Raw genomic sequence first — 56,332 nt, 5'->3', positions numbered from 1 at the left:
GAACGGCGGCGACGGTAACGATACGCTCAACGGCGAGGACGATGTCGACACGCTGAACGGCGGGATCGGGACCGACACCCTGAACGGCGGAGCCGGGGCCGACATCATGGCCGGCGGCGCCGACAACGACACCTACGTCGTCGACGATGCCGGCGACGTGGCGACCGAACTCGCGGCCGGTGGCACCGATACGGTTCAGTCATCGATCTCCTACACTCTTGGTGCGGAAATAGAAAACCTGACGCTGACCGGCGGCGATGACATCAACGGCACCGGAAATGCGCTCGCCAACACCATCACCGGCAACGGCGACAACAACCAGATCTTCGGTGGTGGCGGCAACGACATCATGGATGCTGGCAATGGCAACGACCTGGTCGATGGCGGCACCGGCGACGACACGCTGAGCGGCGGCACCGGCGGCGACACCGACAACATCATCGGCGGAGCCGGCAACGATACGATCAACGTGACGGATGGCAACGACGTCGTCATTTACGACGCGGCAGGCTTCGGCAACGACGTCCTGACGAACTTCGATTCGACCGCAACCGGTGGTCAGGACCTGATCAACCTCAGTGCCCTCGGAATCACCACCGCCAACCTTGCGACGCGGGTCACCGAGACCCAGGTCGGCGTCAACACGGTGCTTACCGTCAGGGACGCGTCCCTGGCAACGATCGGTACGATCCAGGTCAACAACACGACGACCGCCGCCATCGACGCGACCGACTACATCCTCGCGGCAGCTGCGCCGGCAGCCTTCGGTACTCCGACCGCCGGGGCCGACACCATCACCGGCAACGGCGTGGCCAACCTCATCGATGGCCAAGGCGGCAACGACACGCTGAATGGCGGCGGCGGAAACGATGTCATCACCGGCGGTGAGGGCACGGACACCCTCAACGGCGACGACGGCAACGATACACTGAGCGGCGGTGCCGGCAGCAACAACGGCGCCTACGTCGATACCTTCGGCAGCGCATCGTATGCGAACAGCAACGGCACGGTCGCCTTTGCAGGGAGCTGGACCGAGGGTGGCGGCGAGACCCCAACCAGCGCGACCGGAGGCGACATCCAGATCACCGGCGGACGCCTTCAGTTCAACCAGAACGTCGATGGCGGCGAAACGATCGAGCGCGCCGTCAATCTGGCCGGCGCAACCGCAGCGTCGGTGTCCTTCACTTACCAGGACGATGATCTGACCGCCGGTCAGACCGTTATCGTCGAGGCGAGGAACGTCGTCACTAATCTCTGGGAAGCGGTTACCGGCGGCACGCTGGGAGGCGGCGCCAACGGAACCTTCAACTTCAGCGCCACGCTGACGGCCAACCAGATCGGCGCGAACTCGGCAATCCGCTTCCGGACCACCGGCGACGGAAACAACTGGGACATTGGCGACAACTTCTTTGTCGACAATTTCACGGTCAACCTGACGGTGCCCGGCCTCAACGTCGGCGCCGACACGGTCAACGGAGGAACCGGAGACGACACGATCATCTGGAACGCCAATGCTGCGGCTCCAACCGATGGCCGCGACGTGGTCAACGGCGGAACTGAAGGCGCCGCGGGCGACACCTTTGTCATCAACGGAAACGCGTCCAGCGAGGTCTACAACATCTACACGCTGGCCGCTTGGGATGCCGTCGCCGGAAACGACATCGCCAGCTTCGGCGGGCGGACTCCCGAGATCGTCATCACCCGCGACGGTACTGGCTTTGCCAACGTCATCGCGGAATTGAGCGAAATCGAGGAAATCCGCATCAACAGCGTCGAGCCGACCGGAGCGGGCGGCGCCGCGGGAGGCGATACATTTAATGTCGTCGGCAACTTCTCTGGCACCAGTTTGCGTCTCAACACCATCACCATTGATGGTGCTACTGGTGACGACGTAATCGACATTTCGGCCCTGACTTCGGCTCATCGCATCGTGTTCAAGTCCAACGGCGGCAACGACACTATCATCGGCGCCCTGCAGGCCGAGGATGTGATCGAGTTCCCGGAGGGGACGGATCTCACGAGCTACCACCTGGTCGAGAACCAGAATGGCACCCGAACCATCTCGAACGGGACACATTCAGTCACCTTCACAGGCGTAGTGCCGTCCCAGTTCCAGGCCGGGGAACCGGACGAGGACGAAGACGAAAACGAGAACGAGACTCCGCACGACGACTGCGACGACGAGGAAACGCCGACCGGCGGTGGCGACGATGAGGAGACCACGGCAACCGGCGTCATCCGGACCGGAACGCCGCAGACCGACACGCTGGTCGGCACCGCGGGCGACGACAACATCGTCGCCTTCGCCGGAGACGACATCGCCATCGGCGATGCCGGGGCCGACGCGATCTTGGCCGGCGAGGGTGCCGACTTCGTCAGCGGCGGTAGCGGCCGGGACGTGATCTCCGCCGGTGCGGGCGACGACCACGTGTTGGCCGGGGCGGACGCCGACATCGTCTACGGCGATGCGGGAGCGGACCGCATCTTCGGCGATCAGGGCAACGACCTGATCAATGCCGGAGCGGGCGACGACACGGTGTTCGGCGGTGCCGGCAACGACCTGATCGTGGCCGAGATCGGCGACGGCAACGACGCCTACTTCGGCGACGAAGGCACCGGCGGCTGGGACGCCGATACGCTCGACATGTCGGCGGCGAGCGCGGCCGTCACCGTCAATTTGGGCTCCGGCCCGCTGTTGAACGGCAGCGCCTCGAGCTCCCAGACCGGCATCGATACCCTTTGGGGCATCGAGAACGTCACTACCGGCTCCGGCGCCGACGTCATCGTTGCCGGCACCGGGGCCAACTGGATGAACGGAGGGCTCGGCGACGACACCTTCCGCTTCAACTCGGTGGAAGCGGCGAAGGGCGACACGATCGTCGGCTTCGAGCCCGGCGACCGGATCGACCTCAGCGGCATCGATGCGAACTACGCCTCTGACGGCAACCAGAGCTTCACACTGGTGTCCGACGCGGCCTTCACCGCCGCGGGCCAGCTCGCGGTGACCTATGAGACCCGCAACGGCGAGGCATTCACCGTCGTCCAGGGCAACGTCGACGGCAACAACGCCGCCGACTTCAAGATCGAGATCGCGGGCCACCAGAACCTCGGCTCCAACGTCACGCTCTGATCGCGACTCCGCCGGAACGGGAGATGCTTCTCCCGTTCCGGCGCCTTCGGTTTTCCTCGTACAAGACGGCACCCTGAAAAATGGCCAAATCAAAAGAGCTCACCCCCGCGAAGCGCCGGCGCCTAGAGGAACTGACCCAGGGCTTCCGCGGCATCGTCCTGTTCCTTTTCGTGGTCTCCGGCATGATCAACGTGCTGGCGCTCACCGGCTCCGTCTACATGATGCAAATCTACGACCGCGCTTTGACCAGCGGCAGCATCCCGACCCTGGTGGTGCTGTCGGCGCTCGCGATCGGGCTCTATCTGTTCCAGGGCGGCTTCGACGTCGTCCGCTCCCAGGTGCTGGTGCGTGTCGGCGCCCGAATCGATCGCAAGATCGCGCCCTTGGCGCACCGCGTCGCCATCGACATGCCGCGCTTCGGCTTCTCCACCTCCGAGGCACTGGAGCGCGGTCGCGACGTCGACACGGTACGCAGCTTCCTCGGAAGCCAGGGCCCCTCGGCGCTGTTCGATCTGCCTTGGATGCCGATCTATCTCGCTTTCATATACTTCCTCCACCCGATGCTCGGCGCGCTGACCTTCGCCGGCGCCCTGGTCCTTGTCGTGCTCACCGTCGTCAGCGAGATCATGACCCGTCGCCTCACCGTCTCCACGCGCAAGGCCGCGATGGAACGCAACGGCATCGCTGACTGCAACGCCCGCAACGCCGAGGTCCTCAAGGCGATGGGCTTCGCCGACCGCGCCGTCGGCCGCTTCAACGAGGCCAATGCCGAGCATCTCGATCTGCAGACCAGGGCCAACGACATCACCGGAAGCTTCGCCGCGGTCTCGCGCGTGCTCCGTATGGTGCTGCAGTCGGCCCTGCTGGGACTTGGCGCTTACCTCGCCATCAAGGGCGAGCTTTCGGCCGGCGCCATCATCGCGGTCTCGGTCGCCTCGGCGCGGGCGCTGGCTCCCGTCGATCTCGCGATCGGCAACTGGAAGGCCTTTATCGCCGCACGCATGGCCTACCAGCGGCTACGCGACACCGTGATAGCGCTCGCCGGCGCGGACGAGCCTATGCGGCTGCCGGATCCGGTAGCGCGTCTTTCGGTGGAGAAGATCACTGTCGCGGTGCCGGGATCCGGCCAAGTGGTGCTGAGCGAGGTCGCCTTCGAGCTCGAGGCTGGCCAAGCGCTCGGCATCATCGGTCCCTCCGCCGGCGGCAAGACCACGCTGGTGCGGGCGCTGACCGGCATCTGGCCGGCGTTGCGCGGCAGCGTCCGGCTCGACGACGCCGACTTAACGCAATGGCGCGAGGAGGACCTCGGCAGACACATCGGCTATCTCCCTCAGGAGGTCGCGCTGATGGACGCTACCATTGAGGACAACATCTGCCGTCTCGAGCCCGAGCCCGACTACCGCAAGGTGATCGCGGCCGCCAAGGCCGCCGGCGTCCACGAGATGATCGTCAAGTTGCCGGACGGCTACTCGACCAAACTGGGCCCGCAGGGCTGCGCGCTCTCCGCCGGGCAACGGCAGCGCATCGCGCTGGCGCGCGCGCTCTACGGCAACCCGTTCGTGGTGGTGATGGACGAACCAAACTCCAACCTCGACGGCGAGGGCGAGGCGGCGCTTACCACGGCGATCGAAGGCATCCGCGCCCGCGGCGGCATCGCCATCGTGATCGCGCACCGGCCGAGCGCGCTGGTGGCAGTCGACCTCGTCGCCATCGTCCAGGCCGGCCGCATGGTCGCCTTCGGCAAGAAGCAGGACATCATGACTCCGGCTCGGCAGCCTGCCACGGCCGCATCGGCCGATACCCTTCCCGGGACCCAGTTGCGGAGGCCCGCATGACAATCAATGTCCAGGCCACCCGCCAGTCCACCGCCGAAGCCGCTCCGGGTCGCAAGGACTACGAGGAGAAGGACGATCGTCGCCGCCGCTTCGTACCGCTGTTCTTCCTGCTGTTCGTGGGATCTTGCACGGCATATCTCAAGAGCTTCCTGCCCGTGAAGCTGGAGGCCGCCGAAGACCGCGGCCAGGCTCGTAGTGCGGGCGACGAGGAGGAGACCGTCAAGGAGGACGCGCTCGCTGCGGCCGACGAAACCGACTCCGAGGAGCCGGTGGCCAAATCGTCCGGCCGGACCGAGGAAGTCAGAATTTCGCCGCATGACGACGAGGAGCGCGCGCCGGGCGGATCGACGGATTTCAGCGCCCGGGCGCGCACCGACAAGCCCAAGCTAGACATCGGATCTGGCGAAAGCCCGAAGGTCGCCAACGACAACCGTCCGCTGCTGCGCCAGGAGGCCCCCGCCGGTGGCGGTGGTGGCGGCGGGGGAGGTGGTGGAGGTGGAGGAGGTGGTGGTGGTGACAACAGGCACCCCACTCCGCGCGATCCCCCGGCACCCGACCACCGCAACCGCGCCCCCCGCGTCTCGGGGCCCGTGCATCTTCCCGACGTCGTCGCCTGCCACGGGCTGGCGATATCGATGGCGGCGCTGCTGGCCGGCGCCACCGATCCCGACGGCGACCGCCTGACCGTGGTCGGCGTCTATTCGTCCTCAGGCACGCTGACCCAGACCGCGGACGGCGGCTGGGAGTTCGACCGTGCCCCGGACATGCTCGGCGAGGTCAAGCTGACCTACGCGATCAGCGACGGCCGCCACATCGTGATGCAGACGGCCTACTTCAATGTGGTCGCGGCGCCGCCGATCATCGGAACCGAAGGCGACGACACCCTGCTCGGCACCCAATGCGCCGAGACCATCGCGGGGCTCGGCGGCGACGACAACATCGACGCCCGCGGCGGCGACGACCGGATATCTGGCGGCGATGGTAACGACCACATCCTAGCGGGCGCGGGCAACGACGTGGTCTATGCAGGCGCCGGCAATGACATCGTGTTCGCGGGCGCGGGGAACGACGTGGTGTTCGGAGGTTGCGGCGACGACCGCCTGTTCGGCGAGGACGGCGACGATACCCTGCACGGCGAGGACGGCAACGACCGTCTCGACGGCGGCGCAGGCAGCGACATCCTGCTGGCGGGAGCCGGGGACGACACTCTCCACGGCGGCACCGGCAACGACACCCTCGACGGCGGCGACGGCGCAGACCGGATGTCCGGGGGCGACGGCAACGACGCTCTGGCCGGGGGCGCGGGTGCCGACATGCTGACCGGCGACGCCGGCAACGATGCGATTTCGGACGGCGGCGGATCGGACGTCGTGATCGGCGGCACGGGCAACGACCATCTGGTGGCGGCCGCCGATCACGCCAACGACAGCCTCTATGGCGGCGCCGGCAACGACACGCTGGACTACTCCTCGGCGGCGCGTGCCGTCGATGTCAATCTGGCCACGGGGCAGGCTTCCGGCTCCGACATCGGCGATGATGCCATCGCCGGGATCGAGACCGTGATCGGCGGCGCGGGCGACGACACCTTGGTGGCAGGTCCGACCGCAGCCTCGATCGATGGTGGCGCTGGCCACGACGCCGTGACCGGCGGCGCGGGCGACGATGTCCTGGCCGGCAATACCGGCAACGACACCCTTGCCGACCGCGGCGGATCCGACGTCGTGTCGGGCGGCACGGGCAACGACCTTGTGATGGCTTCGGCCGATGCCGCGTCCGATAGCTTCAACGGCGGCGACGGAACGGATACCATCGACTACTCCTCGGCCGACCAGAACCTCGCCATCGATTTCGCAACTGGCCATGCCTCCGGCGCGGACATCGGCAACGATGCAATTGCGGAGTTCGAGAATGTGGTCGGGGGCGCGGGCGACGACACGATCACCGCCGGCGCGTCCTCGGCCTCGATCGCAGGCGGCTGCGGCGACGACGCCTTGGCGGGCGGGGCCGGCGACGATGTTCTGGCGGGCGACGCCGGCAACGACACCATCGCCGACGGCGGCGGATCGGATACGGTCGACGGCGGCTGCGGCGACGATGTCGTGCTGGCGGCGGCCGACAAGACCAACGACAACTATGATGGCAATTCGGGCCACGACACGCTGGACTATTCGGCGACCACCATCACCGTCACCATCGACCTGCGCAATGGCACCGCGCGCGGCGTCGAGATCGGTGAGGACCTGATCGAGGACTTCGAGGAGATCATCGCGGGCTCGGGCGACGACGTGATCCGCGTCGACGGCGGATCGGTGGTACTGACCGGCGGCGCCGGCAACGACACTTTCGAGTTCCAGCCGCCGTGCGACGACGGCGGCGGTTCGGAGCAGGACACCGTGAAGAAGATCACCGACTTCACGGTCGGTGACCGGATCGTGGCCGCCACCTACCAGATCACCATCAAAGACGGCGACGAAGCCGTGGAACAGGTCGCCGACCTGTTCCAGCAGCTCTATCTCGACGAGGACGGCGACCATGGCCGGCCCGTTCGCTTCCGCTTCGAGGAACTTGCCGACGGCAAGTACACCGCGATCGACGTTTCCCACGGCTCCAATGCCGAGGACGTCATGACGATCGAGGTCGCCGGCCACCATCAGCTGCAATTTGCCGCGATCCATTCCTAGGGGGAGAGAAGCCATGATGCATGTCGACGCATCCGAATTCGTACCGCAGCCGGGCCCGGCCCGCGACGTCTCCCGCGAACGGCCGTTGCGCCTGTGGCCGCGCATCCTGGCCGGTATCGCACTGACCGTGCTGCTGTTGGCCGGGTGCGGCGGCTGGGCGGCCTGGGCGATGCTGGAGGGCGCGGTGGTCGCAGCAGGCACGGTCAAGGTCGACCAGAACCTTAAGGAGGTGCAGCACCGCGACGGCGGCATCGTCAGGACGCTGGCGGTGCGTCAAGGCGACCAGGTCAAGGAAGGCCAGGTGCTGGCGACCCTCGATGACGTCCAGATCAAGGCCGAGCACTTGATCGTGCGCGCCCAGATGGTCGAGGCGCTGGGGCGTCGCGCCCGCCTGGTGGCCGAACGCGACAACCTGGCAGCCGCCGAGTTTCCCGCCGAGATGCACGCCCTGTTCCCCTCGACCGCTGGCGCTGTGATCCACGGCGAGACTCGGCTGTTCACCGGCAACAAGACCGCGCGCGACAGCCAGAAGGAGCAGCTCGAGCTCTCCATCGCCCAGACCGGTGAGGAGATCAGGGGCATGGAGGCCCGCCTCGCCGCCAAGGAGGAGGAGATCAAGCTTGTCGGCGCCGAACGCGAGAAACTGCAGGCGCTGTTTGACCGCAAGATCGTCGAGTACCAGCGCGTTTACTCCGCCCAGCGTGACTACGCGCGCATCATGGGCGAACAGGGCGAGATCCAGGCGAGCATTGCCCGCGCCAAGGTGAGGACGAGTGAGATCCGCGTGCAGATCATCGCCGTGGACCAGAACGCCTCCACGGAGGCTCAGAAGGAGCTGCGCACGGTGGAGGCGCGCATCGCCGAACTCCAGGAACGCAAGCTCGCCGTCGAGGATCGGCTGTCGCGCACCGAGATCCGGTCCCCGGCCTCGGGCTACATCAACGAACTGTTCGCCTACACGGTGGGCGGGGTCATCACCCCTGCAGCCAAGATCGCCACCGTGGTGCCGCAGAACGCTGACCTCAAGTTCGAGATTCGGATTTCGCCGGCCGACATCGACCAGGTGAGGGTCGGACAGCCAGCGCGCATCCGCCTCACCGCCTTCAACCGCACCACCACGCCGGAGCTGAAGGGCACGGTCGCGATGGTGTCGCCGGCCTCGGCCCGAGATCCGTCCAACGGCCAGGAACACTACATCGCCCACGTCCGCCTGCTTCCGGCCGAGGAGGACCTCATCCAGCAGAAGGGGCTGAGGCTCGTTCCCGGCATGCCCGCGGAGGTCTTCGTCTCGACCCAGGAGCGCACCGCAGCCTCCTATCTGGCCAAGCCCTTCACCGATCAGATGAATCGCGCACTCCGCGAACGCTGAGGCCATTCTGGAAGTCGCCGAGGAGCGTCATGTCTAGCGGAGGGGCAACTTCAACGAATTTTGCAAATGTATCTTATGTCCGGCTATGGATGCCCGGTCTCGACTTCGGTGACGAATGGGGCGAGATGGTCCAGTTCTATCAGGAACGTGGGGAGAGATTGCTCGCCGGGTATTCAGAAGCAGCCGATCACGGGGTTTGGATGATCTTCAGCTTCCACAAGCTGACGAATGCGGAGGACTTCGCAGAACGATTTGGCGGAGAAGTGACTGATGTTTGGAGGTGGAGCTCTTGAACCCGCAACAAAAAGAATCGGCATGTTGGAAAGGCGCGACAGCGTTGGCCTGCGGTAGCTTGAAATGCTGCGTGTAGCCCACTTCCTGCATCGTCTTGCCTTCACGATTGGCGTCTCCATCATTGGCAATGGATCGCTTCCTTTCGTCGCCGGGGCAGAGGAGCAGCGCTTGGGCCTCCCGGTCGACTGCAAATTGGGCATCGACTGTTTTGTGCAGCAAATGCCGGACATTGATCCTGGCCAAGCTACGCTCGATCCCTTGTGCGGTCAGGCGACTTACCAGGGGCATACCGGGTGGGATATCCGTTTGCGGACACTAGGTGAAATAGCCCGGGATTTTCCCGTGGTTGCCGTCGCTGACGGAACGGTCTCCCGAGTTAGGGACGGCATCCCGGATAAAATTTTTGATGCTGCGAATGATCGCCACCGCCTGCATGATCTAGAGTGCGGCAATGGAGTATTGATCGATCATCAGAGCGGACTTTCGTCGCAATACTGCCATCTCAAGAACGGCAGCTTGGCCGTTCGTTCGGGCATGCTGGTTCGAAAAGGCGAGCGTATCGGATCTATCGGTTCTTCCGGCGTCGCGGAGTTTCCGCACGTTCATTTGTCGGTGCGGCAGGATGGCAAGCTGGTTGAGCCGCTCACGGGGAAGGCGTTACGAGATGAATCCCCTGTTTGTGGCGACCTGTCGGGAAGTCTGCTTGATGCGGCGTCGAAGCAGGTGTTGGTTCAAGCCCCTGTTACGATCCTTGATATTGGGCTGGCTAATGCTCCGCCCGAGTTGGGTAACCTTGTCCGATGGGGTGGGCCCGCCCTCGCGACGGGCGGCGGCAATTCGACCATCGCATGGGTGTGGGCAATCAATGTAGATCAAGGGTCGCGATTCAGAATCAAGCTGGTGGGGCCGGGCGAAACTACCTTGATTGATCACGCAACCACGGCGTTACCGCGCCGCAAGGCGAACTATCTGGCTTACGTGGGTCGGAAAGTGGGCGTTAAAGCAGGGACATATCAGTTGAGTGTAGAAATAACCAACGACGAAAAGCGGATTGCATTGAACAATCGCACATTCACAATTTCGGAATAGCGGTCCTTGACCACTCGTAGCGTGCTTGAGCCGGGACAGGGGTTCAGGAGTTCAGCTCAGACTAAATGGTGTTCTATCATGGAGTAAGATTGATGAGTGACGTGCAGGCATTGCAAATCAACAGGTTGGTTGTCGGCGCCCGCTTTAAGATAAGCGAACTGGGAGCCGCTCGATGCCGATCGCTGGCTGGCAGAACCGGGATCGTTGTCGAGGTTAGCCGTCGCAACACGGGCATCTTCGTGCTGTTCGATGGTGCCAATAAACCAACTTGCCTGCACAGGGATTTTATCACCCCGATCTCGGGTAGCGGATCGTGGAGCGGCTCGCCAAGGGCTGGCTCTGGAAACACGAGTCCAGCACTTACGAGTCACCCGCCGCGGATCGGTTCGCCTAGCGGCTGCGCATTTATTTCTAGCTAGTGTTCACTAATGGGCAGAACTCAAATGTGCAATGGCGGCGCACCGGTGGATTGCTGTGGACAGCCGACTTACGCCTCACGAAACCGGCGCTCCGTACCGTAGCCTTTGTGGAGGGAGGCGCCATGGAGTTATTTCGAGCTGAGAAGGTTGCCACTGCTCAGGACCAATCAAGCCATGACTGCCGCTTCTGCGCCGGAAGGCTCACGCTCCTCAAAACGATCGTGGAATACGAAAGCGGAGTTGTTGTTCATATGTTTGAATGCAAGCAGTGCGGAGAGCGTATTTGGACCGACTAGGGGTATTGGACGCCGTTCTGTTGGTGGGTTGCAGCAGCCGGCAACTATGCCACCGCGGGCCAGGTCGCCTGTTGTCGTCGACGGGCCGATGCATGCTTCCGGCGTCGAGTCGGGAAACGGGTTCCGCCAGGCTTCCTCACGCGCCCGATTCCATGCGTCCGGATCGGAGCGGTCTCGCCGATGACCGTGATGGTCGCACTCGGTGACGGCTTGCTGTTCGATCAGCACGCCGAGCGCCCAGCCTTCCAGCGTGCGGTACGCGGGCCGTCCGGCCGGCCGAGAAGTCCTACGCTGCGGGCTGCTCATGTTGTCCTCGAATCAAATGATGAGCAGCACTATAACACCCGGCCCCCTCGGTCTGAATCGATCGCGGTTTATGCCCACTGTCCACTGATAGAAGTACGCAGGTTCAGTCGCGGCCACCTCAAGCGCAATGTTCAAAAGTGAACCTGGCAACATGACAACAATTTAATTCGGACAGCTGAGATCTTTTGGCGTCAGCTTGCGTATTTCGAGCGTCGGCAGAGGTGCGCCCGCATGCCGCATCGAAGCCGGCCGGCGGTCCCATCGCTGTCCCAGGGTGGGGCCGCTGTTCATACGCAGGAGCAGTTGCACGCCGTGGTAACGATCAAAGGGGTCGGTGAAGTCCTGCAGGCATCGGAATTGTGCATCCTGCGTTATTAACACCACTAGCTCTCAATGTAGGCCACCCGGTCTCGGTTGCCCGTTCTTGATAGGAACGATCAATATTCCTCTGACTTGGTTCGGTCTCTAACGACGGAGGAAGCGATCATGAAGAAGCTACCAATCATTGCGTTAGGTCTGTTTTTTGCGCTCGGTAGTTCACTAGCGCTTGCGCAGGGCGCCGGCGGTTCTGGGGCAGGTGGCTCTGGTGCCGGTGGAGCAGGCGCTGGCGGTGCTGGAGCCGGCGCTGGTGGTGCTGGAGCCGGGGCAGGCGGTGCTGGTGCGGGCGGAGCCGGTGGCGCAGGCGGGAGCGGAGCCGGTAGCGGTTCGGCTGGTGGTGGCGGCGGCGATCCCGCGCTGGATAGAGCTTCCCCCGTTGCGCCGCGTGCCCCCGGAACAGGTCCTTTGCCGAAGGACCGATAACAGAGCATAAGCGGCCTCAGATATTTGGGGCCGTTCGTCTCAGTGAGTCGGGGAGTCGATGACACTTCAAAACCCCGAGCACTTTCCGCTTCGGCACCGAAAGGGATAAGATCGTCACGAGCGATAGTAAATCTGTTTCTCAAACTAATGATGAGATAACCGCTGGAGACATCGCGGTGCGCCTAAATACAAGAAGCTCAGCGAGAAGAAGACCGCTGGTCCGCGTAGTTGCTGCCGATGATGATCGATATGCATCCGCGCACTCTACTTCTTGGCCACTATGATCGCCAAGGCGGTGCAGCAAGCAGGAGCGGCCGTGTGACATGAAGAAATGGCTTGGCCGGGCGAAGCTAATTCGCGCGAATGCAGAAGCGCCAGGCGGGACAATTGAGACCCGCCGGTCCGACGAGGTTGTTTCTTCGGGACTACGCCGCCTTGCGCTGTTCAACCGCGAGATACTGTTGCGTCACCTTGGCCACGTTGGCATCGATCCACGCAGCCATTCGCTCTTCTTCCTTCAAGCTCGCCTCCAGCAGCGAACGGGCACTGCCCTGGCCTGCACTGTCGCATAAAGTCAGAAGCGATTTGTAGGCGGCGATCTCGAAATGCTCAAACGCGTTATTGGCGAAGGTGTTTTTGAGAATTTCGTCTCCTGCCATTGCATGAGCCATTGCCATCGTGTTGGCCATTACGGATTGCGCGGCGTCCTTGAGAGTAGAATTGCTCTCTCCGCACGATTCCAGACATTGTTCGAGACGACCCAGCTGGGTGTTAGTCTCGGCCAAGTGTTCCTTCACCCGTGCTTGCACCTCCGGATAGTCGGTAAGGCGCTCCGACTGTCGTTCCATCAGTTCTCGCGCTTGTACCTCCATGGCGTGCGCGTTGCGCAGGCCGACTATGTAAACGTCCTTTGCTGTCGTGGCCATTTCCGGCTCCTCTGTTGCTGACAAACGTCCAATGAATACTCACAGCCATGGTTCCTAATCCCCAACGTTTGTGAAGCACTTTGCCCGTCAGACTTACTACCAGCGGGAAGCCGCACCGACGATTATCACGACAATGACGAGGGCAAAGACCCCCAAAAGCCACGGCATGTCGCGGCGCTCGGTAGGTGTCATTTGGAGCGAATCTCCTGTTCCTTAGGCGGCATCTTGTCCTGGCCCTCGGCTTCAGCCCGCCGTGCCTGGTCTTTTCTTTGCCATTCATCAAGCGTGTGGCGAGAGACAGTCTTTTCCGACGCCTGCGGATTTTCATCGTCGTTAACGACTTTCATTTCCATCTCCTTGGGTGGCATCGCTTCAACTGGTGACGCCCTTCGGCGGTTCCTATCCGGAGCCCCCTTACATGTCCTCACGCAATCCTTTGAAGAACGGGTGGCGCACTTTGCCCTCGGCGGACTTGGCCCGATACTCGACCTCGGCCAGAAGCTGGGGCTCAACCCAGATGCCCTTGTGCGCGATCTTCTTGGCGTAGGGCTGGGTTTTGCGGATTAGCTGCGTCAAGCGTTTGCGAAGTTCGGCGGCGGACGTCTTGTCGAAGCCGTGGTCAACCTTGCCGGCGTAAACCAGGTCTTTGCCCTTGCGCGGGCCGAGATAGATGCCGTCCCAGTCCTTGCCGTCAAGGGCGAACCCCGCAATCGTCAGCGTCTCCCGCTGGGCGCAGGTTTTCTTGGTCCAGTTGTTACCGCGGCCGGACGTATAGACGCTGTCGCGGACCTTCGACACGACGCCCTCCAATCCGACCTTGCAAGCATGCTTGTATATTTCGCGGCCGTCGGTCTCGAAGCTTTCGCTGAACTGGATGTCAGTGGCGGCGATCAGCTTTTTGAGGTGCGCCTTGCGCTCCATCAGCGGCAGTTTTCGCAGGTCGTAACCGTTGAGATAGAGCAGGTCGAAGGCGACCAGCACGATGCGGGTCGATTTGCCCTTCAGTTCGTTCTGCAGAACGGAAAAATCCGTGCTGCCGTCGGCGGCCGGCACCACGACCTCGCCGTCGATGATCGCGGATCTGGCGCTGATGTGCCAGGCGTCGTCGGCGATCTTCCTGAACCGGTTGGTCCAGTTGTTGCCGCGCCTTGTGTAGACCTTGATCGCTTCGTTGGCGAGGTGGACCTGAACGCGGTAGCCGTCGAACTTGATTTCGTGAATCCAGCGTTCGCCATTGGGCGCGTTGTCGATCGAGGTCGCAAGTGCGGGCTCGATGAATCCAGGGAAGGGCGCCTTGACTCGCCGCCGGTTTCCTGCGCGGAAAGGCCACGGGTCACACCAGATGTGTCGGCAGCGGCAGCTGCACGTCGTGGTATCGTTCGAAGCGGTCGGTGAAGTCTTGCAGGAAGAACGGGATGTCGCGCCCCTGCAGATCGCAGCGCCGGCGCAGCTCATGGGCGACGTCCGCGGAAACGTCCTCCGACCAGCGCTCGGCGGTGTTGAAGGCGACGATGCGGATCGGGCTGCGGTACTGGCCCGTGAGCAGATCCTGGATGACCGTCTCGAGGTCGGTGGTCTCGTAGTCGGTTTCGCGCCAGGCGCGGCCGATTTTGCCAAAATCATCGGCCACCAGGTAGACCGTCTCGTCGTTGCCAGTGGGCACGATCGACGGTGTCCAATTGGACGTACGCATCAAAGCAACTCCACGCAACAGAACCCGGATTCAAGCGGACCCGCGCTGATTGGTTCCGGAAGGCTGGTGCATGGCAGTACTCGCAAGGTCACTCCCAAAAGGCCCGGCTCAAGGCCGGGCTATTATGCAAGAGTATTAACTTGGATTGGCAAGGCCCAAAAGGGTGTTTCTCGGGCGTACGGCTCAGTTCGCACTGCGCGACAAAAAGTCGGGAACAAGTGGCAATGATCGGCGTTGCCGGTCCGTCTGATAGGGAACAGACGGACAACCTCATGGGCCTCGGCGCGCTTCCCCTAGAGCGCCGGGGCCGCTTTTTTTCCGCCTGCAGCCAATGAGGTCGGCCAGCTGCATCAACCCATCATTGCGGCGCGGCAGGCCGCAGAGTGTTGCGACATTGAACGCATCCCACCGCTGCCTCCACTGGAAGCTTTTGCACGGTCGCGTGCTTTTCCCGGCGGCAAGGAGACGAAGTATGGCAGTCAATAAGCCGAAAGGCGACAATGCCCGCAAGGGTGCAGTGAAGAAACGCTCGCAGGTGAAAACCACGCTCGGCGGCGCCACCGCATGGACCAAGCGCAGCAAGAAGAGCGGCGAGTTCATGGCGGTGAAGAAGCCGGCAAAGAAGGCTAAGGCGGCGAAAAAGTTCAAGGGCGTGCGGGTCGAGAAGAAGCGGGCGCGGGCGGCCCGATAGCCCCGCTATGTTGCGAGGTGTGTGATGACACGCAATCGGATTAGGCCATCGACTTCATTGGAAATGCGCCTTCTGAAGTTTGCGGAAGACGCGCGAGCTGCGGCCGGCCGCATCAAGCCTGGTCGAGCACAGACGTTTTTATTCAGAAAGCGCGGAAGGCGGAGGCGATGGCCGCGCCGAGAACCGGCTTAAGACGTTTGCATGTGAAACGGCCCCAGCGCGGGGCGCAAGCTGAGGCCGTCGGCTTTCGAGAGGTCGTGCCGGAGGAGCTGTCCGGCACACGTCTATAATTTCGAAAGCCAACGCTCGTTCCAAAAACGAAAGCGCGCGCTAATTGGCGCGGGTCCTTTTGCCGGCTGTCCTAATCAGAACACTCACGCTTCCGAATTAGGACATAGGATGGGCCACATCGAATGGTGACCGTTGGGGCATCGTACCCAGCCTCGGCGGGGGACGATATGGTGAATGGGGCCCCGGCCAAGCCCCGGCTGGGGCCCTTTCGTTTCGGCGTCGGAGACGTAGCAGAGGGTGAACCAATGTTCTGCAGCGTGCGTTGACGCGCATGAACGAGGATGACCAGTACAGGGCGAAGGCGGCGGAGGCCCAGAAAGAAGCGGATCGGGCAACGAGCGAAGTCGAACGATCCGCTAACGCGACGGAGTAGGCCGCCGGCGGGTTACCGTCGTTAAACGCGCGCAGCACAGCCGCGCGTCCACCGTGCCCTCGTGACCGACGCATTCAAATATGCGCGGAACGAGCGGAACGCGCAGTGTCCCAGCAAAACTCGGAGAGAAATCAATCGACCCGGTCCGCTAAAATCGTCGCTAGACAGTCGAGAAGATGCGCTGCAAGCAGCCCAACGATGGGTCGCGGACGGTCACAAGGGCGTTAAAATTATCGGCGATGGTCGGATCTACTTTCCGGAAGACTTTGAGCAGTTCATAAGACCTCGATCGTCTCCCTAGCCGGATTATAAGCCATCAGTTCCCGCTGAAGGGGATGACCGTCAGTTATTTCTTCAGTGCAAGGCAGGAGCCGGCTTCGGGCAGTTGTTCGATTTGCGTCCGACATGTTTACCGAGATTAGCCTTAGATGCGGCAAACACTAGGGCTGGAACGGCGGGTGCCCCTTTGGCTGGAACGTCGCGACCTTGCGCGCCTCTTGCCATAACTCTATGGCGTGCCCGTCGACCAGTTGTTCGGCGCAGCGTTTGGCCTCCTCGTCATTGTCGCAATGGACCTCGACGCGGTTCTGGATATGACCATCGTCGCCAATGACGTAGGCGTAATATCCCCAAGGCATAGCGGTTACTTCGGCTGCTGAAGGCCGGGGGACTTCAGCCAATTCTGCAGATGCGCACCGGTCTCTGCATGCCGCGCCTTGCGGCTGAGCTTCTCACGCTCGGTTGCCGGTGGAGCCTCCCGCGCCTCATCACGCAGGCGTTCAGCTTGCTCTGAGATTAGCTGATCTAAACGATCCTCTTGGATACGGCGTCGCTGCATGGCGCTGCTCCATTCGCTGAAGGGGGCGGAAGCGCAAGCTGGGCGATCTCATCACCGATGGAAGCCACGGGCGTTGCGGTGATGGCTCTATTTTCGGCCCGCTTATCAGAAATGCTAGGGTTAAATTTTGTTCCTTCACAGGAACAAGTTCAAATCCGCATCAATTAAGCCAAATGAGTAAGTGGCTCTGTCTGGCTTTCGCTCAGGCAACGCGTAACCAGATTGATGAAGCATGACCGACGCCGATTGCCCAATCTGCCACGGCCTCGGTTGGGTGTGACAGAACCACCCGACAAGGTTTGAGACCGGGACAAGGGCTGCGAGTGCGGCGCAGGGATGCCGTGCGAATGCCAACGTGCCAACGGTCTTGAGCAGCCCGACATCAGCCAGGTCGAGGCGAGTGATGGTCACGAAGGAGGAGCTAAAGCGCGTTATGGAGGAGGTTGACGAACTCAACCTACCGGACGGCGCGCATTGGGCGCTGGTGCACGAGCGGCTGGGCCTCGAATATGGCGAAGTGTTCGAAATTATCGCTGGCGATCCCGTTTTCTTTGGCGCCATTGAGGACGGAGGGCGGTGATAATGGATCAAGAGGAACGGTAGCCAATATCCCGTGCCCAAGGGTGAAGCGCGCTCGGGCCGTGGCGAATGTCCGGGTATCTTCCAGACGAACTCGCCATGCCGGGCCGAGCTTCGAAACCCCGGCGCCCCCGGCACGTTTGATGGTTGCCGGATAATTTTGTGTCCGGGGCTAGAGCGACGCCGCCAAGCGATTATACTCCGCTTGTGCGGCGTTGTGCCGACAGCGGCCTGTTTGAATCGCCCGATAGCCAGGGGAGGGCCAATGCCATCGCGGTGGTGTCCGGAATGCGGGGGAGAGCCGCAGCGGGAGCCGGCCCTCCTGGGTGCGCTCTATGTTTGCGAGAGGTGCGCCCCGCGGCGGCTGGCAGAAGAGGCTGCGCACTACAGCAAGTTGGCAGCTATTCTGGGATTTCGTCATCGGAGGAACTCCGAACTAGTCGGGAAAAACCAGCAAGAGTGCCGGTAGGCTGGTCCTGCAGGCAACCGCCGTTGCCCGCAGTTGCGAGGGGCGGCCCCGGTGTATCGCCGGAGCCGGGGCCGCCTATCCACGGCTAAAGAGGCGACCACATCTTAAATTTCAGCCCAAAAGCAAACCGCTCCAACCGGGGGCCGCCAACCCGAACGATACGGGGTTTTCCAGCGGTCGGGGGGCACCTTTCTGGCTGGAAGCTTTAACCAGACGCTCCGCCCAGCTGATTGTTCCAGAGCGAACCGGGAATAAGTGGCAATTGGTCCACGTTCCCGCAGAACCGGGCGCTCCGATTTCGCGGTGTGATTCACATTTGATAAAGCCACAGCCTCCCCAAGGGGACATACTATTCCTACCGGGGAGGAGGGTGAACCTTTTCATTTCCGATATTTTGAAACCCGGCAGGCCGCTGATCGAAAGATCAGCGGCCTTCGTTATGCAAAAAGGTCGGCGCCGGCAGGCGTGAATTTCACGAATGTCCCGCTCTCATGCAGTACCAGCCAGCCCTTATCAATCGCGTATTTGAGGCCGGCGCTGTATTGCGCCGGGGTGGCCTTGTCGCCGAACAGGAAGGGACCGTTGATCTTTTCGATATAGACGCGGTTGTCCTGGATGGGCTCGAAGGCCTGTGCGTGCTCCATCAGGCGGCGGGCTGCTTTCTCCGGGTCGGAGTAGGGGCTTTCGCCGGTGAATTTCATGCGGAGGCCTGTTCTTCTTCAGTCAAGTGAGCGGCGTAGATGTGACGGTCCATGGTGACGGTGTCGATCGTCGCGCCGCAGTAGCATGTCGACCGGCCATCGGTTGACTGTGTGGGCAGCTTGCAGCCGGTTTCCCACATTTTCTGCTTCCAGCGGTTCCAGGCGCGCTGCTGGCGGTAGCTGGCAAAATCCTCTTCGGTGCATCTTGGCTGTATGGTTTGCCACGCGCGATCGAACGCGAGCCGGGCGTGTTCAAAGTCCACAGCCGTACCGGCGTCAGCAAGCCCGCGTTGGGACGCAGGATGAAAGCCGCAGTACCAGCCCCACTGATCGACGTTGCCCGGCACGCCGGCGCGCTTGCCGATCGTGCCGACCCGTACATCGCCGTAAAAGATTTGCCAGTGATCGTCGCGGCGGTCGCGATCGCGGCGTCGGGTGAGCGTGGTCATCGCCGCTTATTCCCTTTCTCGGCATAAAGACGGCCATCAACGATGGTTGGCACTTTTTGGGGAACGAAATGTTAGAAGCTGATGGAAGAAGGTCCGAGCGAGTCGATCGAAGATGGCGTGCTGGATAAGCTCCGGCGTCATGTGCGCATTCTGGTCGATATTGGGCGGCTGGCGGGTGAGAACGCCGATTTGAATCGCTTCCTAGATCAGACCGTCGTCCAGATTGCCCGGGCGGTGGAGATCCATCATGTAAAGGTTCTGCAATATCGTCCGAGCACTTCAGATCTCCTCCTCGCCGCCGATGTCGGATGGAAGGAAGGCGCTGTACGCTCTTCCACCTTTACGATTGATCTACGTTCTGCGCCGGGGCGGGCATTTCAGACGGCCGAGCCGGTCAGCATCAGGGATTTCCGCGAGCAAGACGAGTATATCCCGTCGGACTTCCTGAAGGAGCACGGAATCGTCTCGGTGACGAACGTGCCGGTACTGATAGATGGCGCGGCCTGGGGTGTGTTGGAGGTCGACAGTACCACGCCAAGGGACTTCACGGAGGACACGACGGATTTCCTGACCGCTGCTGCCGCTCTCATGGCAACCGTGCTCCGCCGCAATGGACGCCAGGACCGGCCGGATGAAGAGGCGCGCTTGATGGCCGCCGCCGCCGAGGCTCAAAAGCGCGAGATCTTACTTCGCGAGATGCAGCATCGCGTAAAAAATAATTTCCAGCTCGTTCTGTCGTCCATTTCCATTCAGAAACGTCGATATTCCGAAGCGGCGGCTCACCGCGCGCTGGATCACGTGGCTAGCCGCATCCATGCGATCTCTCTCGCACATGATCAGCTTTCATTTCGAAACGAAGGCCAAACCGTCAGGCTTTCCTATTATATACGCGCCCTTTGCAGCGCGATCCATCAGCAGGTCGAAGAAGTCGAAGTAGATGTCGAATGCGACGAACTCGAATTGAGTATTGAGCGGGCGTTGCCGGTTGGCCTCATCTTGAATGAGACCGTGATGAACAGTATCAAGCATGCATTCGGCCCAGAAGGTGGAAGGATACGGGTGCGCCTGGTAGGAGGTGTCGGCTATGGTGAGGCCCGTTTGACGGTATCCGACAACGGCCGCGGCATCCAGAATCCCAACAAAAACGGATCTGGCCTCAAATTAATTGCCTCGCTTGCACGACAGATCGGCGGGGCAGTTGGTCAGGAAAGCAGCGACAAGGGGACGACGACGTCGCTCACCTTTCCATTGATGACGTGATTTTTCAGCACCGAACAAACACGGTGAGACCATTCGTTAAGGCGAATTAGGACACTTCGAAACAGCTTGCACTGGGGCGATACGGAAGTGCCCGAGGAAGCTGATGCGCCCTCCGGTTGGGGGGCGCCGCGATAGAAGTCGGAGAACGTCAGTCAGCGCATTCGTTCCAGCCATCGCTTTTTGTCTTCCATGCGGAGAAGCCGGGTGCGCGGACCGGTCGAACGGCTTTTGCCCAAGCACGAGCGGGACCACAGACGCGCGTTCGTTGCTGCTCGTGGGTCCACGAACGGACCGCCCGGCCCAGTGACGCCCCACAGCAATTGGCGGCCCGCAAAAGGAACTATCAAGGGCTTGGCGTTCCTTACGACCTCGTTCATATTTCCGAGAATCCAACGAGCGCCGCGAACGGCTGACTTAAGCTGCTCTCAAAGTCGATGTATATGCAGGTTAGGCGGCGCGCCGGACCCCATCCATACTTTGCTTGATCTGCTTTGCGGTCTCATCGGCCATTTTGAGCGACATGTCGGCTATCCGACGGCTGCTCTCCAGGGCGGTTTCGACGTTCTCCCGCACCATGTCGGTTTGTACGGCTGCAAAGTCCTGAGGAGTTCGACAGGTCCACAACTGGCTCATGCGATCCATATTTTTCTCGACTTGATGCCGAACCATCTGAAAGTACTCTCGAGACACCCCATCCATCGCTCTGGCAGCAGCGGTACCCGTATAGAGTAGGGTTTGCGCATTGCGGGTGGACCGTTCCGTTGCCTCTTCCACCCCTTCTCCTGATAAGCCCAGCGTACGACCAAACTGCTCGGTAGACCGTCCCATGACCGAGGTCGCCGCTTCCAAGCCCAACCGCCATGCATTTTGTAACGTCGTGACGTTTTGCCTGAGCAGCTCTGCACTTGCTCGAGCTACTTCCTCTCCGGCATCAGCCGCAGCTTGCCCGACACGGGCTGTCTGATCGGCGGCTGCTTGTCCGATGCGGCTGGTCTGCTCAGCGGCCCGCTCGCCGGCGCGGTGGGCTGCATCTTCCATGCCTTGCCTGGATTTATCCTCGCGAGGGTTTGCCATCATTGTTCTCCGATGATTGCCCCAGCTCCTTGTCGAGCAACGCGATCTGGGTGGGACCGTTCCAAGCCCGCCGGTTTTTCCGTGATCCTCGATTGTCTCTTAGGAACGACGGCTACATATCCCGGTTATGCCGCAGACTGGCTCTTCGCTTGCCGCAATTCGGTTGGCTATTCACGTCTCGAGGCTTAATTAAAATGCTCTCTGATGGGTTTGTCTTTCTCGTCGTTGCCGGCATTCTTTCTGTTCTAGTGATCGGGAATGTCGTGTTCTCGTTCGTGGCGGAACGGCGGAACCCACCCATCGGTAATTTCATCGACTGCGAAGGCGTACGACTCCATTACCTGGAGCGTGGTGATAAGGCGGCGCCGCCCGTCGTGCTGTTCCATGGTAACGGCTCGCTGATTCAGGATCTAATCATCAGCGGTCTGGTGGACCGTCTTGCTCGCCGCAACCGCGTTCTATGCTTTGATCGGCCGGGCTTCGGATACAGTCAGCGGCCTCGCGTGCGCATCTGGACTGCGACAGCCCAAGCGGCGCTGTTCGTGAAGGCTCTTCATCATCTCGGCGTGCGCGATCCTATCGTGCTGGGCCACTCATGGGGTGCGCTGGTCGCCATCGCCATCGGATTGCAGGATACCTACCCCGTCCGTGGGCTTGTGCTTGCGTCCGGTTACTACTTTCCGACGGCGCGGTGGGACTTCTGGATGATGTCTGGTCCAGCGGTACCGGTGTTGGGTGATATTATGCGCTACACGCTCGCGCCGGTTATCTCGTGGGCCATTCTACCAATGCTACTGCGCAAGATGTTCGCGCCTTGCGCCGTTCCTGCGAATTTCAAGGATAACTTCCCAGCCGCCCTGACGCTCCGGCCGAAGCAACTGAGGGCCGCTGCGGAGGAAAGCGCTTTTCTCATTCCGGAAGCAGCGCGACTTCAGTCTCGCTATTCAAGCATTCGATGCCCGATTCATATTTTCCACGGAACAGAGGACCATCTCATCGAATCCGAACAGGCTCGACGTCTACACAAAGTACTCAGTCGCTCCAACCTGCACCTCGTGAATGATGCCGGGCACATGGTGACTTATGTCGACGGTGACACCATTGTGCAAGCCGTGAATAGTCTCAGCGTTTGCCTAGAGCAGCCGTTGCGGATTATCCCGTCACGAGATGAAAACGGAAGATCGCCTGGCTGATCCAGTCGAACGAAGGCCATCAATATCCGGCACGACGGGCGGCGGCGCCCGCCATCGCTGAGAACGCCGGTTGCGCTCCGCCTTCCTCAGGAATGGATCAGCGCCCGTGCAACGACGCGGTTCAGGCAAATCAAAACTCTAGAGCAGCGCCTGAAAGAACAGGCCGCGCGCCTGCGTGATGAGCCAACGCGTTCCGCCAGGGGATGAACGCGACAGGATCATTCGCCGGGCGCGGCAGACAGAGACTGTTGTTCATATGCAGGATTGGCTGGGTCACCGGGACTACGGCCGCCGAAATGATACGACGTTATCCGACCGTGAAAGGATTCCAGATGGTAAGCAAGCACCGGATGACGATCCGGAAGATTGCGCACCGAGCAGGCCCGGCAGGTTGCCGAGGAATACGGTAAGGACCAGCGCGAGATTATCAAGAAGCTGCACACGCCCCTCAGTAACTAACTCAAACTTGTGGGTCCGAAGATAGGAAGCGCGCCGATAATTGGAGGCCTTCTAAGTTTGGAAACGAACCATCTCCAGCCAACTTCGTCTTACATGGACGGAGGTTGGCCATGGATCAGCTCGAGGACCCCCGCGACCTGGAGCGCAAGATTGAACAAGCTAGCCGTATAGCCTCTCGGGTAACAGACCAGACGACCTATCAGCGCCTTACCGCTTGGGTCGATGAACTAAGACAGAAACTGCAAAAGCACCTTGCTGCTAGGCGATCTAAGGAAGAGATTAGAGCGCGCGCTCACGAACTATGGGAGCAGCACGGCCGCCCGGTTGGCCGGGACGAGGAGTTTTGGTTACAGGCAGAGTCGGAGCGCGGGAAATCTCAAGACGAGTAGCTTCAGGTCGTGCGGATGGGCTGTGCTGATTACGAGAAAGGCGACCGCAATCAATCCCAGCGCGAGAGCTGCGATAATCATGGGGAGCCTCCATTCCCCCCAAAGCCGCTTCAGGAGCGGGTAGCGTCCAAGGCCACTTTGAGAGGTCAATCTCAGCACAAAATGAGCCCATCCGTCCGGGCTGTGGCGCGGACAGGGGGCATATGGCAAGAGCCACAGGCTCTAACAGCGCTCTCGGCGAAGAGCGCCAACGGAAACGCAGCGAGATCCATCGCTTGGGTAGCGATTTGAGGAAATAGGTATCACCACCTAACGATATACGAACTCCCGACTGAGCAAAGTGTGTCGCGGTCAGCGAGTCGAAGAGCAGTTCGCTTTGACTGTGAAAGGGCGAAGGCGGTCGCCGCCACCGGGCCGCCGCAACTTAGGTTCTGCAATCTGCCGGCGCATTGGAGCGGAAGCCCGCAACCCTCGCGTCGGGAGTCGGGTTTTCGGCGACTAATGTCGCCGCTGAATGCCCGCGGTTATGTCCACCTCGCTCTCCTGGGAAATTCGCCAAGCTGTGATGCCGAAGTAAGCCGTCAGCATGAGACAAGCCGCGATGAGAAGTGAAAACGACAATCGACCCACTGTCAAAACCCTGCCAAGCCAACCCCGCTTGGAAGACAGGCGAAGCACTATCCGGTGAGTCGAAAAGCGCAGAGGCGCTGACCTAATGAAGGTTTTCCCCAGAACAGCATGCAACGCCCTCGCCGCTATAGCTGCTCCGCATGCCGGCCATTACGCGCTTTCCGATCGCGGCACGATCGCAAAGCCTCTTTCGATGGCGGCTTTAAACAGGGTTTTGAGTCCGGGCTCTGCCAGCACTTCGTCAGCTGCACTAAACGGCACAACTTCTTGCCATTTCGATCGCGGCCTCGCTTCAGGAAGGGCGGTCAGCGTCATGGCATAGGCTACGCGCAGTTCTCGACCATCAAGTGATTGCTCGACGTACTTTCGGAGCCTGTTCACGTCTCCACCTTCAACGCCAGCGTGCGGGGTTCTGCAAGACGATCCAAATGAGGAAGACCAAAGCTACAATAACCCAGATTTGAATTTTCAGCTTGCTGGGCCACTTTGAATTTTTCACTGCCTTCGCCTTCAACCCCTCTCTACAAGCCGCGGGCACTGGCTAATAAGTCAGCACCAACAATCGCTGCACAATCGCGCCGAGACAAACGAGTACAACGAGCAACTTGAGGAGATTCCTAAGCTTGGCGTCGGGCGCGAACTTTTCAATAGCCCAAAAGCAGATCGCGCCGACGACCACAATAATCAAAATCCCGATCAAAAGTGAAATCATTGTGCCCTCATTGTGCTGTTGATTTTCATTTGGTCTTCATCTTCAAGCCCAACTCCACAAGCCGGCGGATGGCCTCAGGGCGACCGGGGAGATCGTCCTGATTGCGGCGCCAGTCGTCTAGCTGCTTTGCTATATCAGGCTGAACGCGAACGAGCACCGGGTCACCGGTAACAGCCGCTCGCTTCTTTGGCGACTTCGTGATTTCACGAGTTGATTTGCCCATGAACCCATGATATCACGAAATCATGCGGAGGGGAAGTTTGCACACTGTCGTCTGACAATTTTAAACCAAACCTCGCACGCGCAAATCCTTCTTGCGCGGTGGTCCTTCCCTGCACATCTTCGTTGTCACCTTGCGATGCGATCATGCCTGCAGGTACTGCCAGGTATCCTGGCATATGCAGGGCGCGTCGCGCTTTGATATGTCTGCCGCGACGCCAAGCAGTCGTCAATCGGTTGTTCAATTCACCGTCCCGGAACCTGACAGTTGAGTTTCAGGGGAGCGAACCACTACTGGCGTTCGATCGGATCCGTCACATCATCGAACTACCGAAACTAAAAATCTGCAGCATCAACGGCCGCATCACCTTCAGTGTTACCTCGCCTTAGCGAGCGAAAGGCTGATCCTTGTGACGACAGCATCCCATTGACGGTCTTCCGCGGCAGGATAATTGATCAAGACGCAGTTCATGTATTCGTTGGCCCGGTTGCAGCGGTTATACCAGGTCCGCCCATTTCGAATGCTGGACACTGCGAAGAAACGTGGCGTTACCCTTTTGTACTGGATACCGGCAGGCGGCCGCCTCTTCGCAAGAAAAATGGCAGGTGAGTCATTCTCAGGATTGGGAACGGACTGCACGGTCAGGTCTGCCCGATGGTCCTTTGTAAAGAATCGCCGTCCAGTGCCGCCATCCGGCGGGCCCGCGTCCTCTGTGAAAATAGTCACCGGAATATCTACTTTCGCTCCGGTTTCGGGAATGATTTACTTTCGCCATTCGGTGGTGTCCGCAAGGACCGCCGCCGGAAGGAGGATGACAACCAAGGAAACGAGCAGCCGGTGCGGGCTCATCGAGCATCTCAGAATCGGACGAGACCAATTAGACCGTCAACTTTCGTTCTGAAGTCTGGTTCCTAGCAGTTTTTTGCGAGCTGACATGGGTGGAAGATGATTTGCATTGTTCGGTTGCAAGAGTCGGTTGACCCGTGTCGAGTGCCGGCCGTCCACCTTGCCGACCAATTCGGACGCCATGAAGCTTTAATCAAGTTTGATCATCAAGAGAGGTAAGCCGGCTCGATTGGCGGGCTCGTTCATTTCTCCAAGCGCCTGTTCTTGGCACCTTTGAGACATGCCCACCCATCCTGACAATGTCCGTTCACCGGGGCAGACCGGAAGTCGCCGTGGTTCGGCAAAACCGACGCGAATGACGCTGGAAGACATTGACCCTGTAGCTCGATCCATCTTGCTGCGAGACTTTCCGCCATCAGCCACAAGCTATAGTACTTCAACGCGAACCCACGCCGCGGTCCGTAATTCCTAAACTGCGCGCCGCACCGAGCGAAAGGTCGAGGACGCGGCCGCGAACCAAGGTCCCCGGTCGTTGATACGAACTACTACAGACTTGCTGCTCGCAAGATCAGTTACACGAACTCGTGTACCGAACGGTAGGTTGCGGTGGGCAGCGGTCAGTGAATTCCGAATGAACGGAGCACCGCTCGCTGTTTTTCCTGTCGGATATGAATAGTAAGAGGCTTTTCCAGAAAAAACCCGGTTTGACGATCGAGGGGCTGAGCGCTCTTCCGGACGAGCCGTCTCCCCTCCGGTCGGGGGTTGCTCAACTGGAGGATTCTGTCTGGGTTGGTCCCGTGCCTCGGGTGCCGGTTCTGCGTGCGCTTTTGGAATGATAGACCATCGATCAATGAAGGTCTGTGCTGAAGTAGAATCTACATGCACGCACAACCAAACCGGTACTGTTACGATTGCAGCTATTCCAAAGATAGGGCGCATGGGGCGGCCTCACATAAGTACAAATGAATAACGCGAGCTGTTGAGGCTCTGTTCCTGTCATGCAGGAATTCTCGCGGCGATGAAGGGATATAATACCGATGCTTCCAACTCATACGTCTGGTGTCCGCAGCAACAAACGCCTATTTCCGAGGTATTGCTTAAGTGAGAGTTTGTTGCTCAGATCTATGGCAGTGGAAGCGGGATTTAGACCCTCTGAGGTCCCTCCCATCAATTAGGCATTGCTCGCTCCCGGCCTTACTGCACGTTTAGCGCTGCTGATATCTCCCATTGTCGCTGCCCGGGGTTCCAGAATTAACCCGCAGCGAGCGTATCAAGCTTAATACGCGAGTTTCGTTGCCGCGTGCGAACGTAGGCCTACCATTCCGGTAGTCGTTCGGATTTGAGAGGTGTCCAGATCACCAATCAAGCGTACCGCTCGACTAGGGGCGCCGCTGTAGGCGGCGTCCCGCTCAAAATGATCCTGCACGCTTCACGGGACTGCCATGTCGAACGTCGAGCAAGTGCTAAAGTCCGCAGGTCGAGATCGTCGCGCGATCGGCCGGACGCGCATCAATCGGAGCGCAACGTTATTCTTTCATGGTGGAGCCGGTGTCTCTCCTTGCTGCGTTCGCGACGTGACGAACTACGGAGCCGGCATTCGTTTGGAGCAGCTAAACGTCTTGCCGGTGGAATTCGATCTGTCGTTCGATAATTTTCGGACGATTCGCGAGTGTCGCTTGGTCTGGCGAGACGCTGACTTCATCGGCGTCGCTTTCAGGACCTGATCTTTGGGATACAAAGCATGACGAAACGCGAACGCGGCGATCTAATCTATGGGGTCGTCGCGAGTGCGCTCGCATTTGTATTCATGATCATCATGATTTTCTCGCAATGATGGTTTCGCTTGTCGGAGGTTACGCGGCGGCGCGCCGGCTGGCGCCGCATGCCTGGTCGCTGAACAGCGAACACTGACCCAACGTAACCCCATCGCCCCGCTTGGTCTTGGAACCGGGGCCACCGGCTAAACGTTGTCATAGCTAGAATTCCAAACTGCGCAATGACGCAGCAGGCGGAGTAAGACGCATGGATACCACCACACTTCTCATCATCGTACTTCTTGTTCTGCTGCTTGGCGGCGGCGGTTGGTACGGCCGAGGACGCTGGTATTAAAAGTTGGCTCGATCTGTGATCGATCTCTCAGCGTGACCAAGACGACTGCATGATCCCCGATGGGTGAAGGATCGCTACATCGATGAGCGACGGCTTCGAGCGCCCAAGGTTCAAGTCGACGCCCGCCGGGGAGCGGGAACTTCCGATTGCAAGTCAAAGGCCGATAAGCGGGGATTGGCTCAATCGTCAACTTCTTGTTCACCAATAATTGCCACCCTGATTGTCGCCTTACCGTAAAGCCGCCCCCGATCGGCCCGGAGGCGGCTTTTTGTTTTATCCGGGGCGCGCGAGACTGCGCAGAGTTTTACGATCACGGTTTCGAAGGTACTGGCCGGTCAAGTTGATGGGCGAGCAACGCTCGCCGAACTCACGCGACAGGTTTCTATTCTCATTTCCAGTGGCCCCGATTGGACCGATCGAACCAAGCGGTTAGCTGCGCTTGGGCCCGGCCTGAGCATCTTCGGTTCCCATTGTGACTGTCGATGGTGGCGGTTGGCAGATTACCGACGCGGGCCGGACGGTTCTATTGTCACTCGAAACTCCAGCCTCGTCCTCCAAGCCGCGACTGTGGCGGGCGGAAGGTTGGGGCCGCTTCTTGTCCCACCACCCAGTTGAGACCTTACTACATGAACAGAACGGCCGCGGTTAGCGCGACTGGGACTAAGCCAGTTACGGTAACCTTGGAGCCGGCCCGGAAAGGGAGTGGATAGTAGGGTTACGAACCATCGTTAGGGGCTTTCGAGGGACATAACCAGCGCGTGGCTTGGCGTGTCGCGTCCGTCAGTGATTGGGAGCCGGGGCACTTTTGCCGGCGGAGTTCTTTCTGCGCGTTGCCTAGCTGTGTGATGTTTGTGTGATGTGCAGCACGGCGGCCATTCTGATCACAGCGTATCCCTTAGTCACGGCTGGCGGGGATTGTCTCGCCGCAGACAGAAACAGGAGACATTCTATGAGCAATCAGGCTTCCATGCTGACCGAAAGCGATCTTGAAGCTGTCTCGGGCGGCCAGGATACGACGGTACGTTTCAAGATCTTCGGAATCAGGATCAGCATCAGCACGACGGATGGACCCAACGGGCCGATCACCTGCACGACCGTTCGCGGTTCCGATGGCAAGGGCAGCTCAACCTGCACCATTCCGGTCTAGCAGAGGGCCCAGCCCTAACCGGCGGGGCTTTCTTCTTGATGTTAGGAACGATCTGGGGCCGCAGGAATCGACTCTGCGCTCCCGGGTAGACTCCTCAGCCTCCGACCGGGAGAAAACCCCACCTGGGTTGGCGGCCTGCAGCGTTGCGCTGGGGCCGTTTGCGCGATTCCCGTTCCGATAAATGTTCAAAAGTGAACAAGGACAATGCCCGCGGGTCGGGATGCAGCGCTCGAGCGCGACGCTACGCATCGGTCGTCAGTGGGCTTGGGGTGGATCTCGCCATTTGGGTCGGGGTCTTGCCTTGCATGGGTTGAGGCCAAACGATTCGGGGGACTTGGAGGGTTCTTCGGCCGGGCGACTGGGCTCCGCCAAACGCTTTCCCCAATGCGGGTCTTTGCGATTCGGATTTAACTGCGTTGCCAGCCCAGACTAACCACGATTTGTGATCGTTATTGTAGTGGATTGAACGAGTAAGCTACGCCGATCTTCCCTGACTGTATTGATAGATCGTATTGGGTCTGTCGCTGATATCCCTGAACGGTTGTACCTACGCCACCGGCGGACTGGAATCTGAATCGGTCAGACGTCCGGGCGCTTCCTAAATCTGTGTATCTGTATTCGGCCCTAACTCCAATTCGTGCCCAATTTACGTTCTATGCCTGCTCCGGCAGTCCAGCCGCTAGCCAAAAACGATTCTTCAGGTTGAAAGAACGCATTGTCAGTAACATTGCGCGCTTCAAACTGGGCAAGCGTCCAACCTCCAATTCCGTAAATCAGCGTCTGATCGGTTACGAGAACGCCAGCGCGAAGCAACGCGGAAGCCATCCAGCGTGACGCAACCTGAGGCCGGAAGTCCGAAAACGCGGTTTGACCATTCGGATCGCATTGGTAATGAGAATTTCAACGGCCTGGTCTGACATTTGATGCCTCCAATATTCGGCAAGCCTAACACTAATTGGAGTCAATTTTGCTCCGATTTCGTAAGGGTGGGCAAACGCAATTCGTTCACCTTCGCCATCGGATCGATCCTTGATTGAGCGTGCGAATGCAACACCAGAATCCCTCGTCGAGCGGTGATGCGATCAAGGAACGAGCCGCGCAATATGTGCGGATGTCTACAGATGAGCAGGACTATTCGCCATTCAATCAAGAGAAGGCCATCGCGGCGTACGCGCTTGCACACAATATTATGGTCGTCCGCAAATATGCTGATGAGGGACGAAGTGGATTAAACCTCGATAGTCGGCCGGGTTTCAAAGAAATGCTTCGCGACGTTCAGGCCGGTCAGACGCACTATAGTATTATCCTGGTCTACGATGTGAGCCGCTGGGGCCGATTCCAGGACGTGGACGAAGGCGCATATTACGAGCAGATATGCAAGAAGGCTGGTGTTCGTGTCATCTTTTGTGCCGAAGATTTCAAGGACGATGGCAGCTTGGCTTCCACGCTCCTCAAAGCCATGGATCGTGTCGAGGCCGCCAAGTATAGCCTAAGGCTATCAACACGGGTCTTTGCTGGTCAGTGTAACTTGGGCAGTCGTGGCTTTTGGCAAGGCGCGCCAGCCGGCTATGGCCTAAGACGGGCGTTGTTCGACGCCAGCGGCTCTCCAAGAACAATTTTGGCAGCGGGAGAGCGCAAGTTCATTCAATCGGATCGCGTCATTTTGCATCCGGGGCCGGCTGACGAAGTCGAGATAGTACGGCGCATCTTTAGATCGTTCGCGTTGGATGGGAAAGGGGAGATCGCAATTGCCAAGGAATTGAACGACGAGGGTCGTGTAAATCAATTCGGGCGCCCGTGGAGCCGCGGTACAATCTCGCACATTCTCTCAAATGAAAAGTATATGGGCAACAACATCTACAATCGGACCTCTCACAAATTGAAGGGCAAGTGTGTCAAGAATCCTCCGGAGATGTGGATCAGATCCGCCAACGCATTTGAAGCGGTGGTTGATCCAATACTTTTCGATGCGGTCCAGCGGAAAATGGGGGAACTCACTTATCGCAAGTCTAATCAGCGCATGCTTGACGATCTGCGCTCCCTTCTGGCGTCCAAAGGACGCCTGACGAGCAAGCTGATCGATGACGCCGAGTTGCTCCCCTGTTCTGGTTCATATCACCAGCGTTTCGGCAGCCTGTTAAAGGCCTATGAGCTGATTGGATATCAGCCAAAGATCAAAGTCGCAGCTATCGCCGCCAGGCTAGAGGCTCGAACAAAACGTCGTCGTATTCTCTCCGACATTTTTGCGGATCTGGAGCGTTCGGGTCTGGATGTCCGCTTCGATTGGGGAAAGCGGGCGTATGTCGTGAACAGTAAGCTTACTGTCGCAATCTACTTGCTCCGACGTCTTAGAGGGAAGCGCGGCCCTCCGCAGTGGACGATAAGACAGCGTAGGAAATCTAACACGAAGCTCGTAATCGGCGTTCGTACGGACGCGGCTAACGATAGCGTCCACGATTACCTGCTGCTGCGCCCTGCTGGATTGTCCGCTCGATTGAGAAACTCGGACGTGAACGTAGAGGATCTTGGGGCAACCAGCATTGAGACTATCGCCGATCTGACGAGAACATTACGCGATGCTACCACCGCAGCTTAAACCAAGCCTGGAGCGCCAGCGCCGCGACAAAGAGAAACGACGCAAGTAGGCCGACTATGCCTGATGGTCGCCGCGCGAAATACAGGCTGACCAAGGTTATTACTGCCGCCAGTTTGCGGCCGAAAGCCCGTTCCAGGCGGGGAGCATTGGCGAGCACGATCCCGACTTCGGATTCATCAGACATGGCTTCTCCTCCGGCACCTGCGATTGCAGGGCCGCTACATAGAGTTGAAAGGATCGACGGGCCGCTCGGAATCCGCACATGGCGAACTCAGGGAAGTGGCATTGAAATAATGTGCCGGTGATTTGCCCGACGGGGCAAGTCCTTATTTCCGCAATTTGTGTTCGACCGCGCTTCGAGTTGAACCAATGTGTGAGCCGATTGTTACAGGTGCGCGACTTCACCGGAGGGAAATCCAATGCGCGCTCTTGTCCTCGCCAGCATTTTATTGGCCTCGTCGAGCCTGTCGTCATTCGCCCAGGGCGAAGGGAAGCCGCCGATTTCGCCTTCGCAAAAGCACGCCTACTCAACCCGCCCCATCTGATCCGAACGTCCAGCAACCGCGCGATCAACGGACCGACCGGGATCAATCCAGAGGCGACGACCGCGAGATAGGTCCCGACTGGAGGATGCGCCGGGGTGACAGGGACCGCATGGGACGGGACGACCGGGAAGTGGATCAAGACATGCAGCGCGGGAACCGTGGGGAATATCGGGATCGCGACAGGGATCGCGGTCGATACGGCGATAATCGCCGGGGTGACGGGGAGCGCACGGGCCCGGACGACCGGGAGGTCGGTCAAGGCATGCGGCGCGGCGACCGCGACGAATATCGCGATCGCGACAAGGATCGCGGTCGATACGGTGATCGAGGCAATCGGGACAATCGAGGCTGGAATCGTACGGATCGAGACTATGACTATCGAAGCTACGATGAAGATCGGCCTCGGCGGCGCGTCAAGGTCTGTGTCGAATACGACAACGGCGACGAATACTGCCGCTATCGGCAAGGCCGCTGATCTCACGCCGGTACTGAGCAACGAGCTGTTGCGGATCGCAGCCGGAGAGTTCTGCTGCTGCTCGTCGTGATCCGTTTTTGCGCTTTCCTCTTTTTCTGCCTTGGTTAGTCCCCTCTTGCCGAGACGAAAGACTCTTTTGAACAAGGCGGTGCACACGCCCCCGGTCGGCCGACCCAGTAGCGGTGTAGGCCCTACTACGCCACCGGATTGCTCGGTGATCGATAGAGGGGGCATCCACGAGCACACCCGGCAGTCCTGGACGCGTAGCCGTTGCGGGAGTGGCCGCGATGTGAGGCCGGATAGAAACCTAAGTCCCACCTCCATTGCTTTGCGTGCACCGGCAAGCCTGACTGGACAGCGATGGTCCCAACCTGAACGTTAATAGACGTGCCAGGTGTCGGAGCGTTCGGGGTGAGGGCGGTCCGCGCTGATCTCAGCATGATGGCTACATTGGCGGCAGACCATCGAAGGTTCTGTCATCGTGCACGATCCGATCGTAACGCCCATCTCTTGCGAGATGGGCGCTTCGCATTGACGTTCAGTCCTTTTTGGGTGGAGTTGGAGCCGCTGTCAGCATCCGGGGCTTCCATTTGCCGTCTTCTTTGACATAAGCGGCGGTCCACGTGCCAGCCGAGTCCATCGGCTCGCCCTTGTCGTTCTTGCCGGTGACGCGGAATTTGCCCATCGCACCGGGCGTGTCGTTGTCGATCTGCCACACTTCATCGACTGTGGCTTCAAGCTTGTTCATACCGGCCTTAAAAGTACCGCCGTAGTAGGCCGTAATTTCGTGTTTCCCCGCCGGATTAACGATGAACCCATCCTTGGTGAACAGCGCCGCGATGCAGGCGGGGTCCTGCTTGCTGAAGCAATCCATATAGGCGGAAGCTATTTTGCTGACTTCCTGCTTCATATCATCGGCAGATGCTGGAGCCGAAAACGCAAATGGGATGCTCAATGCCAATAAAACTGAACGTTTCATTCCCATTCCTCCCTACCAGGTGGTGCGAAATTGCACCGTGACGCTCACCGTGATGGGCGCTGCGTTGCAATTCATGGTACGCCGGTCAACCGCCTGCACGGATTGGTGCGTAGAGCAAGCGTGATCATCCAAGCCAATAAGTCGGCTATCGTTGCGAACATGATGTCGTTTTTCCGAAAGGGGCCTTCCTCCACGATCATACCCTCATGCGGCGCAAGGTAAGCTTAAGTTTCTTCGCCTTGGCTTGGACGCCCATAAAAGACCTGTGAAGTTCTTTGCCGATGCTGCGGGCGTCTTTTCCGGCCTGAGCCATTGAACGTAGTGCCGCCACTTCCGTTTCCGTCCAGCGACGCGTCTTGTATGGCGCCCGCCGGGTTATCATTTGGCCTTACCTCAGCCCAAAATCGACAAGCCGGTCGCTCCCGAGGGAGCATTGATGAAATCAAGATGGCCAGTTGATGGGCGAGTGCTGCAGTCGTCGCTTGATCATTTCCTCGCGTAGTTTGTCCGCCCGTTCCCGAACCCTGGGGCTCGCCGTGAAATGCTCTTTATGCTTTCGATCGGCGTCGGCTTGTTGGCGGATGCTTTCATAATAATGCGCGATGCTCTCATCAGAAATTCGCTCGAAACTCATAATCAAACTCCTGCCTTAAGTGGTGGCCGTCGAACGTACGGGTGCGCGGCCCGCAGAAAAGCTTACCACGTTTTCCCAATGTGGGAACTGGCACACAGTGCTCGACGCGACAAAGTCAGACAATGCTACCCACGCTTCGCAGATTCGGTCATGGCTGAACCCTCCACGCGGCCTACGTGGCCCGCTATAACGGCGGGCGCCCCGGGGTCGACGGCTCTCGTCGATCAGTATCGCGAAGCCGATAACGTTCGGCGCGACAAAGATCCCGACAAGATCATGGCTCTTGGTCGTGCGAACTAGAATTCTGCCCCGCATGGTGAGTCCGCAAGACTGGCAACAAGGGAGCAGGGGCGATCAAAATGCACATCAGCGGGTAGCGAAAACCGTTCCAGGTGAACAGCCGAACTCGCTTGCCCTCCCGTTGAGTGATAAGCCAACAGCCATCGTGCCTGATCTCGTGGAGCCAGTCTTTGGGAAGGGGGACCTCGGTGCCGCGGGGCGGAATGCAGGGGGTGGATCTCGCCCTGGCCCGGACAATACACAGACGACCTCTAATCGCAGAGGCCGAGCGTCTCATGGCCACCGCTATCGAAAGATAAGATCTGCCGCTGTCTCGTAATTCAAGCAGCCGGCGATCATCCTCCTCCGTCCAAGGCCTGTTCCTACTTCCAACCATCGCAAGTTTCACGACGTCAGGGCGATACGACGAGGCGTTAATTCAAGGCGCAGGGCTCCGTTCCAACCGGGAGGCAAGCGCCGGAACGAATCCTGGGTCGGGGTCTTGCCTTGCATGGGTTTGTATTTCTTTGACATTCAAATAGGGGACGCGCCGCGGTCCGTTAATGAGGAAGGCGAGCGCTTTCCCGATCTCGATGCCGCTCGTGTGGAAGCCGGCTTGGCACTTTGCAACTTAGGGCGGGATTTGATGCAGTCTGGCCAGACGGTATCGGAGATCACGATTTGGGTCAGAGACGAGATAGGCGAGGTAATGCATGCCAAGCTGGAGTTCCGAATAAGCCGGCTGAATTGATTCCAACTATTTTCAGGGGTGCCGGGACGATTGGCACCTTACAGAGGTCGTTTCCTTCATCGTCCACTACGACGAGGCAACGAGGTGTGTCGCCGACTCAACAGCCATCGCATTCGCAATTTGGTGCGCCTGCGTCCGCGGAAGCGCGATAATCGCACCCATCGTTCCTCACGGGCAGAAGGTTTCGGATAGTCTTTGAATTTTAGCTGCCAGCCAAAGTAACCCATTGACCGGCTTGCACACGCATCACAAACACGGCCGGACCTGAGACGCTCGTCTTATAGATGAGGGCCTCACTCTCCCTGATATCGGCGAAATCTTTGCCAAAAGCATCAGTAACATTTGTCTTGTGTGTGATCGCGAGGTTATTCAACCCTGCCTTGGGAGCCGCGTCGACAAGCTCGCGAACGGCGCGTCCGGCCTTGGCGTTTTTGCCATCGGGGTTGGCCATCCCCGAAGCGCTACCTGAGCTGCTGTCGGTCAATGCATCCGTTGGGGACACTTCCTTGCCGCCAATCAGCTTTCCGGTTTCGACGGCGCGATGAAGGCGGCTCGTGTAGACGTCGCCGATCGGCACACCCAGCTTCTTCAATGCTGCGCCGATCTCGCGCGCGGTGTTGCGGCCTTTCTCATTAAGTTGCCGTTGCGCACTCATGTCGTCGAATTTGAAGGGAAAGACGTCCTTCTGACTATCGTCGGTAGCGCCATGTCGAAATACGATCACGTAGCCGCCGTTTTTCAGCGAAGAGACGAGGCCATCCAGTTCGGCCGCTTCAGCTCGCGGCAAGACAACAAACAGAACAGCGATGAGCAAAAAGAACAATCTGGCGCGGCTCAAATTTCTCTCCTCTCAATAGTTTGGTCACGAAAGAGGGTAAAAGAGCGTATGCCTAAGCCTCCGTCAACTGTTTAGGAGTTAAGCTCGTAAGGTAAGTGGTGCAGTCCGCGTGAAGCTCGTCAAAAGAAAGCACCTCGGGGAGGCCCGCTTCCGGCACTTTCCGGACCAGGAAGGACTGCCTGGCAATGTCGCGTTTGATGGGTTGAAGCGGACTTCGCACGCGTGAAGCGAGGTTCTGAAAATGACCCATAGCCAACTTGCGGCCAACGACAGCCATGTTTCTGAATTGGTCCAAGGTCACGATCCGTTCCTACGGGCGGCAAGGTACTAGCCTGTTTCGCCCCCTACCCAGTTTGAAATGCCGTGGCCTGATCTGAAGAGTGATGTCTGTGTGACGTTCAGCACAGCTGGGAGAAACGGAGCCCGGGTACTCTTCGATCACGGATTGAGGGATGCCCCTCCCGAGCAACAGGAGAACTGCAATGATCAATTCAAAAGACGAAATTTCGTACTCGGAAATCGACGCGTTGACGGATGCCGAACTGGAGGCGATCAGCGCCGGGGGCATTATCAGCTGGCTCCGTGGCCTCTTTGGAGGGCCCGGCGACCTTCGCCGTTCGACCGACCGCCCGACTGACCCCGTTCATAAATAATGGAACGGCAGGAGAGAGACATGACCAAGTCTATCCATGAAGCCTGTGAGCTGAGCATCAACGAACTCGATGTCGTCAGCGGTGGTAGTATGCTCAGCATGGCAATCGATGCCGCCGAAAAGTACTTGCAAGGTTTGGGCGGCCGTTTGATGGACGCCGTGCACCAGCCGGTAACGTCAAAACCATCCATGAGCCTGCACATGCGATAATGCCGGTTCCGCAAACCCGAATTGAGAGGCCGCCTCAAGTTGGCCTCTCATTTGTCGGTGCGATCCCATGTCGCCTGCTGGCATTTTTGAGAAACATCCCTGCTTGCCTTCCGGATGTCTGCTTTCGGGGGACTCGGAGTTGCGTTTCGCGCCCGTCAAGGCAGCTTTGACCCCAGAGCGGACAAACCTCTGGCACACATTGATTTCTTTCGGTTGGCGTGTAGAACGGTGATCGGGTGCTCGCTGCATGTGGCAGTGACAGGTCAAAGCGATGGTCGGGCCGCCACGCGGAAAGCGTGCGCCCCAATGAACCGTCCGCCATCAGACGAAAAATTTCTCCGTGCCCAATCCCTCGCCGGGTGGGCTGTGAATGTGCCCCTGCTGCTTGTTGTCGCCGCAGTGGTCCTCTCGGGCGTCCTGTTCGCACATCCAGCCGCGGCAGCATCCACGACCGGCGTGTACTCGGCTCAGCCCATCTACCTGTTCGGCGTTCCCATTGATTTCATTCTGTTCGGCCTGACGCTGCTCGGCGTCGCCGTGTTCCACCACAAGACGCTTGAGGTGGCGTTGACCGGGCTCGCGGCCGTTACGCTTTACAAGCTGCTGTTTACCGGCTTCCGGCAAGGCGGGGGCCTGATAGGCCTGATGTTCCAGCTTCACCACGAATGGATTGTTCTCGCCAATTTGTTTCTGCTGCTGATGGGTTTCGCCATCCTGTCGCGGCATTTCGAGAACAGCCGAATCCCCGACGCGATGCCCGCGGTCCTGCCAGACGGCTGGAGCGGCAGCCTGGTTCTGCTTGCCATTGTTTTCGTGATGTCGGGCTTCCTCGATAATATTGCCGCGGCCCTGATCGGCGGCACGATGGCGCGGCACGTGTTCAAGGGCAAGGTACATATCGGTTACCTTGCCGCCATCGTTGCGGCCGCCAATGCTGGCGGCGCTGGCAGCGTCGTCGGCGATACCACCACCACCATGATGTGGATCGACGGCATCGGCCCGCTTCGTGTCATCGAGGCCTACGTCGCCGCCGTCGCCGGCTTCCTGATCTACGGGATACCGGCTTCGCTGATCCAGCACCGCCATTCTCCAATAGAGAAGGATGCCCAGCGCGGCCGGTACATCGATTGGACCTATGTGGGAATTGTCGCTGCAATCCTGACCATCGCCGTTGTGGCCAACGTCATCGCCAACCTGAAATTTCCAGCGGTGCTCGATGCCGTCCCCGTGATCGGACTTGCGGTGTGGATCGTCATTCTCGCGGCCGCGCCGCTGCGTCGGCCGGATTGGGCGATCATGCCGGAAACGTTCAAGGGCACGGTCTTCCTTCTGGTCCTTGTCATCAATGCGTCCTTTATGCCGGTCGAGGAATTGCCTGTCGCCTCGTGGCAAACCGCGCTGGGGCTCGGCTTCCTGTCTTCGGTGTTCGACAACATCCCGCTGACGGCGCTTGCGCTCAAGCAGGGCGGCTATGACTGGGGTTTTCTTGCATATTCCGTGGGCTTCGGCGGTTCGATGATCTGGTTCGGCTCGTCTGCCGGGGTCGCGATCTCCAATATGTATCCGGAGGCCAAGTCGGTCGGCCTGTGGCTGCGCCACGGCTGGTTTGTCGCGGTTGCGTACATTGTGGGCTTCTTCGTTATGTTCGCCATTGTTGGTTGGAATCCTGACCCTCCACACAAAAAGCGCGCTGAGCTAGATGTGAACTATCAACTGAGCGTGGCTGGCCAGCTGTAAGGCGAGCCTAGCGCGGATGGAAGGTCGGCATTTGGTCAGCTGCTCCGCGATTATTTCTTCGTTCCCGGCACCGGACGCGAACCCTTCGAGAAGCCGTTAGATAAGTAGCTATGGGCCCTTCTTTTCGTCTGCGTTCAGGGCGTCTCTTAGCGCGTCTCCGCGGCCGAGAAGGCCAAGTTATCCAGCTCTTGGGTCTCCAGCAGGGCGGGTCGCTTTAACAAACGATCCCAAACCATCCACTTGTCGCCACTACCATTCTGTCTGACGAGATAGCGGAGCAGCGCTGGCTCGACCATGGATGTTCTACTAGTCCTTTTTATCGGGCCGATGAGTGACGGCCGAACCCGCTGCTGTCTTGAAACTCATTTAACCTACGCTGGGTTGCAATGCGAGGGCAAGCAGGGTTTCCGATTTTCTGACTTCCTGGCCGGGCCACCTGGATTCTGAACGCGAAGGGTTCATTGCCCCCTTTGTTCTTTAGAAAAGAGCCGGTTCAAGAGACTGCAAAACGCCCTGGCATTAGCCTCGCTCAGTGAACGGAGCTGGTGCGTTCCGACCTCTGCGAAGTCATCCTCGTTTCGATCCCAGACTATCCAGTTGTAAATCAGGTCGGGAAACGTCTCGAACCGTTGATCGATCTCTTCCAATTCGCGCCTCTTATACCGCGGGTGCTTATATCGTTGGTCGTCAAAGAATTTGGCAGCAATTTGGCATATCGTTTTTTGTCCGAGGGGGACTGCACAAAGGCTGCAATGTCCATCGAACTGCATGGCCTCGGCAGAAGCGAGAATGGCTCGTTCCTCCTTTCAGTCTGATTTTGAGAAGGCCGCCAAAGTTGGCGGCCTCCTTCATTTGTTGATGTGATCGGGTCGCATGCTGGCACAAAGCGGACCTCCGTAAGACCGGCGTTAGTTAAATGCTAGGAACCGAACGTTCTTTCGTCACGATCGGGCTTGCTCGCGCGCCGCTGCGCTCCCAGCGGCTTATGAAACCTCTACGCGTTCATAATTCGTGAATTGTGTTTGCCCAATACTGGATCAAGGTGCGCCGCTCGATCAGATCGCGAGTGATCGAATCTGACATCCAGCCAGTGGGTGCCATGTTGCTCCGCTTCTTGTCTCGCCGCTTGGCAACGCAACGAGGCGCAAACCGAGCTGACACGGTTTCAAAAGGTGTAAGTCAGCCCTACCTAGCGTCTTTTCGACGACGGACAGAGCCGGTGCTTGAACCCGCTCTCGATGATGCGACACCATCGTTAGGTTAGCCGCTCATCAAATTTCGGGACGGGCACGCGGGCGGTGGTAGCGATTACACCGCATTTCGTTGTCAGTTTTCTGCGACCTCGCGCCGCCGCGATGGCCGCCCATGTCTCATCTTCGTGAGGAAAGACATGATGAAGCATTCGCCTGTCTTGTTCCTGTTGGCCGCCGCGAGTTTCGTCGTCTGGCTGGTTGCCGGGTTTGGTCTGGATGCCGATCTGCTTTTTGGAAAGGCGGATGCCACCACGTCACCAGCCATATCGTCCAGCGCCCCAGCTCCCGAGCCTTTGGATGCGGCTCACACCGCTAACCGAATGACGACCAGAATACTTGAACTGGATCAGGAAAAGCGTCTCGCCTTCTGGGCCTCCGTTTTGAAAAATCGAAAGCAGGCTTGCCGTGCTGTGGTTCTGGCCATGTATCAAGGAGGTACCGAATCCGGGGTCGACAGCTGGAACATTGGCTGTCGAGACGGCAACAAATATTCGATAAGCATTGGCCCCGGCGCGCGGGGCTTCGAGGCGGAGTCTCCGGTTTCAGTTTGCAATGGAAACACTTTCGCGCGACGTGCTGAATAGCCTCGGCAATGAGCGTTCAGCGCCCGCTCTATCTGCCGGCTGAGATCCGCTGCGACAGCGCCTAGTCGCCAGCGTGCGAGATTCATCATGACGATAACCCGATCGCGACATGAAACGGTCGTGTTCGAGCACCCATTCCGGATCGCGAGCGCTGAGCGGCTGTTACCGGCGGGCTCGTATGAAGTTATTATTATCGACGAAGAGTCGATTGAAGATTTACCGTTTCGGTCCTTTCGGCCCGTTGCCACCATGATGATGGTGCCTGCGCCGCCTCCCAGCAGTTCCGTCGAGGTGGTAACAATCGGTTCGATCGATTTGTCCGATGCCCGGGAGTCGATGCAATGGTGTCCCGATAGTGACGCGCCGGTCGACCGTGACGAGCATTGCGGTAGCGCCACGTCGAAAACCGGCATCGGGCTGACGCTGGCGGAGATCGAACGCAGCGCCAAGGTGTTGAGCGGTCGGCATCTGCAGCTTGAACCCGAGTTGCCCGCGACACCAGCGCAGCCATTGGCAGGCACGCTGCCAGAGCAGAAAGGGCCCCGCCGGGACCTGCGTATCGATGCTTGCCGCGGCATCGCGCTCTGGCTCATATTTCTGAATCATGTCCCCAACAACATCGGAAGCTGGCTGACGCTGCGGAACTACGGCTTCAGCGATAGCGCGGAAGTGTTCATGTTCGTCTCGGGTGTGACCTGCGCGCTGGCCTACGGCCAGGCGCGTTCGCGCGACGGTTGGAACGGCGTGATCAACCGAACGCTGCGGCGAAGCTGGGACATCTACGCCGCATTTCTGCTGCTGACCCTCGCTTGCGCCATCATGGTCTACCTCGCAGGCGGCGGCCGGGTGGCCGACGAGAGCAATACGCGCATTCTGCTGGAACATCCGGGCGCGACGTTCGCGCATGCCGCGATCCTCCAATACCGACCCGTCAACACCGACGTCTTGCCACTCTTCGTGATTTATCACCTTTTGTTCGCGCCGCTCTTGTGGCTGCTGCTGCGAATGCCGAACCTTGCGCTCTCCGCCTCGCTGTCGCTTTATGCGCTGGTGCACGTCTTCGGCTGGACCGTCCCGGCATGGCCGAACGGCGTCTGGTTCTTCAATCCGCTGGCCTGGCAGTTGCTGTTTGTGCTTGGCGCGTGGTGTGTCACGGAGGGCAACAGATACTGGCCGTGGCTAACCTTGCGCGCGGTGCTTGTGCTTGCGGTTCTCTATCTGGTTTTTAGCCTGATCATCGCATTGAGCTGGAGCGTCAAACCCCTGGAAGCGCTGGTCCCGCCAACGCTGGCGAAGCTGCTTTACCAGGCGGGCAAATCGAATCTCGATCCGTTGCGATTGCTGCATTTTTTAGCCCTTGCGATCATGGCGATATGGCTCGTGCCGCGCAATTGGCGAGGGCTGACGACGCCGGTGATGCGCGGAGCGATCCGCTGTGGCGAAAATTCGCTGGCGATCTATTGCCTCGGTGTCCTGCTGGCGCTCGCCAGCCACATCGCGCTGCTCGACATCTCGGATACGCTTCCGACGCAGATCGTGCTCAGTCTCGCAGGCATTCTGATGATGATCGCGGCTGCAACGCTGCTGAGTTCGACCAGGGTCAAACCCAGGTAGCCACACCCATTGGCTTGAGGCTACTATCTCGGAAAATGACAATGAAAGACGCAGTAGGTCACGGAGATTGACGACCGATGATTAAACGAATTGGAAGTGCACGTCCGCTCCTGCCACTTATGAGACATGCCGACCGGCCATGACGATGTCCGCTTCCGGGGAAAAACCGGAAGAGTCTTACGGCGACCAAACTGACGCGATTGACCCACATCAGACCTACAAAGGGTCGTTGAGTGATCGTTCCATGATGATCGTGCGCTCATCCCCGTAGTAGCTGTCGCGCACGGCCGTGAACCCAAGCCGCGCGTAGAACGATTCGGCGGTGACTGAGGACGGGACGGTCAACGAAGGGATGTTTCGCCCCCTCGCTGTGCGCTCAACCTCGGCCATCAGAAGCTTGCCGATCCCTTGAGCCTGAGCATCGGGAGCCACGAAGACTGTACGGACTACACTTTCGTCAAGACTTGCTGTTCCAACGACGCGATTGCCAACGGTAGCAACAAACACGGTGCGCTTGCCGATCAGTTGCAGCACGGCGCTCGGGCTGAAACTACGCTCGACCCTCTCGATGATCTCGTCTGTATAGTCCTTCGCATTCGTTTCGCGCAGTGCGCGCAAAATGACCGCGCTTATTTGGTCGGCCTCATCTTCAAGCGCAGGGCGGATACTACATTCCATTGATCCTGCATCCGAGTCGTCGCGTTCGATGCCGCCTCCCGATGGCGGCCTCGCTTATATATCAGGCCAAGCCTTCGATGTCGCCTGTTGGCACGTAGCGTCAGTTAGTGCGGTGCAGCGCGATGTCCGGAGTTGGGGGTAAAGCTGACTTGCCGTTTGGACGCCCCGACTTCTCAGTTTGACCCATAACAGACCATCTCGGGAGACAACCAATATTGGTTGATGCCGGCGTTGCGTTCTTTAACGTTCAGCTACGAAGACACGCCATTCGCCAGGGATCCCCTTAAGGGATTGGATACCGCGGTCGCCAAAACGCAACCCAGACCCGGCTACCAAATCCTTCACGGTGCTCGATACCAAAACCTCGCTTGAACCGGCAAGCGCCGCAACGCGGGCCCCGATGTGGACCGCGATACCGCCAACATCGTCGCCGATCATTTCACACTCGCCGGTATGGAGCCCGGCACGGATTTCAATGCCGAGCGGCCTGATCTCCTCGGCAATGGCGCAGGCGCAACGAACACCGCGCGCTGGACCATCAAACGTAGCGAGAAATCCGTCGCCGGTCGTTTTGACCTCACGGCCGTGAAAGCGTGCGAGATTGCGACGGATCGTGGCGTGATGATTATCCAAGAGATCACGCCAGCGCTGGTCCCCGAGTGCGGCAGCCTTCTCGGTAGAGCCGACGATATCCGTGAAGAGGACCGTCGCGAGGACACGATCGATGGCAACCGGAGCCCGTGATCCTGTCAAAAACTCCTCGATGGCATCCGCGATTTCGTCGGCGCTCTCACCAACGTAAAAAAGGTGGTCGATGCCGGGAAACTCCATGAGGCGAGCGCCGGGAATATGCGCTGCTACATCGCGTCCCCCCTCAACGCTGACAGTCTTGTCTCCGGTCCGGTGAATCACGAGAGTTGGTACCCGAACGGCCGGAAGAATCCCGCTGATTTCGATTTGGCTATTCATGCGCATGAGAGCGGCCACGGCGGCTGGGCTGGCGCCGAGCCGCTCGTTCCGCCCCCACCAGCGCTGGAAGGCCGCGTCATCCGCGCGCGTGGGCGCGAATCTCTGCAGGCTGCGGCCGGTGCCCCAAGCCTGCTCGACATAGCCGAAGAAAGCCGCGAGCGCTTCCTCGGTCGGAAGAAAACCGCGAGAAGCTGCCATAGAGGACCAGCGCGCGGCAACGGTGAGGGTAGGTCGCCGCAAATAAAATGGACAGCGGGGCACCTTCGGAAATCCCGAGCAGCGCGGCCTGCTCCATGCCGACGGCATCCATGACCGCTCGGAGGTCGTCCATGCGCTGGTCGAGGCCGGGAAGCTCAGCGACACGATCTGACATGCCGGTGCCGCGCTTATCGAAGGTCACCACGCGGGCGTAGCCGGCCAAGCGACTCAGAAAGCGAGCGAAGTCAGGTTGGTCCCAGTAGTTTTCCACGTTCGACACGAACCCAGGAACCAGAACCAGATTTATCGGGCCATCGCCAAACGCCTGATAGGCGATGTGAACGTCACCACTCCTGGCGTACTGCGTAACCGGGTGCATGGACGACCCCACTCGCGCGCGAGGATTCCTAGCTGAACTCCGACTTCCGACCTGAACCATAGCAGACAATTTCGCCCATCGGAAAACGGAAAGTCTGATGTTGGCACGAAACGGACCAGGCGGACCGGTGGAGGACGTCCATTGTTTGGGGAAGACCGGAAGTGATCGGCCTATTGCCAAACGTTGCCTTTGACCCGAAGCGGACATAGCTCCCGCTGGAGAAGGTTTTGAAGCCGCTCTTAATCTTCGATCCCGCCGACGATCACCATGTTGTCGGGCCCTCTGGCATTGAGCCTTAACGGAAGGAGCGCCTGATATGCCGGTGACTCATACCAAGCGCGCGCCGCTGGTAGCGTGGGAAACTCAACAATGAGCAGGCGGGTCGGCGTCCAGCCCTTATCGCGTCTGACTTCCCGTACGTCGATGTCGTTGGTTCGAACGATGGTTCTGCCGCCGTAAGGAATTAAAGTATTGAACGCCTTCTCCCTATAGGGCTTCATTGCTTCAAGATCACCGCCCGGTGGCACATCAAAGATTACATAGGCTGCCATCGCCTCTCTCCGAATAAGCGCTCGACGCCGCCTCCCGATCCAAAACGATCAGGAGCCGGCAAAGGCCCAAATGTTTAGCGTGGCTATCCCCTCACGCAGTTTCTTGATCGGAACGTAATCCGGCGAATTCCAGAACGCGTGAATCGCCTCCATGTTCGGAAACTCAAACATAACGACTGGCCGCTCGTCATGCTCGCCCTCCAGCACTTCCACCTTTGCACGTCTGGCAAGAAGCGTTCCGCCGAAGTTGGCGATGAACGGCACGACGGCTTGCACGTATTTCTGATACTGGGCTGCGTCCTCGATCGTACCTTGGACAATGAAATAGGCGGGCATATGAACCTCCATTCGACGTTAATGGACCCACATTTGCATACTCCGAGCGCGGAGTGCCTATTTGCCCGACAGCCGGATCGAGCCCTCCGCCATGCGCCGGCTCCACCTTCGCATTTGTAGTAACCGTCGCGCTCGACAACGAAGGTCGAGGATAACGCCACCATGCGCTCCCTAGGCCGCCGCAGCTCGTGCGACGATAGCAGTTCTACCCCGTCTATGGAGAATTTTGCTGATTCATCGAGAAGAATTGCATCGTCTGGCAACCTCGTGCGCTGATCGGGTCTAACTCTGCTTTGGCACCTTGAGATATACTTTGCCTATCCTGAGAATGTCCGTTCACCGGGGTAGACCAGAAGTCGCCGTGGTCCGGTCAAACCGACGCGAATGAGCCTTAGCGGACATGCTGCTTGTAATCTTCGATGTCGGCTTTTCGGCTGTTTGGCGGACATGGACCGCGCGCCTCGACTGAGGTCACCTTTACGCCAGGAGGCGCACGAGCCTCAACGGAACTGGAACAATGTCCATGCGAACTGATTGAAAATTGTTACGGTTTAACTGGGATAGACACAGAAGTATTCCTGGAGAAGCGTATTTATCAGGGAAGGAGCATCAAATGGATGACGAACGAAAATCATCAAAAGCGGGGGAACGGGCCGCTGAAGGCTTGCGCGAGGCGACTGCTAAGGAAGAAGCGAAAAACGAGAGCAAGACGGGGCACGACCTAGCTAAGGGCGCTGATCGCTTCGAAGAGCGCTCTAAAAGCTCCGATGGAAAAAGCGCAAAAGAAAAACAGTAGGGTGAACTATACAACAGACCCCGCGCGGCGTTTCCGTGCAAGAAACATGCAGGCCAACCGGGCCGATAGTTGGCTGAGGTGACGCGCCCTGCGAAAAGTCGAGCATGATCGCGAAAGTCCTGACGGCCGTAGCCACCTCTGCAGCCGGCGGATTAATTGGCCTGGGCTCTGAACCTTGGCCTTGGGGATTCCGTGTTTTGCTTTATTATTGGGACAAGCGTTTGATTGGATGCTTGTGTGCCTAACGCCGACGGGTTGATCGAAAACCTCACTCCATTCCGCTATTGGCACGTTTCGGACCAGACCGGCTAATCTGATGATGTCAGTTCATAGGGTAGCAAAGCGTACACTCGCGGCCTATCCATCGAGATCCACAAGATACACAACGTTAGTGTCACCTGATGGCTCGGTCGATTGCGTTGCTCGCCGATAAAGAGCTGCTTCTTCGGCGGTAGCCAATCTGACCTTCATCGTGGCCGTGGCGTCGCACAACGGCGTCCCATGAGACGTGATTGTGCTCAACTTTGTGCGTAACCTGCCGTGTTCGCAAAGACGTTCCGCGTCCGCGTGCCTCTTAGCCTGCAACGCAAGCGTTGGCCTGTCGTTGATCTCAATCGTGAATATCGAGATTGTGAAGCGGTGGTCCATTTGATCTCCGGCTTCCATTTATAGACCTACAGATCAATCCATCAGCAGATCATATTCCCGGCGCAAAACAGTTTGGACGTGAACCGCCGCGCGCGCGGCGGTATTGGCATCTGCCGTGCCCGCTGCGAGCACACACAGCGACCAGTTATTTTCAGCGTGCCTTGCAACACGATTGATCAATATGTCCTGGACGTTGTGACAGCCGGGCTGCTTTCTCACTTCTAACAACGCTCGACGCTGCAATTCCGGCATTGAAACGAGGACCTTGGGCATAGGTTGGCTCGGCTGTTTGGGGGCCGCTCGGCCCATACCTAACAAAACAAGGCCAACTCGGGTTCCTCTTGCGAGAGGCGTGCCCCGGCGAGGCATGATAGCAGGTCGATATTGCAGGTCGATCTTGCCGTCGTCACCCAAGGAACCGCGTGCAGCGTACGATGAACTGCGCCTTATCAGATTCGAAAGTGAAGCGGAGAATGTTCATGCCAAGGTAATTCGGCACTCGCGGTAGGCGAAACATCAGGGCCCCGCTTCGGGTGTCACCTCTTTGGTGGATCACGTGAGCTATCGAACCGTCGTAACACCGTTCTCGTCGAGGCGTGGGTCGACTTTCCTGTTCAAAAGAGCTGCGCAAGCGCATTTCTTGCTCGTTGAACAATCGCTGCCTATCAGCTTCCCGCTCTACCGACGCTGACAACTGGGCGTGTTTACGGTTGCTCCGCCACACCAAATAGAAAGCCAAGGCGACGGAGGCATAAAACGGCAGCAAGAAGATCATCGCCCAAACCAGGCCGATGAGAGCTGTCGCAAGCACCACTACGCCAACAATTAGTGCTATCGCGACGGGCATCAAATTCTCCGGCATGACAAGGCGGAGAGGCGACCCTTTGTTTCTGTGTATAGTTTTGAACAGTTACGACCGGCGCAGCGGGTGCGCTTCAGCGATTGCAGCTTGATTGGATCGAGATTGCACATTTTCAGTCCCGGTCGCCCGGTGACATTTCAGAAGCGAGCGCGTTTGCCGAAATCTTGTTCGGATGCAATGCAATAAGCTGGCTTCTTTTATAAGGGTAGCGGCGCAGATCGGAACAGTCCCTGCAGCGCATGTAACGCTCAAGCTCGTGCACCGGCGTCGTTTGACGGCGAATGATGTCGAGGGCTACTGGTGTTGCATCCGAGGCACTTCACTTCGAGGTAGCCGTAGCCCGCGTTCAAAGCGTCGCCGATCGCCGGGGAGGGTTGCGCTGGGCCTCGAAAGCCCAACATTCGCACGTTCCAAGCCTCGCAGGCGAGGCGGTCTACATTCTTCCGCGCCCTTGTTGCTTCCTCAGACTTCGCTCGAACGCTTGAGCCGAACAGATACGCGCGAGATCGGGTGCTCATCGGCACATAAAAGCGCGGCTGTTCGCTTACCGCAAATTATCAACGTCTGGGGGCGAGCCCATCGGCCGATACTGGCCCTCGTGGGTGTGGACAAAAGTTTGGTTTCTGAGCCGAGGAACGAAGGTCGTTGCCGCAAATTATCGCTCCGGCGGCAGGCAAGAGGAGCTGGGCTCGCACATCTGATGGAGGAGCGGCGGATATGAAAACGGCGTCGGTAGTTGCGGCCCTTTATCTCGGTACCTGTTCGCTCGCCTGCGCGCAAAGTTCGGCCGGCAGCGCCGGATCGACCGGGGCGGGCGGCGCGGCCGGCTCCACGCTTTCGAACGGAAACACCATCAGCGGGACCGGCGGATCGCCTGGCCCGAATACGTCAAATGCGCTCAACCGCGGGACGACCGGAAATAACCTCGGCGCGCCGCCAAACCGTCCCTCTGCTGGGCCTGCTGCTACGCACGGCAATGCCGTTGATACTCCCGCAGCAAAAGCGGCCACGCAAAATCTTGGCAATACAGACGCGGGCGTTCTCAAGAAATAAGCGCAGGACCGACAGTGTCACCGCAGCCACCGCACATACCGCGAGCCAACGAGCGCGCCGTATTGCAGAAGTTGAGCCTCACCCGTGGTCTTCCTCCAGAAAAGCTGTATCCCGCGGGCAAGGTTCTTATCGCCAACATGGTGGTGAAGGGGTGGATAAAGAAGCAGCCTGACGGCCGAACGTATTGTAGAACAGCGGCAGGCGACGAGGCGTTGAAGGCAATTATTCCCGTGAAGTGATAAGCCGGGATTTCATCGCCGAAAGGCGTCGCTCTTTACAGGCGTCGATCCAATCAACGACTATTCCGATCGCGTCGGAGCCGTCTTGGCCCTGTGCCATGTCCAGCTCGCTTAGGCCCCGAGGCGGAAAAGGGCCACACGGTGAACGGTGTTAGCTGGTATTCGTTGGTCAATATGACGACTGCAGACCTCCGCGTCGACCAATCCGCAGCATGTCGCAGGATCTCGCCGACGAGGTCGCGCCGCGGCCGATATAGGCGCGCGATAGCTGCTCCAACGTTTGCGTGATGCCGGCCTCAGTATTTTCGAACCTAATCCGATTGCCGCGCTGGAGCGAGCCGAGAGAAAGCACGCTTTGTAGGAATCACAATGTAGCGCAATGCAGCATCAGCTCTTCGGTGAACTTAGCTTCGTGAAGTTTATCGCGATCCAGACTCGCTCCAGCTACCGCATCGATTGCTGTAAGGGCCTTGTCGAACAACGCGTCAGCTTTTGAGGAGTCCCAGAGGCTCTCGCAAATAGCTTCGCAGTACTTATCCATTGCATTAGCGTTCCATTTGGGAATTGGGCTTTTATTGCCCAGCAGTCGAACCGCCATCAGAATCTGGAATCTTGCAACCTTATACCGCCGGACGGCGCTCCGCAACGCGGTGCCGGTCTGGCAGCTATCGAGGCCGCGCGCATGAGTGAGGTAGATCCACCAAAACTTAAAGTGCGGCCCCGGCCGAAAACCGGCGCCGAGCGCGCTAGGTCATGGCAATGCGCTGCTGGGTCGCGGCCTGACGTCAATGGAGAAGAATTTCGGAACTCGATGCTGCGATATGCGAGCGACCTCGAGGAGTGGCGCTGGAATTCATTGATTCGACTTGCGCGACTCGTCCAGCCGGCAATGGTCGGCCACGCAACGGCGAGTTTGTATTGAAGGTTTGATGCCGGGGGGGCGGGTTGGTCTTGGAAGGTGAGCTTTGGGTTTCCACCACAGGGGCTGGCACGCAGAGATTTTTTCGCCCCGGGGAGATCCTCAATCACCTATTCAAAGGGGTGAAATGTACAGGAAACCACCGATCTACTGGCACTTCTCGTAGTTTCAAATCATACGGAAAGGTGGAAAAGCAGTGACGAAATCAAAAGGCACGGGCCGCGGTGGCTTTAGGAAGGGTGCAGGCCGCAAGCCGCGGGCCGCTAGTGCTAATTGGGATGAGATTGGCAAGGCTTACTTCGCCGGGACGAACCAGCCCCTCGAGGAGATCCTTGGCGCTTTTGGCGTGAACTATGGCGATTTGCTCGCCCATGCAACGCGGAGCCACTGGCTGCTTCAGCGACCGTCAAAACCGCATCCGGACGACTTGGGGAGCTTGGCTAGCGCACTGGCAATGGAAATGTATTCAGTCCAAGGGGTGGCAAATCGAGCTCCGCGGTTTGTTTCGGCAATGGCCGCCCTTGGCGCGCGGGATGTCGACATTGCTGAGGCCTTGGGAATCGGGCTACCGGCTTTGAAAGCAGAATTCGGAAGCGAGCTTACAGCAGGCCTGCCAGCAAACTTGCGGAGGATCAGGTGATCGCGGGGGTGGCCCGCAGGCCTGCGGGAGCTCGGCGGCCCTGTCCCTAGGTGCCGATCAACCGCAGCTATCGAGGCTGCCCAGAAGATCGCCTTGGAGTGGGGTCCAAGAATTAGCCTTGTAACGGCGATAGGAACACTAGTTCTCCCAACTGGTTTGTTTCTCAATGAAACCCTCAGGGAGGAAGCCATGGGCTTTTTTACCAAAGACATTAAAACCCTCGACGATCTCTTCGTCCATACTCTGCGCGATATCTATTACGCAGAGCAGCAGATCGCGAAAAGTCTTCCGGACATGATCGAGAAGGCGACTGACCAAACCCTCAGGAACGGCTTTGAGACCCATCTTGCCCAGACCGAGGAACAGATTGTCCGCCTCGAGAAAGTATTCCAAATGCACGGTGTCGAAGCCACGGGCGTCGATTGCCCCGCCATCGACGGCATCCTGGACGAAGCCAGCGAGGTTGCCGGCGACGTGGACGACAAGAGCGTGCTCGACGCGGCCCTGATTGCTGCAGCCCAAGCAGTCGAGCACTACGAAATCACACGTTACGGAACGTTAATCGCATGGGCGAATATGCTTGGCCGCAGTGACTGCGCGTTACTGCTGCAGCAAAATCTCGATGAGGAAAAGGCGGCTGACAGCAAGCTGAACGCGATGGCACTCAAGAGTGTGAACCGCAAGGCGGCGTAATTTTTAATGAAGCGCAGGAGTGTAGGGCTGTCAGATTCCAGTGGCAGCCCTCTCTCTTACATGAGGTCGCGTGAACGCTGCAAACCATCCCGGTGATTCATCCTATGAGCGTCGTAGCTTCTTTTTTGGGGCTAATTAGCCTAGCGTTCGCGGGAACGTTCCAGTGGGAAGGGAGCCGGGCTAGCCGTTGGCTGGTTGGTTCGTGTGCTTATCCCGGCAGATAAAGAAGCATTGCAGCAGCCGTTACGCCGCACACAACTATCTTTATTGTGATGCCGATGATCAGACCGGTGTTTTGCATCGTCGCTTCCCCTTACACCTAGCAGCAGCGTCCAATGATGCTTGCTAAAAGAGCGCCCTTGTAAAAATTTGGAACCTCTTTGGTCAATTGTGCGTTCAGGGAATAAATATGTAGGAGATTTCCTATGACAGGAATCATATCGTCCCTTGGGACAGCAACCATCCTGTTTTCGATCGCGATAGCCAGCGCTCAGGCGAAAGACAAGCCCAGCCAGGCCTTCCTCAAGAAGGCAATCGAGGGCAATTTCGCTGAAGTTAGCATGGGAGACCTTGCACAAAAGAATGGTCAAAGCGATGACGTCAAAGCGTATGGCAAGATGCTTTCTGCAGACCACGCCGCCGCCAATCAGAAGGCTTTGGACGCTGCCAAGGGCGTGGGGGTAAACCCACCAACCGGCCCGAATGCGAAGCAAAATGCCGACTATGACAAGATGTCTAGAATGTCCGGTTCAGCTTTTGACAAAATGTTCGCTACCCACATGGTGGCCGATCATCAGAAAGATATCGCCGAATACATGAAGGCGTCTAAGCTCAAGGATGCAGCCGGCGAATATGCCTCAGGTCAAATCGATACGTTACGGAAACACCTCGATGGCGCAAAATCGTTGCAGGTCGGTAAGTAATAATTGCCGCCGGTAGGCTCCCAGAAGGCCGTCTGCACCTAAGTAATGTCTTACCGGTGCTTGAAATCTCTCAGATGGAGGGTCTTCTTATGAGCAAGGTACTCAGGCTAATAGCCGCGGCGGCTTTAAATAATGACAAGCTGGGAGAACAGGGCGAAGGAAGCCGCTGCCGTTACCGAGAGAAGTGCAGGGGCCCCCGATGACCCGCCGAAGAGTGCTAGTAATGTTTACCGGCTTGGTCATTGCTATGTTGTATGGAATCTTTGTTGTATGGAATCTTTGCATTGAACGAAAATCTTTGGATGGAGGCCAAAAATGGGCCGCCATCAACAATCGGTAGATCCGGAGACTTTAAGTCGCCGGGCGGAACTACAGAAGCAAGTGAGCGAAGCCGTATCTAGATGCGTTTTGGCAATACGCTGAAATTGTTTTAATTTGCTCAGTGGACGCCTGGTCCACAATCACGTCGGATCCTGCGCCTAACCGTGGGCGCTTTTAACATCCCTTGCAGATACTTTTCACCTTTGCATCGACCTTGGCGTTCTCTTGGCTAATTACCGCGTCAGCGGGAGTGGATGGGCCGCCTGGCGTTACCGTACCATCGATGCGGCCAGTGCTTGTGCCGCCAGCTCTGTTACCTGCCGTTCCTGTTGTAACAGAACCGCGAGGTGCAGAGTTTCTCCCGCCAGCATTTCCAGGCGAACCACCAGAATTGGCGGTCCCCACCGTATTCGTGCCCGGTGCATTCGGAGCTGCAGCAGAATTGGCCGCCCCACTGGGGTCGTTCAACGAATTGTTGAGGCCCGCAGGATTGCCGGGCCCGTTCGGGGCACCGCTGATGGCCGAGTTACCGGCTCCAGCGGAGCCTGCGCTAGGGGCTGCAGTTCCGGGACTGGTCCCCACAGACCCTCCCGAAGCGCCGCCGGCAGACGCGCCGCTTGACGAACTGCCCCCAGCGGACGCTCCGCCCGAGCTTCCACCACCGCCTCCGCCTCCACCACCTTGAGCAAATGAGGCAATGGGCGAAAGCACAAGAGCTGTGATGAGCAATTTGACAGGGAGGCGTATCGACATAATCAATCTCCTTCTCCGCACGACAATCAATTGAGAAAGGGGTTGTTCCTATTCCCCGTAAAGGGGCGGCCGCGGACGCATCCTAGAGGTGCTAGACGTCACCGCAGCGGATTTCGTGAGCGCCGATACGAGCGGCGAGCCATTGGCTGTTCAAGGGCCGTCGGAACGAACTCCGCTATGACGACTAAAGAAATTTTAACTGGGAGGAGGGGTCCATGAAAGAAATAGTACTGGCGGCAGCACTTTCCTTTTTGGCAAGACCTTCATTGGCGTTGGCTCAGACCGGCGGACCAATGATGGGAAAAGACACCAGCAAAACCGGCACCCAACGCAGGTGCCAGTGTGCCGACCACAGTTGACCCAAAGGCCAAGAAACCAGCCATCCTGCCAGGCGCTGATGTCAGCAAACCAGGCGCATCGCCGCCCAACGCAGAGCGAGTGTGCGTCGCGGCTGAGGCTAAGAAAAGGAAGTAAGACAACATCAGCTTGTGCGGGCGGTCTGAACTGGGTGCAGAATCCTGGGTGTTCCGCGCCTATGCCGGAATAAGCTCTCCGCGCACCCAGGAAGCCGCGCTCCGCGAGCGCGTAGCCACCTGGATCGCGACCGTGATCGCCGCCGTCGCCAAAAGTGCCAGCGTCAAAACGCGTCGGGAACAATAAGAATGTCCCCGAGTTCGGCACAGGAAGGAATCAAGGTCATGCAACAGACGGCCGATCGATCGCTCCGAGAGCTACAGCGCGAGACCGAGCAGACGCGCGCAGGTCTGACCCAAACGGTCGATCAGCTCAAGGCGAGCGTAACCGACACCGCGAGCGAAATTCGCCAGCGCATCAGTCCCGAAAGCATCAAGGCGGAAGTCAGGAGCTACGTCCGCTCCAAAGGCGAAAGCATGTTGGAGGACATAACGGCGGCCGCGCGTCGCAACCCGATGCAGGCGGTGGCCGTGGGCGCAAGCCTCGCCTATCCGCTCTTCAGGTTCGCAAGGGCAATTCCGTTGCCCGTGCTGATGGTCGGCGCGGGGATCTTTTTCGCCGGCACAAAGAGCGGACAATCGATCACCCAGAAAGCCTCCGACATGGCCTCCGGTCTATCGGACGAACTCGGCCGGCGCAGCCAGGATATGGCGGCACAGGTTGGAGAGGCAGTCAGTTCGGCAACGGGCGCGGTTTCGGATGCCTCCGGGCGCGCTGGCGAGGCGCTGTCCGCGAGCGCGGACCAGGTTCGCCGTACCGCAACATCCTCGATGGCGGAGCTCAATCTGGCAGACCGGCTAAAGGACTCGGCCGCCGCGGCAGGTGACGCGATCAACACGCGTGTCTTCGATATCAAAGACAGTGCGTCTGACCTTGCTGGTTCCGCGATGGATTCGTCGCGAGATATGGCCGCCGGCGTAGCCTCTGCCACCCGAAACGCCGCCTCGTCCGCGGCGAATGCGGGGTTGGAAGCGGCCCGCGGTGTTCGCGACAAGGCAGCGGATTATTCCAGTCGCGCCGGAAAGACAATGTTGGACACGATCCAGCAGAATCCACTTCTGGTCGCGGGCGTCGGTCTGCTGGTTGGAGGTCTGATTGCGAGTGCACTTCCCAAGAGTGAGCTGGAGGAGGATCTCGTGGGCGATGCAGCCACGGCCGCCAGAAGACGGGCGAGTGAAGCAGCTTCCAAAGGCTTCGACGCTGCCAAGGGCGTAGCGGGCGAAATTTTTGAAAACGTGGCGCGGCAGGCCGGCGCGGAAGGCCTCACCCCGGACAAGCTGAACGAGTCGGCCCGCGAGATCGGGCAACGCGTCAGGCGCGTGGCGGAAAGCGCTGTCACGACGGCGTTCGATCCGGACAAGTCAACCCATTCACATACCGGTGGAGGAAACTGACATGGCTGACCTCATTGGAACTGCACATCAAGGCACGGCGTCTTCCGGCCAAGATTCCGCAAGAGCCAAATTTGACGACGCGGTCGCATCGACCAAAAGTTTGAGCGAGCAGGCCATGTCGGCGGGCCGAGACCTCACCGACAAGGCGAAGGATATTGCTGAAAGCTCGACCGACACCATTAAGGGCCAGGCCTCCGATTTCGTCGATGCGGCCAAGGATGTCGCATCTCAGGCTACTGACAAGCTCAAGGACGCGGTCAACAGTCAAAAATCGTCCGGCGCGGAATACGTCGGCAACCTGGCAGAAACAATGCGGCGCGCGGCACGGGAGTTTGATACGGATCTCCCGCTCGCGGGCAGCTACATCCGGAAGGCGGCCTCCCAGATCGAGGGCGTTTCCGATCACATCCGCAACGGTAACCTGAACGATGTGGTCCGGAATGCGCAATCCTTTGCGCGCCGTCAACCGACGGCCTTCCTTGGCTTGGCGGTCCTCGCGGGTTTTGGTGCCGTTCGGTTCCTCAAGAGCTCCTCCATTGACGACGGCCCGAGTTCGCAAGCCATGAGAACGGACAGCCGCTCCTCAGCAGCAGACAACCGAGGGTACCGCGATGACTTCTCGAACTGATCGTTCGATCCCGGAACTGTTCAGCGATGCGGTTGGTCAGCTTGCAAAGCTGATCGGAAGCGAATTTGCGCTGGCTCGCGCCGAAATCTCCGAAAAGGCCGGACAGGCCGGGAGAGCCGCCGCAATGATGGGTGCTGGGGCGGTCATCATGATTCCCGCGCTTGTCCTACTGTTGTTTGCCGCGGCGGCTGCCCTCATACAGGGCGGCTTTTCCGAGCCCATCGCATATCTCATCGCCGGTGGCGGCGCAGCGGTCTTATCGATCGCCCTCATCGTGGTGGGCCTTAACCGCCTGTCGGGCGATGCACTTGCGCCCAATGTGATGATTGAAGAAGTCGAACGAGACAAAGCGGCAGCGAGGGAGATGGTTCGATGACCGACATAGCTGAAAAGGGCTCGGACTTTATCAAGGATCTTGGCAACGCAGCGCGCCGTAATCCGGTCTCCGCGGCACTCATCGGA

Annotated in this window: 53 protein-coding genes and 3 pseudogenes (1 of these 56 cut by a window edge); 28 read left to right on the top strand and 28 right to left on the bottom strand. The window is 59.1% G+C overall.

What is annotated here, in order from left to right; genetic code table 11:
- The 5 genes from JQ558_RS36975 to JQ558_RS00245 form a co-directional block, all read left to right on the top strand.
- A protein-coding gene (locus JQ558_RS36975; RefSeq protein WP_283814137.1) for a peroxidase family protein crosses the window boundary here: on the top strand, window positions 1-3,130 show its final stretch. It extends 5,243 nt beyond the left edge of the window; only the last 3,130 of its 8,373 coding nucleotides appear in the window; its start codon lies beyond the left edge, outside the window; the stop codon is at window positions 3,128-3,130.
- 80 nt (window positions 3,131-3,210) lie between these two features.
- Entirely contained in the window at window positions 3,211-4,965 is a 1,755-nt protein-coding gene (locus JQ558_RS00260; protein ID WP_212292486.1) for a type I secretion system permease/ATPase, read from the top strand.
- On the top strand, window positions 4,962-7,646 hold the full coding sequence (locus tag JQ558_RS00255; protein ID WP_212292485.1) for a cadherin-like domain-containing protein: 2,685 nt from the start codon (window positions 4,962-4,964) through the stop codon (window positions 7,644-7,646). The genes JQ558_RS00260 and JQ558_RS00255 overlap by 4 nt, the downstream gene beginning before the upstream one ends.
- Before the next feature lie 13 nt (window positions 7,647-7,659).
- Window positions 7,660-9,015: an HlyD family type I secretion periplasmic adaptor subunit gene (locus tag JQ558_RS00250; protein ID WP_212292484.1), complete on the top strand. Its 1,356-nt coding sequence runs from the start codon at window positions 7,660-7,662 to the stop codon at window positions 9,013-9,015.
- A gap of 357 nt (window positions 9,016-9,372) precedes the next feature.
- Window positions 9,373-10,398, top strand: a complete 1,026-nt coding sequence (locus JQ558_RS00245) for a M23 family metallopeptidase (protein WP_212292483.1) — start codon at window positions 9,373-9,375, stop codon at window positions 10,396-10,398.
- Between the two features lie 56 nt (window positions 10,399-10,454).
- Here the strand turns inward: JQ558_RS00245 and JQ558_RS00240 are convergent, their stop codons facing one another.
- Both JQ558_RS00240 and JQ558_RS00235 read right to left on the bottom strand, forming a co-directional pair.
- A complete protein-coding gene (locus JQ558_RS00240) occupies window positions 10,455-10,676 on the bottom strand; it encodes a hypothetical protein (protein WP_212292482.1) in 222 nt (73 codons plus the stop codon).
- A gap of 308 nt (window positions 10,677-10,984) precedes the next feature.
- Window positions 10,985-11,419, bottom strand: coding sequence for a hypothetical protein (locus JQ558_RS00235; RefSeq protein ID WP_212292481.1), 435 nt, complete (start codon window positions 11,417-11,419; stop codon window positions 10,985-10,987).
- Between the two features lie 586 nt (window positions 11,420-12,005).
- Between JQ558_RS00235 and JQ558_RS00230 the strand changes: the two genes are divergently transcribed.
- Window positions 12,006-12,230, top strand: a complete 225-nt coding sequence (locus JQ558_RS00230; protein WP_212292480.1) for a hypothetical protein — start codon at window positions 12,006-12,008, stop codon at window positions 12,228-12,230.
- 415 nt (window positions 12,231-12,645) lie between these two features.
- Here the strand turns inward: JQ558_RS00230 and JQ558_RS00225 are convergent, their stop codons facing one another.
- From JQ558_RS00225 to JQ558_RS38060, 4 genes are all read right to left on the bottom strand, one after another.
- Complete coding sequence (locus JQ558_RS00225; RefSeq protein WP_212292479.1) at window positions 12,646-13,146, bottom strand: ferritin-like domain-containing protein; 501 nt, start codon at window positions 13,144-13,146, stop codon at window positions 12,646-12,648.
- Window positions 13,147-13,334: 188 nt separating this feature from the next.
- Complete coding sequence (locus JQ558_RS00220; protein ID WP_212292478.1) at window positions 13,335-13,493, bottom strand: hypothetical protein; 159 nt, start codon at window positions 13,491-13,493, stop codon at window positions 13,335-13,337.
- Window positions 13,494-13,560: 67 nt separating this feature from the next.
- Window positions 13,561-14,421, bottom strand: coding sequence for a non-homologous end-joining DNA ligase (gene ligD / locus JQ558_RS00215; RefSeq protein ID WP_312014952.1), 861 nt, complete (start codon window positions 14,419-14,421; stop codon window positions 13,561-13,563).
- 58 nt (window positions 14,422-14,479) lie between these two features.
- The gene (locus JQ558_RS38060; RefSeq protein ID WP_212292477.1) at window positions 14,480-14,839 is read right to left on the bottom strand and encodes a hypothetical protein; all 360 of its coding nucleotides are present in this window, start codon (window positions 14,837-14,839) and stop codon (window positions 14,480-14,482) included.
- Between the two features lie 472 nt (window positions 14,840-15,311).
- Between JQ558_RS38060 and JQ558_RS00205 the strand changes: the two genes are divergently transcribed.
- On the top strand, window positions 15,312-15,530 hold the full coding sequence (locus JQ558_RS00205; RefSeq protein WP_212292476.1) for a hypothetical protein: 219 nt from the start codon (window positions 15,312-15,314) through the stop codon (window positions 15,528-15,530).
- 1,104 nt (window positions 15,531-16,634) lie between these two features.
- On the opposite strand, the gene JQ558_RS00200 is transcribed toward JQ558_RS00205, so the two are convergent.
- Both JQ558_RS00200 and JQ558_RS00195 read right to left on the bottom strand, forming a co-directional pair.
- Complete coding sequence (locus JQ558_RS00200; protein WP_212292475.1) at window positions 16,635-16,832, bottom strand: hypothetical protein; 198 nt, start codon at window positions 16,830-16,832, stop codon at window positions 16,635-16,637.
- A gap of 5 nt (window positions 16,833-16,837) precedes the next feature.
- Window positions 16,838-17,032: a hypothetical protein gene (locus JQ558_RS00195; protein WP_212292474.1), complete on the bottom strand. Its 195-nt coding sequence runs from the start codon at window positions 17,030-17,032 to the stop codon at window positions 16,838-16,840.
- A gap of 403 nt (window positions 17,033-17,435) precedes the next feature.
- Between JQ558_RS00195 and JQ558_RS00190 the strand changes: the two genes are divergently transcribed.
- Window positions 17,436-17,612 carry a hypothetical protein gene (locus tag JQ558_RS00190; protein ID WP_212292473.1) on the top strand — a complete coding sequence of 59 codons (177 nt, stop codon included), beginning with the start codon at window positions 17,436-17,438 and terminating at the stop codon, window positions 17,610-17,612.
- A gap of 905 nt (window positions 17,613-18,517) precedes the next feature.
- Here JQ558_RS00190 and JQ558_RS00185 read toward each other — a convergent pair.
- A complete protein-coding gene (locus JQ558_RS00185) occupies window positions 18,518-18,781 on the bottom strand; it encodes a hypothetical protein (RefSeq protein ID WP_212292472.1) in 264 nt (87 codons plus the stop codon).
- Window positions 18,778-19,230 (bottom strand): hypothetical protein, encoded by a 453-nt coding sequence (locus JQ558_RS00180; RefSeq protein WP_212292471.1) that lies wholly within the window; start codon window positions 19,228-19,230, stop codon window positions 18,778-18,780. Before JQ558_RS00180 ends, JQ558_RS00185 begins: the two co-directional genes overlap by 4 nt.
- 81 nt (window positions 19,231-19,311) lie before the next feature.
- Here JQ558_RS00180 and JQ558_RS00175 point away from each other — a divergent pair, with 81 nt between their 5' ends.
- Window positions 19,312-20,490 (top strand): sensor histidine kinase, encoded by a 1,179-nt coding sequence (locus JQ558_RS00175; protein ID WP_212292470.1) that lies wholly within the window; start codon window positions 19,312-19,314, stop codon window positions 20,488-20,490.
- A 447-nt stretch (window positions 20,491-20,937) separates the two neighbouring features.
- On the opposite strand, the gene JQ558_RS00170 is transcribed toward JQ558_RS00175, so the two are convergent.
- Window positions 20,938-21,564: a phasin family protein gene (locus JQ558_RS00170; RefSeq protein WP_212292469.1), complete on the bottom strand. Its 627-nt coding sequence runs from the start codon at window positions 21,562-21,564 to the stop codon at window positions 20,938-20,940.
- A 194-nt stretch (window positions 21,565-21,758) separates the two neighbouring features.
- Between JQ558_RS00170 and JQ558_RS00165 the strand changes: the two genes are divergently transcribed.
- Both JQ558_RS00165 and JQ558_RS37795 read left to right on the top strand, forming a co-directional pair.
- The gene (locus JQ558_RS00165) at window positions 21,759-22,757 is read left to right on the top strand and encodes an alpha/beta fold hydrolase (RefSeq protein ID WP_212292468.1); all 999 of its coding nucleotides are present in this window, start codon (window positions 21,759-21,761) and stop codon (window positions 22,755-22,757) included.
- Window positions 22,758-23,326: 569 nt separating this feature from the next.
- On the top strand, window positions 23,327-23,605 hold the full coding sequence (locus JQ558_RS37795) for a DUF2934 domain-containing protein (RefSeq protein ID WP_212292467.1): 279 nt from the start codon (window positions 23,327-23,329) through the stop codon (window positions 23,603-23,605).
- A 780-nt stretch (window positions 23,606-24,385) separates the two neighbouring features.
- Here the strand turns inward: JQ558_RS37795 and JQ558_RS00155 are convergent.
- From JQ558_RS00155 to JQ558_RS36965, 4 genes and pseudogenes are all read right to left on the bottom strand, one after another.
- The gene (locus JQ558_RS00155; protein WP_212292466.1) at window positions 24,386-24,616 is read right to left on the bottom strand and encodes a hypothetical protein; all 231 of its coding nucleotides are present in this window, start codon (window positions 24,614-24,616) and stop codon (window positions 24,386-24,388) included.
- Window positions 24,617-24,776: 160 nt separating this feature from the next.
- Window positions 24,777-24,947 carry a hypothetical protein gene (locus JQ558_RS00150; RefSeq protein WP_212208386.1) on the bottom strand — a complete coding sequence of 57 codons (171 nt, stop codon included), beginning with the start codon at window positions 24,945-24,947 and terminating at the stop codon, window positions 24,777-24,779.
- 595 nt (window positions 24,948-25,542) lie between these two features.
- Window positions 25,543-26,016, bottom strand: a pseudogene (locus JQ558_RS38230) (hypothetical protein).
- Window positions 26,017-26,449: 433 nt separating this feature from the next.
- Window positions 26,450-26,739: pseudogene (locus JQ558_RS36965) on the bottom strand (septal ring lytic transglycosylase RlpA family protein); the annotation flags it as partial.
- 2,332 nt (window positions 26,740-29,071) lie between these two features.
- Here JQ558_RS36965 and JQ558_RS00140 point away from each other — a divergent pair.
- Together JQ558_RS00140 and JQ558_RS00135 are read left to right on the top strand one after the other, a co-directional pair.
- Window positions 29,072-29,269 carry a hypothetical protein gene (locus JQ558_RS00140; protein WP_212292465.1) on the top strand — a complete coding sequence of 66 codons (198 nt, stop codon included), beginning with the start codon at window positions 29,072-29,074 and terminating at the stop codon, window positions 29,267-29,269.
- Between the two features lie 1,045 nt (window positions 29,270-30,314).
- A complete protein-coding gene (locus tag JQ558_RS00135) occupies window positions 30,315-31,865 on the top strand; it encodes a recombinase family protein (RefSeq protein ID WP_212292464.1) in 1,551 nt (516 codons plus the stop codon).
- Here JQ558_RS00135 and JQ558_RS00130 read toward each other — a convergent pair.
- A complete protein-coding gene (locus JQ558_RS00130) occupies window positions 31,849-32,049 on the bottom strand; it encodes a hypothetical protein (protein ID WP_212292463.1) in 201 nt (66 codons plus the stop codon). The genes JQ558_RS00135 and JQ558_RS00130 overlap by 17 nt on opposite strands.
- Window positions 32,050-32,505: 456 nt before the next feature.
- On the opposite strand from JQ558_RS00130, the gene JQ558_RS00125 reads away from it, so the two are divergent.
- On the top strand, window positions 32,506-32,955 hold the full coding sequence (locus tag JQ558_RS00125; RefSeq protein ID WP_212292462.1) for a hypothetical protein: 450 nt from the start codon (window positions 32,506-32,508) through the stop codon (window positions 32,953-32,955).
- 468 nt (window positions 32,956-33,423) lie between these two features.
- Here the strand turns inward: JQ558_RS00125 and JQ558_RS00120 are convergent, their stop codons facing one another.
- Window positions 33,424-33,864, bottom strand: a complete 441-nt coding sequence (locus JQ558_RS00120) for a YybH family protein (protein WP_249142254.1) — start codon at window positions 33,862-33,864, stop codon at window positions 33,424-33,426.
- Window positions 33,865-34,306: 442 nt separating this feature from the next.
- Window positions 34,307-34,498: a hypothetical protein gene (locus tag JQ558_RS00115; RefSeq protein ID WP_212292461.1), complete on the bottom strand. Its 192-nt coding sequence runs from the start codon at window positions 34,496-34,498 to the stop codon at window positions 34,307-34,309.
- A gap of 790 nt (window positions 34,499-35,288) precedes the next feature.
- On the opposite strand from JQ558_RS00115, the gene JQ558_RS00110 reads away from it, so the two are divergent.
- Window positions 35,289-35,528, top strand: a complete 240-nt coding sequence (locus tag JQ558_RS00110; RefSeq protein WP_212292460.1) for a DUF6894 family protein — start codon at window positions 35,289-35,291, stop codon at window positions 35,526-35,528.
- 202 nt (window positions 35,529-35,730) lie between these two features.
- Here JQ558_RS00110 and JQ558_RS00105 read toward each other — a convergent pair whose 3' ends face one another.
- Window positions 35,731-36,366, bottom strand: a complete 636-nt coding sequence (locus JQ558_RS00105; RefSeq protein WP_249142253.1) for a histidine phosphatase family protein — start codon at window positions 36,364-36,366, stop codon at window positions 35,731-35,733.
- Between the two features lie 482 nt (window positions 36,367-36,848).
- Here JQ558_RS00105 and JQ558_RS00100 point away from each other — a divergent pair, with 482 nt between their 5' ends.
- The 5 genes from JQ558_RS00100 to JQ558_RS00080 all read left to right on the top strand — a co-directional run bounded on the left by JQ558_RS00100 (window position 36,849) and on the right by JQ558_RS00080 (window position 42,416).
- Window positions 36,849-37,019: a hypothetical protein gene (locus tag JQ558_RS00100; protein ID WP_212292459.1), complete on the top strand. Its 171-nt coding sequence runs from the start codon at window positions 36,849-36,851 to the stop codon at window positions 37,017-37,019.
- A 20-nt stretch (window positions 37,020-37,039) separates the two neighbouring features.
- On the top strand, window positions 37,040-37,228 hold the full coding sequence (locus tag JQ558_RS00095; RefSeq protein WP_212292458.1) for a hypothetical protein: 189 nt from the start codon (window positions 37,040-37,042) through the stop codon (window positions 37,226-37,228).
- A gap of 456 nt (window positions 37,229-37,684) precedes the next feature.
- On the top strand, window positions 37,685-38,965 hold the full coding sequence (locus tag JQ558_RS00090) for a citrate transporter (protein WP_212292858.1): 1,281 nt from the start codon (window positions 37,685-37,687) through the stop codon (window positions 38,963-38,965).
- 1,390 nt (window positions 38,966-40,355) lie between these two features.
- Entirely contained in the window at window positions 40,356-40,802 is a 447-nt protein-coding gene (locus JQ558_RS00085) for a hypothetical protein (RefSeq protein ID WP_212292457.1), read from the top strand.
- Between the two features lie 336 nt (window positions 40,803-41,138).
- Window positions 41,139-42,416, top strand: a complete 1,278-nt coding sequence (locus JQ558_RS00080; RefSeq protein ID WP_249142252.1) for an OpgC domain-containing protein — start codon at window positions 41,139-41,141, stop codon at window positions 42,414-42,416.
- A 216-nt stretch (window positions 42,417-42,632) separates the two neighbouring features.
- Here JQ558_RS00080 and JQ558_RS00075 read toward each other — a convergent pair whose 3' ends face one another.
- The 5 genes from JQ558_RS00075 to JQ558_RS00060 form a co-directional block, all read right to left on the bottom strand.
- Window positions 42,633-43,094 (bottom strand): GNAT family N-acetyltransferase, encoded by a 462-nt coding sequence (locus JQ558_RS00075; protein WP_212292455.1) that lies wholly within the window; start codon window positions 43,092-43,094, stop codon window positions 42,633-42,635.
- A 240-nt stretch (window positions 43,095-43,334) separates the two neighbouring features.
- Entirely contained in the window at window positions 43,335-44,069 is a 735-nt protein-coding gene (locus JQ558_RS36960; RefSeq protein ID WP_249142251.1) for an adenylate/guanylate cyclase domain-containing protein, read from the bottom strand.
- A gap of 70 nt (window positions 44,070-44,139) precedes the next feature.
- A complete protein-coding gene (locus tag JQ558_RS36955) occupies window positions 44,140-44,640 on the bottom strand; it encodes an alpha/beta fold hydrolase (protein WP_249142250.1) in 501 nt (166 codons plus the stop codon).
- Window positions 44,641-44,879: 239 nt separating this feature from the next.
- The gene (locus JQ558_RS00065; RefSeq protein WP_212292454.1) at window positions 44,880-45,191 is read right to left on the bottom strand and encodes a DUF1330 domain-containing protein; all 312 of its coding nucleotides are present in this window, start codon (window positions 45,189-45,191) and stop codon (window positions 44,880-44,882) included.
- Window positions 45,192-45,239: 48 nt separating this feature from the next.
- On the bottom strand, window positions 45,240-45,527 hold the full coding sequence (locus JQ558_RS00060; RefSeq protein WP_212292453.1) for a DUF1330 domain-containing protein: 288 nt from the start codon (window positions 45,525-45,527) through the stop codon (window positions 45,240-45,242).
- Between the two features lie 613 nt (window positions 45,528-46,140).
- On the opposite strand from JQ558_RS00060, the gene JQ558_RS00055 reads away from it, so the two are divergent.
- Window positions 46,141-46,323, top strand: a complete 183-nt coding sequence (locus JQ558_RS00055) for a hypothetical protein (RefSeq protein ID WP_212292452.1) — start codon at window positions 46,141-46,143, stop codon at window positions 46,321-46,323.
- A gap of 681 nt (window positions 46,324-47,004) precedes the next feature.
- On the opposite strand, the gene JQ558_RS00050 is transcribed toward JQ558_RS00055, so the two are convergent.
- The 3 genes and pseudogenes from JQ558_RS00050 to JQ558_RS36950 form a co-directional block, all read right to left on the bottom strand.
- A complete protein-coding gene (locus tag JQ558_RS00050) occupies window positions 47,005-47,244 on the bottom strand; it encodes a hypothetical protein (protein ID WP_212292451.1) in 240 nt (79 codons plus the stop codon).
- Between the two features lie 133 nt (window positions 47,245-47,377).
- Window positions 47,378-47,818: a hypothetical protein gene (locus JQ558_RS00045; RefSeq protein ID WP_212292450.1), complete on the bottom strand. Its 441-nt coding sequence runs from the start codon at window positions 47,816-47,818 to the stop codon at window positions 47,378-47,380.
- A 127-nt stretch (window positions 47,819-47,945) separates the two neighbouring features.
- A pseudogene (locus JQ558_RS36950) lies at window positions 47,946-48,351 on the bottom strand (hypothetical protein).
- Window positions 48,352-48,550: 199 nt separating this feature from the next.
- On the opposite strand from JQ558_RS36950, the gene JQ558_RS00040 reads away from it, so the two are divergent.
- Window positions 48,551-48,886, top strand: coding sequence for a hypothetical protein (locus JQ558_RS00040; RefSeq protein ID WP_212292449.1), 336 nt, complete (start codon window positions 48,551-48,553; stop codon window positions 48,884-48,886).
- Window positions 48,887-49,489: 603 nt separating this feature from the next.
- Here the strand turns inward: JQ558_RS00040 and JQ558_RS00035 are convergent.
- Window positions 49,490-49,723, bottom strand: a complete 234-nt coding sequence (locus JQ558_RS00035) for a hypothetical protein (RefSeq protein WP_212292448.1) — start codon at window positions 49,721-49,723, stop codon at window positions 49,490-49,492.
- A gap of 1,150 nt (window positions 49,724-50,873) precedes the next feature.
- Between JQ558_RS00035 and JQ558_RS00030 the strand changes: the two genes are divergently transcribed.
- The 6 genes from JQ558_RS00030 to JQ558_RS00005 all read left to right on the top strand — a co-directional run bounded on the left by JQ558_RS00030 (window position 50,874) and on the right by JQ558_RS00005 (window position 56,246).
- Window positions 50,874-51,377, top strand: a complete 504-nt coding sequence (locus JQ558_RS00030; protein WP_212274647.1) for a ferritin-like domain-containing protein — start codon at window positions 50,874-50,876, stop codon at window positions 51,375-51,377.
- 425 nt (window positions 51,378-51,802) lie between these two features.
- Entirely contained in the window at window positions 51,803-52,300 is a 498-nt protein-coding gene (locus JQ558_RS00025; RefSeq protein WP_212274646.1) for a DUF4142 domain-containing protein, read from the top strand.
- Window positions 52,301-53,589: 1,289 nt separating this feature from the next.
- Window positions 53,590-53,733, top strand: coding sequence for a hypothetical protein (locus tag JQ558_RS00020; protein ID WP_212274645.1), 144 nt, complete (start codon window positions 53,590-53,592; stop codon window positions 53,731-53,733).
- Between the two features lie 339 nt (window positions 53,734-54,072).
- On the top strand, window positions 54,073-55,242 hold the full coding sequence (locus JQ558_RS00015) for a hypothetical protein (protein ID WP_212292447.1): 1,170 nt from the start codon (window positions 54,073-54,075) through the stop codon (window positions 55,240-55,242).
- 1 nt (window position 55,243) lies between these two features.
- Window positions 55,244-55,870 (top strand): YtxH domain-containing protein, encoded by a 627-nt coding sequence (locus JQ558_RS00010; RefSeq protein WP_212212603.1) that lies wholly within the window; start codon window positions 55,244-55,246, stop codon window positions 55,868-55,870.
- Window positions 55,854-56,246 (top strand): phage holin family protein, encoded by a 393-nt coding sequence (locus tag JQ558_RS00005; protein WP_212212606.1) that lies wholly within the window; start codon window positions 55,854-55,856, stop codon window positions 56,244-56,246. Before JQ558_RS00010 ends, JQ558_RS00005 begins: the two co-directional genes overlap by 17 nt.
- The last annotated feature ends 86 nt before the right edge of the window (window positions 56,247-56,332 follow it).

The sequence above is a fragment of the Bradyrhizobium sp. AUGA SZCCT0160 genome, assembly GCF_018130105.1.
Lineage (GTDB): Bacteria > Pseudomonadota > Alphaproteobacteria > Rhizobiales > Xanthobacteraceae > Bradyrhizobium.
This window is presented reverse-complemented; position numbering and strand designations above follow the sequence as displayed.

What these genes read in the sequence shown, in the direction of transcription:
- JQ558_RS00260 (WP_212292486.1), top strand. Translation starts at nt 3,211, where the DNA reads ATGGCCAAATCAAAAGAGCTCACCCCCGCGAAGCGCCGGCGCCTAGAG.
- JQ558_RS00255 (WP_212292485.1), top strand. Translation starts at nt 4,962, where the DNA reads ATGACAATCAATGTCCAGGCCACCCGCCAGTCCACCGCCGAAGCCGCT.
- JQ558_RS00250 (WP_212292484.1), top strand. Translation starts at nt 7,660, where the DNA reads ATGATGCATGTCGACGCATCCGAATTCGTACCGCAGCCGGGCCCGGCC.
- JQ558_RS00245 (WP_212292483.1), top strand. Translation starts at nt 9,373, where the DNA reads ATGCTGCGTGTAGCCCACTTCCTGCATCGTCTTGCCTTCACGATTGGC.
- JQ558_RS00235 (WP_212292481.1), bottom strand. Translation starts at nt 11,419, where the DNA reads ATGAGCAGCCCGCAGCGTAGGACTTCTCGGCCGGCCGGACGGCCCGCG.
- JQ558_RS00225 (WP_212292479.1), bottom strand. Translation starts at nt 13,146, where the DNA reads ATGGCCACGACAGCAAAGGACGTTTACATAGTCGGCCTGCGCAACGCG.
- JQ558_RS00220 (WP_212292478.1), bottom strand. Translation starts at nt 13,493, where the DNA reads ATGAAAGTCGTTAACGACGATGAAAATCCGCAGGCGTCGGAAAAGACT.
- JQ558_RS38060 (WP_212292477.1), bottom strand. Translation starts at nt 14,839, where the DNA reads ATGCGTACGTCCAATTGGACACCGTCGATCGTGCCCACTGGCAACGAC.
- JQ558_RS00205 (WP_212292476.1), top strand. Translation starts at nt 15,312, where the DNA reads ATGGCAGTCAATAAGCCGAAAGGCGACAATGCCCGCAAGGGTGCAGTG.
- JQ558_RS00200 (WP_212292475.1), bottom strand. Translation starts at nt 16,832, where the DNA reads ATGCCTTGGGGATATTACGCCTACGTCATTGGCGACGATGGTCATATC.
- JQ558_RS00195 (WP_212292474.1), bottom strand. Translation starts at nt 17,032, where the DNA reads ATGCAGCGACGCCGTATCCAAGAGGATCGTTTAGATCAGCTAATCTCA.
- JQ558_RS00190 (WP_212292473.1), top strand. Translation starts at nt 17,436, where the DNA reads ATGGTCACGAAGGAGGAGCTAAAGCGCGTTATGGAGGAGGTTGACGAA.
- JQ558_RS00185 (WP_212292472.1), bottom strand. Translation starts at nt 18,781, where the DNA reads ATGAAATTCACCGGCGAAAGCCCCTACTCCGACCCGGAGAAAGCAGCC.
- JQ558_RS00180 (WP_212292471.1), bottom strand. Translation starts at nt 19,230, where the DNA reads ATGACCACGCTCACCCGACGCCGCGATCGCGACCGCCGCGACGATCAC.
- JQ558_RS00175 (WP_212292470.1), top strand. Translation starts at nt 19,312, where the DNA reads ATGGAAGAAGGTCCGAGCGAGTCGATCGAAGATGGCGTGCTGGATAAG.
- JQ558_RS00170 (WP_212292469.1), bottom strand. Translation starts at nt 21,564, where the DNA reads ATGGCAAACCCTCGCGAGGATAAATCCAGGCAAGGCATGGAAGATGCA.
- JQ558_RS00165 (WP_212292468.1), top strand. Translation starts at nt 21,759, where the DNA reads ATGCTCTCTGATGGGTTTGTCTTTCTCGTCGTTGCCGGCATTCTTTCT.
- JQ558_RS37795 (WP_212292467.1), top strand. Translation starts at nt 23,327, where the DNA reads ATGGATCAGCTCGAGGACCCCCGCGACCTGGAGCGCAAGATTGAACAA.
- JQ558_RS00150 (WP_212208386.1), bottom strand. Translation starts at nt 24,947, where the DNA reads ATGATTTCACTTTTGATCGGGATTTTGATTATTGTGGTCGTCGGCGCG.
- JQ558_RS00140 (WP_212292465.1), top strand. Translation starts at nt 29,072, where the DNA reads ATGAGCAATCAGGCTTCCATGCTGACCGAAAGCGATCTTGAAGCTGTC.
- JQ558_RS00135 (WP_212292464.1), top strand. Translation starts at nt 30,315, where the DNA reads ATGCAACACCAGAATCCCTCGTCGAGCGGTGATGCGATCAAGGAACGA.
- JQ558_RS00130 (WP_212292463.1), bottom strand. Translation starts at nt 32,049, where the DNA reads ATGTCTGATGAATCCGAAGTCGGGATCGTGCTCGCCAATGCTCCCCGC.
- JQ558_RS00120 (WP_249142254.1), bottom strand. Translation starts at nt 33,864, where the DNA reads ATGAAACGTTCAGTTTTATTGGCATTGAGCATCCCATTTGCGTTTTCG.
- JQ558_RS00115 (WP_212292461.1), bottom strand. Translation starts at nt 34,498, where the DNA reads ATGAGTTTCGAGCGAATTTCTGATGAGAGCATCGCGCATTATTATGAA.
- JQ558_RS00110 (WP_212292460.1), top strand. Translation starts at nt 35,289, where the DNA reads ATGGGTTTGTATTTCTTTGACATTCAAATAGGGGACGCGCCGCGGTCC.
- JQ558_RS00100 (WP_212292459.1), top strand. Translation starts at nt 36,849, where the DNA reads ATGATCAATTCAAAAGACGAAATTTCGTACTCGGAAATCGACGCGTTG.
- JQ558_RS00095 (WP_212292458.1), top strand. Translation starts at nt 37,040, where the DNA reads ATGACCAAGTCTATCCATGAAGCCTGTGAGCTGAGCATCAACGAACTC.
- JQ558_RS00085 (WP_212292457.1), top strand. Translation starts at nt 40,356, where the DNA reads ATGATGAAGCATTCGCCTGTCTTGTTCCTGTTGGCCGCCGCGAGTTTC.
- JQ558_RS00080 (WP_249142252.1), top strand. Translation starts at nt 41,139, where the DNA reads ATGCAATGGTGTCCCGATAGTGACGCGCCGGTCGACCGTGACGAGCAT.
- JQ558_RS00075 (WP_212292455.1), bottom strand. Translation starts at nt 43,094, where the DNA reads ATGGAATGTAGTATCCGCCCTGCGCTTGAAGATGAGGCCGACCAAATA.
- JQ558_RS36960 (WP_249142251.1), bottom strand. Translation starts at nt 44,069, where the DNA reads ATGCGCATGAATAGCCAAATCGAAATCAGCGGGATTCTTCCGGCCGTT.
- JQ558_RS36955 (WP_249142250.1), bottom strand. Translation starts at nt 44,640, where the DNA reads ATGCACCCGGTTACGCAGTACGCCAGGAGTGGTGACGTTCACATCGCC.
- JQ558_RS00065 (WP_212292454.1), bottom strand. Translation starts at nt 45,191, where the DNA reads ATGGCAGCCTATGTAATCTTTGATGTGCCACCGGGCGGTGATCTTGAA.
- JQ558_RS00060 (WP_212292453.1), bottom strand. Translation starts at nt 45,527, where the DNA reads ATGCCCGCCTATTTCATTGTCCAAGGTACGATCGAGGACGCAGCCCAG.
- JQ558_RS00055 (WP_212292452.1), top strand. Translation starts at nt 46,141, where the DNA reads ATGGATGACGAACGAAAATCATCAAAAGCGGGGGAACGGGCCGCTGAA.
- JQ558_RS00050 (WP_212292451.1), bottom strand. Translation starts at nt 47,244, where the DNA reads ATGCCCAAGGTCCTCGTTTCAATGCCGGAATTGCAGCGTCGAGCGTTG.
- JQ558_RS00045 (WP_212292450.1), bottom strand. Translation starts at nt 47,818, where the DNA reads ATGCCCGTCGCGATAGCACTAATTGTTGGCGTAGTGGTGCTTGCGACA.
- JQ558_RS00040 (WP_212292449.1), top strand. Translation starts at nt 48,551, where the DNA reads ATGAAAACGGCGTCGGTAGTTGCGGCCCTTTATCTCGGTACCTGTTCG.
- JQ558_RS00035 (WP_212292448.1), bottom strand. Translation starts at nt 49,723, where the DNA reads ATGGCGGTTCGACTGCTGGGCAATAAAAGCCCAATTCCCAAATGGAAC.
- JQ558_RS00030 (WP_212274647.1), top strand. Translation starts at nt 50,874, where the DNA reads ATGGGCTTTTTTACCAAAGACATTAAAACCCTCGACGATCTCTTCGTC.
- JQ558_RS00025 (WP_212274646.1), top strand. Translation starts at nt 51,803, where the DNA reads ATGACAGGAATCATATCGTCCCTTGGGACAGCAACCATCCTGTTTTCG.
- JQ558_RS00020 (WP_212274645.1), top strand. Translation starts at nt 53,590, where the DNA reads ATGAAAGAAATAGTACTGGCGGCAGCACTTTCCTTTTTGGCAAGACCT.
- JQ558_RS00015 (WP_212292447.1), top strand. Translation starts at nt 54,073, where the DNA reads ATGCAACAGACGGCCGATCGATCGCTCCGAGAGCTACAGCGCGAGACC.
- JQ558_RS00010 (WP_212212603.1), top strand. Translation starts at nt 55,244, where the DNA reads ATGGCTGACCTCATTGGAACTGCACATCAAGGCACGGCGTCTTCCGGC.
- JQ558_RS00005 (WP_212212606.1), top strand. Translation starts at nt 55,854, where the DNA reads ATGACTTCTCGAACTGATCGTTCGATCCCGGAACTGTTCAGCGATGCG.